This is a genomic window from Desulfosporosinus sp. OT (assembly GCF_000224515.1).
Classification (GTDB): domain Bacteria; phylum Bacillota; class Desulfitobacteriia; order Desulfitobacteriales; family Desulfitobacteriaceae; genus Desulfosporosinus.
The window spans coordinates 1-43,673 of sequence record NZ_AGAF01000212.1 but is presented as its reverse complement, the minus strand read 5'-3'; the positions used below and the strand labels follow the sequence as shown (position 1 = coordinate 43,673).

General features: G+C 42.5%; 44 protein-coding genes, 1 pseudogene and 3 riboswitches. Of the genes and pseudogenes, 5 read left to right on the top strand and 40 right to left on the bottom strand.

Annotation, left to right across the window (positions count from 1 at the left end; translation table 11 throughout):
- From DOT_RS31455 to DOT_RS32010, 11 genes and pseudogenes are all read right to left on the bottom strand, one after another.
- Positions 1-198, bottom strand: a pseudogene (locus DOT_RS31455) (amidotransferase); the annotation flags it as partial.
- Between the two features lie 43 nt (positions 199-241).
- A complete protein-coding gene (locus DOT_RS19845) occupies positions 242-787 on the bottom strand; it encodes a gamma-glutamylcyclotransferase family protein (protein ID WP_009622688.1) in 546 nt (181 codons plus the stop codon).
- 134 nt (positions 788-921) lie between these two features.
- Positions 922-1,860, bottom strand: a complete 939-nt coding sequence (nifB, locus tag DOT_RS19840; protein ID WP_009622687.1) for a nitrogenase cofactor biosynthesis protein NifB — start codon at positions 1,858-1,860, stop codon at positions 922-924.
- 209 nt (positions 1,861-2,069) lie between these two features.
- A complete protein-coding gene (anfK, locus tag DOT_RS19835; protein ID WP_009622685.1) occupies positions 2,070-3,458 on the bottom strand; it encodes a Fe-only nitrogenase subunit beta in 1,389 nt (462 codons plus the stop codon).
- Between the two features lie 60 nt (positions 3,459-3,518).
- The gene (anfG, locus tag DOT_RS19830; protein WP_009622682.1) at positions 3,519-3,869 is read right to left on the bottom strand and encodes a Fe-only nitrogenase subunit delta; all 351 of its coding nucleotides are present in this window, start codon (positions 3,867-3,869) and stop codon (positions 3,519-3,521) included.
- Between the two features lie 39 nt (positions 3,870-3,908).
- Complete coding sequence (gene anfD, locus DOT_RS19825; protein ID WP_009622679.1) at positions 3,909-5,495, bottom strand: nitrogenase iron-iron protein, alpha chain; 1,587 nt, start codon at positions 5,493-5,495, stop codon at positions 3,909-3,911.
- A gap of 57 nt (positions 5,496-5,552) precedes the next feature.
- On the bottom strand, positions 5,553-5,960 hold the full coding sequence (locus DOT_RS19820; protein WP_009622677.1) for a P-II family nitrogen regulator: 408 nt from the start codon (positions 5,958-5,960) through the stop codon (positions 5,553-5,555).
- Between the two features lie 13 nt (positions 5,961-5,973).
- Positions 5,974-6,300, bottom strand: coding sequence for a P-II family nitrogen regulator (locus tag DOT_RS19815; RefSeq protein WP_009622675.1), 327 nt, complete (start codon positions 6,298-6,300; stop codon positions 5,974-5,976).
- A gap of 32 nt (positions 6,301-6,332) precedes the next feature.
- On the bottom strand, positions 6,333-7,160 hold the full coding sequence (gene nifH / locus DOT_RS19810; protein WP_009622673.1) for a nitrogenase iron protein: 828 nt from the start codon (positions 7,158-7,160) through the stop codon (positions 6,333-6,335).
- Between the two features lie 670 nt (positions 7,161-7,830).
- On the bottom strand, positions 7,831-8,217 hold the full coding sequence (locus DOT_RS19805) for a HutP family protein (protein WP_242833877.1): 387 nt from the start codon (positions 8,215-8,217) through the stop codon (positions 7,831-7,833).
- The gene (locus DOT_RS32010) at positions 8,159-8,341 is read right to left on the bottom strand and encodes a hypothetical protein (protein WP_009622669.1); all 183 of its coding nucleotides are present in this window, start codon (positions 8,339-8,341) and stop codon (positions 8,159-8,161) included. The genes DOT_RS19805 and DOT_RS32010 overlap by 59 nt, the downstream gene beginning before the upstream one ends.
- A gap of 298 nt (positions 8,342-8,639) precedes the next feature.
- Here DOT_RS32010 and DOT_RS19800 point away from each other — a divergent pair, with 298 nt between their 5' ends.
- Positions 8,640-9,596, top strand: a complete 957-nt coding sequence (locus DOT_RS19800; protein WP_009622666.1) for a helix-turn-helix transcriptional regulator — start codon at positions 8,640-8,642, stop codon at positions 9,594-9,596.
- Positions 9,597-9,760: 164 nt separating this feature from the next.
- Here DOT_RS19800 and DOT_RS19795 read toward each other — a convergent pair whose 3' ends face one another.
- From DOT_RS19795 to modA (DOT_RS19655), 29 genes are all read right to left on the bottom strand, one after another.
- Entirely contained in the window at positions 9,761-10,693 is a 933-nt protein-coding gene (locus tag DOT_RS19795; RefSeq protein WP_009622664.1) for a 2Fe-2S iron-sulfur cluster-binding protein, read from the bottom strand.
- A 17-nt stretch (positions 10,694-10,710) separates the two neighbouring features.
- Positions 10,711-11,355 carry a class I SAM-dependent methyltransferase gene (locus DOT_RS19790; protein ID WP_009622662.1) on the bottom strand — a complete coding sequence of 215 codons (645 nt, stop codon included), beginning with the start codon at positions 11,353-11,355 and terminating at the stop codon, positions 10,711-10,713.
- A gap of 143 nt (positions 11,356-11,498) precedes the next feature.
- Entirely contained in the window at positions 11,499-11,795 is a 297-nt protein-coding gene (locus tag DOT_RS19785) for a hypothetical protein (RefSeq protein WP_009622659.1), read from the bottom strand.
- A 70-nt stretch (positions 11,796-11,865) separates the two neighbouring features.
- Entirely contained in the window at positions 11,866-12,960 is a 1,095-nt protein-coding gene (locus DOT_RS19780) for an XdhC/CoxI family protein (RefSeq protein WP_009622657.1), read from the bottom strand.
- Positions 12,961-13,085: 125 nt separating this feature from the next.
- Positions 13,086-13,218, bottom strand: a riboswitch (molybdenum cofactor riboswitch).
- A gap of 284 nt (positions 13,219-13,502) precedes the next feature.
- Entirely contained in the window at positions 13,503-15,326 is a 1,824-nt protein-coding gene (locus DOT_RS19775) for a radical SAM protein (protein WP_009622655.1), read from the bottom strand.
- A 76-nt stretch (positions 15,327-15,402) separates the two neighbouring features.
- A complete protein-coding gene (locus DOT_RS19770; RefSeq protein ID WP_040413011.1) occupies positions 15,403-15,606 on the bottom strand; it encodes a hypothetical protein in 204 nt (67 codons plus the stop codon).
- A complete protein-coding gene (locus tag DOT_RS19765) occupies positions 15,596-16,675 on the bottom strand; it encodes an ABC transporter substrate-binding protein (RefSeq protein WP_009622651.1) in 1,080 nt (359 codons plus the stop codon). Before DOT_RS19765 ends, DOT_RS19770 begins: the two co-directional genes overlap by 11 nt.
- Positions 16,676-16,710: 35 nt before the next feature.
- Positions 16,711-17,325 (bottom strand): tetratricopeptide repeat protein, encoded by a 615-nt coding sequence (locus DOT_RS19760; RefSeq protein WP_009622649.1) that lies wholly within the window; start codon positions 17,323-17,325, stop codon positions 16,711-16,713.
- Between the two features lie 114 nt (positions 17,326-17,439).
- On the bottom strand, positions 17,440-18,150 hold the full coding sequence (locus DOT_RS19755) for a radical SAM protein (RefSeq protein WP_009622647.1): 711 nt from the start codon (positions 18,148-18,150) through the stop codon (positions 17,440-17,442).
- Between the two features lie 175 nt (positions 18,151-18,325).
- Positions 18,326-19,426 carry an ABC transporter substrate-binding protein gene (locus DOT_RS19750; protein WP_139024256.1) on the bottom strand — a complete coding sequence of 367 codons (1,101 nt, stop codon included), beginning with the start codon at positions 19,424-19,426 and terminating at the stop codon, positions 18,326-18,328.
- An 83-nt stretch (positions 19,427-19,509) separates the two neighbouring features.
- Entirely contained in the window at positions 19,510-20,496 is a 987-nt protein-coding gene (locus DOT_RS19745; protein WP_009622643.1) for a radical SAM protein, read from the bottom strand.
- Between the two features lie 82 nt (positions 20,497-20,578).
- Positions 20,579-21,202 (bottom strand): class I SAM-dependent methyltransferase, encoded by a 624-nt coding sequence (locus DOT_RS19740; RefSeq protein ID WP_009622641.1) that lies wholly within the window; start codon positions 21,200-21,202, stop codon positions 20,579-20,581.
- Between the two features lie 30 nt (positions 21,203-21,232).
- On the bottom strand, positions 21,233-22,012 hold the full coding sequence (locus DOT_RS19735; RefSeq protein ID WP_009622638.1) for an ABC transporter ATP-binding protein: 780 nt from the start codon (positions 22,010-22,012) through the stop codon (positions 21,233-21,235).
- Complete coding sequence (locus DOT_RS19730) at positions 22,009-23,097, bottom strand: iron ABC transporter permease (RefSeq protein WP_009622636.1); 1,089 nt, start codon at positions 23,095-23,097, stop codon at positions 22,009-22,011. Before DOT_RS19730 ends, DOT_RS19735 begins: the two co-directional genes overlap by 4 nt.
- Positions 23,098-23,264: 167 nt before the next feature.
- Positions 23,265-24,407: an ABC transporter substrate-binding protein gene (locus DOT_RS19725; RefSeq protein WP_009622634.1), complete on the bottom strand. Its 1,143-nt coding sequence runs from the start codon at positions 24,405-24,407 to the stop codon at positions 23,265-23,267.
- A gap of 91 nt (positions 24,408-24,498) precedes the next feature.
- On the bottom strand, positions 24,499-25,584 hold the full coding sequence (locus tag DOT_RS19720) for an ABC transporter substrate-binding protein (RefSeq protein WP_009622633.1): 1,086 nt from the start codon (positions 25,582-25,584) through the stop codon (positions 24,499-24,501).
- A gap of 96 nt (positions 25,585-25,680) precedes the next feature.
- Positions 25,681-26,526 (bottom strand): ABC transporter ATP-binding protein, encoded by an 846-nt coding sequence (locus tag DOT_RS19715; protein ID WP_009622631.1) that lies wholly within the window; start codon positions 26,524-26,526, stop codon positions 25,681-25,683.
- The gene (locus tag DOT_RS19710; RefSeq protein ID WP_242833876.1) at positions 26,523-27,578 is read right to left on the bottom strand and encodes an iron ABC transporter permease; all 1,056 of its coding nucleotides are present in this window, start codon (positions 27,576-27,578) and stop codon (positions 26,523-26,525) included. The genes DOT_RS19715 and DOT_RS19710 overlap by 4 nt, the downstream gene beginning before the upstream one ends.
- Before the next feature lie 49 nt (positions 27,579-27,627).
- The gene (locus tag DOT_RS19705) at positions 27,628-28,749 is read right to left on the bottom strand and encodes an ABC transporter substrate-binding protein (protein WP_009622627.1); all 1,122 of its coding nucleotides are present in this window, start codon (positions 28,747-28,749) and stop codon (positions 27,628-27,630) included.
- Positions 28,750-28,880: 131 nt separating this feature from the next.
- Entirely contained in the window at positions 28,881-30,098 is a 1,218-nt protein-coding gene (locus tag DOT_RS19700) for an ABC transporter substrate-binding protein (protein ID WP_009622625.1), read from the bottom strand.
- Between the two features lie 84 nt (positions 30,099-30,182).
- The gene (locus tag DOT_RS19695; protein WP_009622623.1) at positions 30,183-31,202 is read right to left on the bottom strand and encodes an ATP-binding cassette domain-containing protein; all 1,020 of its coding nucleotides are present in this window, start codon (positions 31,200-31,202) and stop codon (positions 30,183-30,185) included.
- Positions 31,199-31,894 carry a GTP-binding protein gene (locus tag DOT_RS19690; RefSeq protein WP_009622621.1) on the bottom strand — a complete coding sequence of 232 codons (696 nt, stop codon included), beginning with the start codon at positions 31,892-31,894 and terminating at the stop codon, positions 31,199-31,201. The genes DOT_RS19695 and DOT_RS19690 overlap by 4 nt, the downstream gene beginning before the upstream one ends.
- Positions 31,895-32,039: 145 nt before the next feature.
- A riboswitch (molybdenum cofactor riboswitch) is annotated at positions 32,040-32,170 on the bottom strand.
- A gap of 49 nt (positions 32,171-32,219) precedes the next feature.
- On the bottom strand, positions 32,220-33,065 hold the full coding sequence (modD, locus tag DOT_RS19685; protein WP_040413018.1) for a ModD protein: 846 nt from the start codon (positions 33,063-33,065) through the stop codon (positions 32,220-32,222).
- Positions 33,066-33,113: 48 nt separating this feature from the next.
- Positions 33,114-33,971 (bottom strand): molybdate ABC transporter substrate-binding protein, encoded by an 858-nt coding sequence (gene modA / locus DOT_RS19680; protein WP_009622615.1) that lies wholly within the window; start codon positions 33,969-33,971, stop codon positions 33,114-33,116.
- A gap of 41 nt (positions 33,972-34,012) precedes the next feature.
- Positions 34,013-35,074: a sulfate/molybdate ABC transporter ATP-binding protein gene (locus DOT_RS19675; protein WP_009622613.1), complete on the bottom strand. Its 1,062-nt coding sequence runs from the start codon at positions 35,072-35,074 to the stop codon at positions 34,013-34,015.
- Position 35,075: 1 nt separating this feature from the next.
- Positions 35,076-35,774 (bottom strand): molybdate ABC transporter permease subunit, encoded by a 699-nt coding sequence (gene modB / locus DOT_RS19670; RefSeq protein WP_009622612.1) that lies wholly within the window; start codon positions 35,772-35,774, stop codon positions 35,076-35,078.
- Between the two features lie 89 nt (positions 35,775-35,863).
- A riboswitch (molybdenum cofactor riboswitch) is annotated at positions 35,864-35,996 on the bottom strand.
- Positions 35,997-36,002: 6 nt separating this feature from the next.
- The gene (locus DOT_RS19665; RefSeq protein WP_009622610.1) at positions 36,003-36,677 is read right to left on the bottom strand and encodes an ATP-binding cassette domain-containing protein; all 675 of its coding nucleotides are present in this window, start codon (positions 36,675-36,677) and stop codon (positions 36,003-36,005) included.
- On the bottom strand, positions 36,670-37,362 hold the full coding sequence (gene modB, locus DOT_RS19660) for a molybdate ABC transporter permease subunit (RefSeq protein WP_009622608.1): 693 nt from the start codon (positions 37,360-37,362) through the stop codon (positions 36,670-36,672). The genes DOT_RS19665 and modB (DOT_RS19660) overlap by 8 nt, the downstream gene beginning before the upstream one ends.
- Before the next feature lie 21 nt (positions 37,363-37,383).
- A complete protein-coding gene (gene modA / locus DOT_RS19655) occupies positions 37,384-38,187 on the bottom strand; it encodes a molybdate ABC transporter substrate-binding protein (RefSeq protein ID WP_009622606.1) in 804 nt (267 codons plus the stop codon).
- A gap of 792 nt (positions 38,188-38,979) precedes the next feature.
- Between modA (DOT_RS19655) and DOT_RS19650 the strand changes: the two genes are divergently transcribed.
- The 4 genes from DOT_RS19650 to DOT_RS19635 all read left to right on the top strand — a co-directional run bounded on the left by DOT_RS19650 (position 38,980) and on the right by DOT_RS19635 (position 43,606).
- The gene (locus tag DOT_RS19650) at positions 38,980-39,597 is read left to right on the top strand and encodes a hypothetical protein (RefSeq protein WP_009622604.1); all 618 of its coding nucleotides are present in this window, start codon (positions 38,980-38,982) and stop codon (positions 39,595-39,597) included.
- A 164-nt stretch (positions 39,598-39,761) separates the two neighbouring features.
- The gene (locus DOT_RS19645; RefSeq protein WP_083824202.1) at positions 39,762-41,243 is read left to right on the top strand and encodes an ATP-binding protein; all 1,482 of its coding nucleotides are present in this window, start codon (positions 39,762-39,764) and stop codon (positions 41,241-41,243) included.
- Complete coding sequence (locus tag DOT_RS19640; protein WP_040413004.1) at positions 41,218-42,561, top strand: sigma-54 dependent transcriptional regulator; 1,344 nt, start codon at positions 41,218-41,220, stop codon at positions 42,559-42,561. Before DOT_RS19645 ends, DOT_RS19640 begins: the two co-directional genes overlap by 26 nt.
- A gap of 412 nt (positions 42,562-42,973) precedes the next feature.
- A complete protein-coding gene (locus tag DOT_RS19635; RefSeq protein WP_009622598.1) occupies positions 42,974-43,606 on the top strand; it encodes a hypothetical protein in 633 nt (210 codons plus the stop codon).
- Positions 43,607-43,673: the final 67 nt, after the last annotated feature.

Genomic DNA, 43,673 nt, shown 5'->3' with positions numbered 1-43,673 from the left:
AAGCCATGGATAATTTTCTTCGTCATAGATATTCATTGGACCACCCATGACCACAAGCCAATCGAAATCCTCCTGTTTAGGGAGAGGGTCATTTTGGTATAATTGCGTATCGGTGAGAAGGTAACCATTATTTTTCGCCCAGGTTAGAATGCTGCCCGGATTTTCGAAGGGGACATGTTGTAAATAGTGAAGCCGCATCTCTAAGTTCTGTCCTTTCCAAGAATTTTAACAATTCATTTTTTCACTGATCACAAGTATTACAAGATACATTCAAATAACTCGATTTTGACTTATTCTTCTTGGGCACATCATAGGAAGCCGGCTTTGTTTGTTTAGTTTGCAAAAGTCTTAGATACTCTACAGGTAAGCCTTGCTCTTTTGCACCTTGCACAATGAAATCTAAATATTCATCACTCGGGAGTTTCACTTCATTTAAGATATTTTTCTTATAAATTATGGCTTCAATTGTCCCCTCGGCCCTATCGATTACCTCCACCGGATAGTGAAAATACTGGCCCAGCCCATCCGAACGGGCATCTTGATAGCCATCGAGTGCATCCCAATCAAAAGCTTGCAAGTCGTATAATACCCCCCACACTTCGGATTGCGAATCAGGAACAACCGTTTCCTGGGCTCCATCCCAATTGGTAGAATATCCGTAAAATTCAACCTTGTAACCAGGGAGACGAGCAATGCCAAGCACCTTGGCACTCGGACACCTTTGCTTCATCTGGGCTAAGTTCATATTTGAGCCATAGGCAAAATAATAGAAAGCACTTTTCCGCATTATTTTACTCCTTCTTTAATCATAATTACCAGCAACGCTCTTCGACACATACTACTTAGCAATCCTCCGTCCGATTGCCTCCACCAAAGTAGTTGTTACACTAACCTTAAACTTATTTAACAATATCACAATATTTACACCGTTAAAACACCACATCCAAGAACCTTTTGCAGAACCTGCGGTAAATGATCGCGAAATTCTTGCGAGCGATCTTTGCCTAGCAATCCGATCGCATCAGCGCGGCATTGCTTACAGTGACGCATCTGCCTTACATCGAGTTCACACAAATCTCTCATCTCATTGACATCTTTTATCGGGGTTTGAGGAAAATTTTCAAAAGCACTGCCTGGGGCGGGGATCAACGGCATAATATTCGTAATATAAACCCCAAGTTCTTTCATTTTCTTCACTACTTCTGGGATGTGTTGGTCATTAATACCTTTTAACATGACAATGTTAATTTTTACAACGATGCCTAGACCTATGAGGAGAGCGATACCCGCCAACTGATTTTCAATCAGAATTTTCACCCCTGTCTCCCCTTCATAATGCTGTCCTTTAAAATTAATATGTTTGTAAATTTCCGCCCCAATAGCACTATCTATACAATTAACGGTCACGGTCACATGGGTTACACCGAGCTGCACAATGTCCTGAGCGTACTCCGGTAGGAGTAACCCGTTCGTGGAAAGACAAAAAACGATTTGCGGGTTTTCCGCTCGAATCAAACGTATTGTCTCACGCGTGTTTTCCCAATCAGCTAAGGCATCTCCTGGTCCTGCAATTCCGATCACACTAAGCTGCTCAATTTGAGCACTTACCTTATCAAACTTATTTTTGGCCGCTTGAGGCGTAAGTATTTCACTGGTTACCCCCGGACGACTCTCATTGACACAATCAAATTTACGATTGCAATAGTTACAACTAAGATTACAATAGGGTGCAACAGGCAAATGCATCCGCGCAAATTTTTGATGAGCATCAAAAGAGTAACAGGGATGCTTTTGGGTTTTTTCCAACATAGTTGCAGCCATTGGCATTTTCGTCTCCGACGATGCAACTTGACAATCCATGTTTTTCACCTCTACCTTCCTCCTTCTCGCTTCTATCCTTCCCTCTTCCCACCGCACGGCAGGCATTTTCCCCTTCATTATGTAGATTCTCCTTTTAATGATTATGCCAGAACCTGATGTCAATCAGGAGCTGGCATAATCTAACAAAACTCCAGCGAAGTGTTACGACAATAATTGATTGCTCAGAGAGCAAATGGCTATCATACGTCTTACCATACATTCAATATCCATTCCTTATTCTTTTTGTACTCCATATCCGTGAACAGCGTGTTCGCCATCTCTTCAGCCAACCAGATCGCGCCCGCATAGCCGACGACTGGATGACGGTACAGCCCCGCCCGGTCATAGGTGGGGAAACCCACGCGTACCATCGGGATATTATAGTCGATGGAAATAAAACGCCCTTTGGAATGACCCAAGATGAGATCGAGTTCTAGACCCTGGTTCTTGATCCGGTCTTCCAGTTCCCACAGATCCGAATTACAGATGATTTCCATATCAAACTCGACGTTTTCCTGAAACGCCTTGATCCGAGGATCATCCGTATAGGTCACATTGTCGTCGCCGAGCAGCAGCAGCACGGGCTTCATCTCCAGATCGAGACAAAATTCCGCTAGACCTATGACCAGATCAGGATGCCCGTAGATAGCCACTCGCTTATCGGCGAAAAACATGTGGGCAAGATCGGTCAGCGCATCAATTGCAATTCCCCGTTCGCGTACGAGAGACTCTGGAATTGGCTTGCCAGTCATTTTTTTTAGGTTCTGCAGAAAGGTATCTGTGTTGCGGATGCCGATCGGGGTCGGCCCGATGATCGTCGGTATGTCAAATTCGTTGGCCAGATATTGGGCGGCCTTGCCACCTTCGTACTTGTTCAGCGCAATCGTTCCCATCGCATTCGCTGTTCCAATCAGATCCTCGACCGTCGTGCTGCCGTGCGAGACCCCGCTCTTATCGGGCATTAGAGGAGAGTCGAAGCTTTCAATTTCAAATAGAACCGTGGCATCCACCTTCATTTCCGCCAGAAGGTGCTTGAGCGCTGTTACGTCCCCTGGATTGACCCAGCCAGTAATCAAGTTGAGTTTGCCGTTGGGTGTTTCTTTTTTAGCAAGTGTCTGGAGAAAAGCCTCCAACGCGACATCGTAGCCTGTCACCTGGCTTCCCTTAAAACTGGGGGTATGAATCGAAATCAGGTGAACTTCTCGGCCGGCGTATTTTTCTTTCAAAAGCCCCTCATTAAGTTTCCGAACGACACCATCGACATCGTCGCCGATGACTTCCGTCGAGCAGGTGGTGATAATCGGTATGACTTTCACATGGGGATAGCGCATTAAAACTACATCGACCGCTTCCTCGACTCGATGGACGGCACCGAACACTGCACTATCCTCATGGACCGAGGAAGATGCGATATCGAAGTTATCCTTGAAGTGCTGGGCGAACAACAAGCGGACGAACATCACACAGCCCTGTCCTCCATGAACGATCCCTAAACAATCCTTGATTCCTATGCTGACATACTGTGCGCCTGCAGGCTGACAGGTAAATATCGGGTTGATAATGCCGACACGTTCTTTATCTTTTAACTCGCACGCCATACTAAAACTCCCTTTCCTGGTTACTTTGTTCACGTCCACCGTGACGGCACATCTTTTCTCTTAATACTTAGGGTCCGTAAGTTCTTGATTCAGCGACCCCGTAATCGTTAAATAATCCAGACGATCTTTAAGTCCCTGCATGAGCACCTTGATATCGTTTTTGTCTAACGTGGCAAACCACGGATACGTCGCTTTAAAATCCTTAGCCAAGATGACGGCATCCACCCAATAGCAGCGGTCCGCAGGAGTTTCGAGTTCGACGGGTTCCTCACAGAGTAACTGCCTCGTTTTAGTGAGAACTCCCTCGTTTTGTTTCTCTCTGTCCCAGGCACGAGAGTGAAATTGCCACAGACACCATTTCATAATATACTCCACCAGTTGCTCAACTCTGTCTTTCAGAGTATCCTCCATAGTTTCTGCCATAATTCTCTCCATAGATATCCTGCCTCCTTATACCGCATCGGAGAACGGCCTTGATTCCGCGCCGGAAAGCGGTCCTGATAACTTCGGATAGGTCTTCCCACGCAATTTTGAAACGCAGTCATAATCCCCTGTATATGGTCTTTCCTCGCTGGGAGTTACCTCATCTTTATTGATCTTGACGTCAGAAATCATTTGTCGTGTCATAAATCCTGCCTCTGTCGGTATCTCATCCTTGCTGATATCTAGGCCGGAAAGCTGATGAATCGGTGAATAGACCGCATTGTAGATATCCCGCGCAAACCTGACCCAACCTTCAAACCCCTTATAAGGACCGTTGTGATAGGCATGGGCATTGAGGTATTGAACTCGCAACTTTTTGGCCACCTCGCCAGGCCGAACACCTGTGAAAATCACGTCGGGCTTCAGCATCTTCATCGCTTCGATTCCTTCCAGTTCGTTGGGATCGTCGATGGCCAGTGCCCCTTCTTGACAGCGAGCAATCCCCTTTTCCATGTCACCCTGATGCCCAAATTTCGTATACACCGAAACAACCTCGACGCCCATCTCCTCGTGAATGACATTGGCCCAGTGCCAGAGTTTGGAGCCGCCCGGCCAAAGACAGACTTTTATTCCTTTCAGGCGTTTCGCGTACCAATTGAATTCCGGTCTCCAGCGGGCGGTCTCTTCATCGATGAGTTTCTGGGCTTCCTTTTCAAGTCCGAAGAACATAGCGACCTTCATCAGGGACTCTCCCAGCGGTTTGAAGCCAAATCCCTCGATATCCAGACGCGGAATCCCATATCTTACTCTCAGTTCGTTACAAATATACTCCGACGAACGAGCACATTCGAGGACGTTGAGGTGGGCTCGGTGCATTCCGCGGAGTGAATCGTAGGACCCGTTACCAGTAAAGCAGGAAAGGACCTGGATACCCATTCTCTGGAAATAGTCTACCATAACTTCCGTATCCCCTTGGATATTATAGTCACCGACGTAATTGATGACATATTTGCTGGTAATTTCCGGTTCAAACGTTCCAACCTTCTGATCGAGCCAGGCAAGATTGATTTTGTGGTGTCCGCCCGACTGACTCGGCCCCGCAAACCCAGGAGAATTGCAGACGAAGATATCAACTTCAGGTTTTTCTTCCATCACTTCTTGAGCGATTGCCCCAATGTCATCGCCGATCAACGCCGTCGCGCAGGTTTGGTAGATGCTCATCCGTTTGATATCGGGGAAGGCTTCAAACGCCTCCATAATATTCTGCTTGAGCATTTTTTCAGCCCCGAAGATGATGTGTCTCTCCTTGACGTCCGTCGCATAGGTGTATTTGAGCTGGAAGTTGTCATTATCGCTGATATAACGTTTCGTTTGCCAGGTGTCATAGGTGCAGCCAATCGGTCCATGACTCATATGGATGACATCCTTCATCGGTGCACCGATCACATGCTTTGCACCGCAGTAGGCACACCCACGTTCCGAAATCGTGCCCGGAATGGTGTTGAGGTAGCCAAGAGGAAGGCACGATGTCAAATCTTCCCCTGGCCCTTTGATAACAGCGTGCTTTTCCCGTTCGGGTATACACTCGCTGCATTTAAATTTATGATATGGCATAATCTCTTCCTCCTTTATTGAATCGCCTGATATTTAATAGCCCAAGGTCCTTTCCCTCTAGATTGCCGCATCTCCAGATTCCTGAGTTCTAACTCGAACTGCATCAAGCGCCGGCAACACAAAAATTTTTCCGTCACCCACCTTGTACTCTGTTTGATTGGCCTTAATTATCGCGGCGATAATCTTAGGCACATCTTCGTCATGGGCCAGAACGTTAAACAACCTGCGGGGGAATAGACGGGTACCGTCTAAAAATTCGGTGATCATCTTATCCGTAACCTGATCATCTTTCTGGGCCAAGGCCAATAATGTCTTTCGCCGTTCCGCAATGATCGATTTATCTTCTACCAGCTTGCCGCGCCCCATGACCTTCGAGGCGGTGAAGCCGGCAGCCCCAACTTCGATCAGGGCCTTTTTGGTAACCCCGACCTTATTCATCCTGACTACAGCTATAATTTCTTTCATAAAGCCCCCTCCTTTACAGCCCCGCAACGCCGCTGGAAACGGTATAGATTTCATCGATAGGACTTACAATTATTTTTCCATCACCAAAAGCTCCTGTTTCCCCAGTCTTAGCATGACGGAAAATAACCTCCAGCACCTTCTCTTTGTCTCCATCATTAACGGCTAACATAATCAGACTTTTAGGAATTTCATCATAGACAACGTCTCCAAACGTAATACCCTTTTGTTTACCGCGCCCTACAACATCAACGACAGTAGCAGCATGAAACCCGGCTTTGGAAAGCTCATCAAGAATCACTTCTTTTTTATCGGGTCTAATAATCGCTCGCATCAAAATCATAATATCTGTTACCTCCCTTATTTTAAAAAGCCTTAATCTGCCAAGCCGTATTTAACCACCATAGCCTCTAATTCATCCATCGTCATAGGTTTAGGAATAACGAAATTCTTATTTTCAATAATCCTGCGGGCTAGTTCTCCATATTCGTGGGCTTGGTTCTCCTCAGGGTCAAATTCAACGACTGTTTTTTTGTTAAACTCGGCCCTTTGCACGACATTATCGCGCGGTACAAAGTAAAGTAACTGAGTGCCGATGGCCGCCGCAAATTCTTCCAAAAATTCTTTTTCCTTATCTACTTTACGGCTATTGCAAATGATCCCCCCGAGGCGGACTCCACTTTGCTTGGCATATTTAAGGAGACCCTTACAAATATTATTGGCGGCATAGACAGCCATCATCTCTCCTGAAGCAACGATGTAAACTTCCTGCGCTTTACCTTCGCGGATCGGCATGGCAAAACCGCCACAGACCACATCACCTAGGACGTCGAAAAACACAAAGTCTAAATCCGGAGTATAGGCTCCATTTTTCTCCATCAGATCAATAGCCGTGATGACCCCGCGACCTGCACATCCTACTCCCGGTTCAGGACCACCGGACTCAACACAACGAATTCCTCCGAACCCTGATTTCACAACTCGTTCAACGGTAACCTTGGCTTCACCTTCATCGCGCAGGATATCCATCAAGGTTTTTTGATTCATCCCGCCAAGAATAAGACGGGTTGAATCTGCCTTTGGGTCACAGCCATGGATAAATACCTTCTGATTGTAAAAATGCACCATTGCGGCTGCAGTGTTTTGTTGTGTGGTCGATTTTCCAATTCCACCTTTTCCATAAATAGCAATTTTTCTTGTCATTTTTTAAACTCCCCTTTCATTTGCCAAAGTCACTTATAACTGAAGCCACTCTTTACCCTTCCTATGGCTTCCCTTATTGATATAAGCGCCATAGCATCACCTCTCTTATCAATTAGAAAAAAACAAAGTGAGCCTCAATTCTTTTATAAATTAAAGCCCACTAATACACTTTTCCACTCCAAATCATCAATTGATTTGGTGCCCAATATGAAATTGTACGATCTTTAAGGGTAAGTTTATTAAACTTTCCCATATCACGCTTAATCACTCTGTCACTCAATCACTCAATCGCACTTAATCACTTACCACTCTCAATCACTTAACCGCTCTCACTTGCTTGTGCTCAATCAACATTAATCACTTAACTGCTCTAAGTACTCAACACACTGCTCAAAAAAACTCTAATCCAGATTGCAATTCCCCGTATTTTCACAAACTCCTTTCATTTACCCATTTACTTAAAATCAGTTTGATTGGTTGGCATAAACTCTATCGCATCACCTCCTTTAATCGATTTAGAAAAAACAAAGTGAGCCTTAATTCTGTATAATTAAAGCTCACTAAAACACTTTTCCACTCCAAATCAAATCATTACCGATTTGGTGCCCGAATATGAAATTGTACTGTCTTTATCACTCTAATCACTTGACACCACTCAACAAGGCTCTAGTTAAAGATGCATAACTCCCAATCCCACCCGAGCGTGTTCCAATAAGGGGTGAAGGGAAGAACGACCGTAAATTGCGACAGCAAGCCACTCGAAGTTTGTTGCTAACCCAATTTTCAGAGCCAGACTAGCATTGCTGTTAGTATGTGTAAAAACACTGTTGCTGGCTTCCAGAGTTGCATGAATAAGAGCGTGAATCATTCGAGCTTCCTTTTGGATGATACCTGTGTTAAACGCTGTTGACATAACTGAATTCGTTAGTTTTGCCGTATGTCGAAGATTAGCTACCGTTCCGCCAAGTCCGGTCACAGCAGTACGTATGTTAAACGATTCACTGAGAAATTTCCTGAGTTTTTCTTCTTCTTCTCTTGTTTCGGTCAAGGCTAGCAGTATCGCAGCCCTCTCCAAGGAAGGCTTTTTTTCTCTCTCCAAGGTTAACTGAACTGTAACCCCTCCCTCCTATGAGAAATAATAATTTTCCATTTTGTACAATTCTTAATTTAATTTTTTCCATCCTGTGTGATTTGATATAATTATATTCATTTTGCTTTTCTTTGTCAATACTGTTTTTCCAAACATTTTTGATTGGCCCATTATGTCCTTTCCGGAGGATTCTATAAAATACCTATATGGGTTCACGATAGATATTTTCTAACCGACATAAAATATAGGTTCAAATTGAGCCAGTTGGAAGCAATATTCTCCAGATCGTTGCATACGATAGATTTTCAAATAAGTTGTTGCAGTATAATCTGTACATAAAAATGTGATATAATCTCTATATATTGTAAATGAAAGGTTAGTTGTAACGTATGGTTGAGAATAAAGCCTTAACACCACAAGAGGTTGCGGACATACTGAAAATTTCAAAAAGTACCGTTTATGATTTAATGAAACGCAGAGAATTGAACGCTTATCGAGTCGGGAAGAAATTACGTGTCGATTTAGAGGATGTGGAAAACTATAAAAACAAAACAAAAGACGCCAGACCCCTCAGCACATTTTCTCCTGAACCAAGTAAATTAGTTTCTTCGCCTATTTACGAAGAAGCTAATGATAAACCCAGTTCTTTTATTATTTCAGGTCAGGACGTTATTTTAGATATTTTGTGTCGGTACTTGGACCGCCATCCAAAAGGGGTTCGTGCCTTACGTTCTCATGAAGGAAGTTATAACGCCATCTATGCACTTTATCAAGGAGAAGTTCAAGTAGCAACTGCTCATATGTGGGATGGCAAAACCGGAGAATACAATGTGCCCTATATTGAAAGAATGCTCCCTGGAACTCCAACTGTCGTTATTCGTCTTGCCAGTCGTATGCAAGGTTTCTATGTAGCGAAAGGGAATCCGAAAAAAATTAACGATTGGAACGATTTACGCCGCTCTGACATTACAATTATCAACCGTGAAAAAGGTAGTGGTACTAGAATATTACTGGATGAGCACTTGCGCAAAATGGGCATTTCAGGTAGATTTATCAATGGATATATAAGAGAATCCCAGTCCCATCTTGCCATCGCCAGCACGGTTGCCCGTGGAGATGCAGATCTTGGCATCGGAAATGAAAAGGCAAGTTTACAAGTTCAGGGAATTGATTTCATCCCTATCCAAGAAGAGCAATATGACATGATCATAAAAAAGGAAGATTTAAACCATCCAGCCTTTGAAGCAATTTTTGAAATAATTCGTTCTGACGAGTTTAGATTCGAATTACAAGGGCTAGGCGGCTATGGCCTTGCTGAACTTGGAAAAATTATTGCTGAAACTTGACCTTCGGTTAGTGGTTATTGATTGACTTTCAAATGCTCTAAAAACAGAAAGCACCTCTGTAGATGCTTTTTGTTTTTAGAGCATTTGTTGTTATTTCATAACCATGACTGAACTGAAATTAGAATGATCGAACAACACGGCCCTCAGGGAAGACGAAAGGAGACTTACTTCGTTAGCGAGTTAATCTTTTCCACAATATTACCTAAGCCTAAAAACTCTGTCCACGTAACCTGAATAAACTCACCGTTTTGATTGACAAAAGGCCTTTCCGTTCGTTCAGGATTGTACCTAAAATCAGAACCTATACGCCCTTTAAGACAAAGCGGTCGACCATTTGCGGCTGATTTTGCTGTAACTCCAACAACTTTACCGTTCTTGGAGTTAATGTCAAATTTGCAACCCGAATCGCAAAAAGTACAGGTGACTTGCTCAGTCGTCAACTCCCATGCTCTGCCCTTCCCGATCATGTTTTTGTCCATAAGGGCTCCAACTGGACAAATAGCCACACACCGATTGCAATAAACACAGGTTGAATCTTTCAGGTCGGTGTCCATAAAGGTTGAAACTTTAGCATTAAATCCGCGATAAGCAAAGCCTATCACATTACGTTCAGTTACCGCCTCACAGGTGGCAATACATTTGCCACATAATATACACTTGTTAAGGTCTCTCAAGATATAAGGATTTGCGTCATCAATGGGAAGGTGACGTTTCTCCCCTTTGTACTTTTCTCCTTTTACACCATATTCATAGGCATACTCTGCCAAAGAGCACTGACCTAATTTTTGGCAAGTCATACAATCCAATGGATGATTGGCGACCAACAATTCCAAAATCGTTTTACGAGCATTTCGAACTTTGGCATTATTCGTTTCTACCTTCATACCCTGAGTTACCTTAGTAACACAAGAAGGAGGAAGATTACGCATTCCTTCAATTTGAACAATGCACAAACGGCAGGCACCGGCAGCGGTTAGCTCAGGGGCATGACACAAAGTTGGAATTGGGATATTATTCATGCGGCAGGCTTCAAGCACGGTTGTCCCTTCCGGAACGCTCAATTCGCACCCATCAATCGTTAACGTAAACCACTTCAAAGCGTTTCGCCCCTCTCCTAGTTTAATGGCTTTGAAAATATAATATATCTTCCCGTTTCATTGTCTTCAATTGTGTAGTTTTTAATTTTTGCAGCTTGCAAAAAACCTTCATATTTCTCGACCGGGTTATCTTGGAACATTTTTAGTCTTTTAGCATTCCATTCTGGATTGAGAGCTTTCATCTGTTCAATAACCTTTTCCAGAATCTCTTTGGTTCCAAATCCACAGCCAATAAAGGCTTTCGCCTCTGGCTTCATAATTCTATAGATTTCGGCAAAGGCTTTTACCCCGTCCTCCCAGAACCAAAAAGAACCTCTGCTGACACATAAATCGACACTTTCGCTATCCAGGGGTAATTCCATTACATCACCACAAAGCGCCGAAAATTTTGCGCCCAATCCCATAGACATAGCATTTTTTCGAGCGTATTCTAGCGCATATTTATTGATGTCCAAAGAGATAATCTCGAAATCGCTGATTTTTCCGATTGCCAGACCAAGCTGTGCGCCTCCGCTTCCGATGTCAATGCATAGTCCCTTCTTCAGAAACGATTCTCGATAAAACCTTTCGGCTAGAATCGGATAGACAGGGGCAAAAGGACCTCTTGCTGTTTTTTCCATCATATCTGCTAATTCTTTCTTATCCGTTGTTTCCTTTGTCATGTTCCCCTCCTGTAAGGCTGTATTTTCCTCAAACAATTCTTGTTGAAAAGTAACCCTTTCCTAAACAGAAAGGCTGGGGTTGCTCACCTCCTTTAATTTTAATTCGTTCATTAAAATCAGACTTTAAAACACAGGCACGTTTTTTACACAATATCTTTATCTTTCTTAATTTTAGACGGCAATACAACAAGTCTTGGCTTATCTTTAACTTGAGCCTCCGAACTGAGCTCATCGTAGAGGTCATGCAGTCTAAATAACCCCTGGGCTACCTGTGGTATTGTGCAATTGTTGGCTATATATTCACCTTGATCAGCAAAACCAACCATAATAAAATCTGTAAATTCAATTATTTTATTCGTATCATGGTTTATGGCGACAAGTGATACCCCACCAGCGTAAGTGTTGACATTAATTGTTACTGAACCTTTTATTTCAGGCACTTGAGCATCCTCCTTTAACCTATTTCTAAGACCCCCACTTCTTAAAGCAGGTGTTCCTTATTCTGCAAGTCTATGCCAGTCGCTTCTGAACTTTAATTACCTGACTGAGAATGCTTACGGCTATTTCTGCCGGAGTTTCTGCTCTGATTTTAAGACCAATTGGGGAATACAATTTTTGCAACAATTCGCCGCAGACTCCCTCTTTCTCTAATTCAGATTTCAATGCTTTAACCTTTCTGTTGCTACCCAACATGCCAATATATCTGGCAGGTTGATTGATAACTTTCCGCAAACACGCTTTGTCGGAATTAGATCCCCTAGCCACAATCACGACAAAGGTTTGCGGATTAATATTAATAGCATCTAAGGCTCGTTCGAGGTCTGTGCATATAATCCTATCCGCCTCGTTATATCGGGTAGAATTAAAAATAAATGGCCGATCATCGACAACTGTAACCTCATACCCGAGGATTTTCGCCATGTTTAGGAGCGATTGGGCAATATCTCCTGCCCCTAGAATTAACAATTGCACTACCGTCGTTGGGGGCTCTATCAGTAACCGAATAGTCGCTTTCGTTCTTGAAGGTTCACATAACTCGAACCTAGAGTCTAAACTAATCAACAGCGGATAGAATTTTTCTCCACCTATTTCGGCACTTTCTACGGCAATCCTATTCAATTCTTCTGAGCCGAGATCACCAAGGATGTCTCCATTATTCCTGATAAAAAGCTTTTTCCCTATCCACAATTCCTCAGTCGCTTCAAGCACAGTAACAAGTATAGGGTCATGGTAATCTCTCAAAGCAGACAGATAACCCTTATATAGATTGGTTTGTTCCACGGGGCCTTGAAAACTCAAATAATCAATAAATAATTCCATGATACCGCCACAAACCATTCCATCTTCCTGATCAAGGTCTGCAGTCATATTTAAATAATGAATCTTGGGAGAACGGGCTACGATAACCTTGAAGGCCTCCCGCCTAACCTCAACTTCACCATATCCTCCGCCGATGGTGCCAACACTAGTGCCGTCAGCAAATACTAACATCTTAGCTCCAGGCTTACGGGGGGTTGACCCCAGAGCACTGGTTACAGTAATTAGTGCCGCTTTCAAGTTTTGTTCAAATACTTTTTTAAGTCCCTGATAAATTTCTTTATCCATTAGCCTCTCCCCCCAAACCTTCCAAGGATCAATATTTATCTCTTAATTACATTTATAGCCATGGAACTGTTCTCATACAAAACAGCTCCACCGCATAGAAAGTGGAGCTGCGCCAAATAAAAGCCTAGCTGGCCTAGCCGCCTCCTTTTCAATAGTGAAGGCATACCCGTTTCCAGGAACACCCTGAGGACCTTAGGTCCTGTCCAGCGACCATGGATTTGCTCTTTAGGTCATTCTGGCTCGGAGATTATTATTCAATTTTCTAGACTTTGAACTATGGAAAATAGGCTTTTTCCACGTCAAATGTCTAGTTATATTACAAGATGTTAGTTTATATTAATTTCAATTCGCACGACGATCCTTTAAACAGTACACAGACTAACTAAAACAAACAAAACCAAACTACATCATTATTATACGATAAGGTATAATACATTCGCAATATTATTTTTGTTTTGTATATAGATACGTTAGGTGATGTTGGTCGATGTTTGGCTATCTTCGGAAAAAGATAGCCCAATAGGTTCCTTGATTAGCAAATCTCAACTTGAAAATGACTTATCATTCGCGCAGCAAACCCGTCGATTGTTCTTCCATGACCACTTGCTGCTTGGCTTACTGAAAGATCGATTAAGATCAGAAAGGGAAAAATCCAACCCATAGAATTCCTTATACAACCTTTTTGCCTCTGCAATGACATCAAAATGATATATCTCTGGCTGAAGAACATTAGCTATATGCAGCAGCCCCAATATCCATCGAGGGCTGCCAAAATCCCAACCTGAGGCAAGATGGGTATAAATTCTCTTGTTCTTTACAGCATCAACGTTTATATTAGCCTTGCAACACTCCTTATAGAAATCTTCAACGGAGGAAGATAGGAAAGCCGATATAAATATAACCTCTGGATTGAGGGCATTTAATTGTTCAACAGAAATTTGCATGCCAGGCCTTCCGCTACATTCTATCTCTTTGTTTACACTTATTCCCCCAGCCGCTTCAACCAGCTGATTTTCGAGACGTTCTCCTTTAAGGCAAAAAAGTGGTTTCCCCATGACATAATAGACACGCGGCTTATACTTGATGGCTGAGCAACCGTCTTTAATCAGCAAAATTTTCTCTTGCATATAGGCAACCAGATCTTCAGCCTTATTTTCCGTCTTAGTTAATTCCCCAAAGTACCTGATTGTCTCAAGGTAAGTTTCGAAGTTTTGAATGGAATGATGTAATTTTTGCAGCCCATCACGGCAAAGAACCTCTTCCCAAACCTGGACCACTTTCTTTTTATCCGTGACGCCAATCGCTATTAAAATTGCTTCCATCATTTCCAGAGCCCTTGTAAAGGGATAACCTCCTTCAAAAGCTCCTTCTTGATAATTTATCTCCGCTGGAGCGGCCTTAATGTTGATCATCCGGTCGCATTGCGGGCAAATATTCTTTTGCCCCGAACCTATCTCCGTAGACATCAATTTCGCTCCCATAGGGCCGTAAAAATCTCGTTTATAGATCACTTCTCCACAGCGAGGGCAGAATGTGTTCAGATAGTCAGTCCCGGGTGAATTGAAAAGATAGATATAATTAAGGGACTTTCTTAACCCCCGATATAGATCTTCTGCCTCTAGTATGGAGGGCTCCAAGGAAGGATCAGCACCTTCCAAAGGGATAAAACGCATTAGCTGTAAAGGAATATCCTGCGATATTTGGGCAATTATCTCGGCCAGAACCATAACTTCTCCCATATTATCCTTTTTCAACATGCAGGAAACTTCCACATGGACACCCTTTTCGTAAAGCGTCTTAATGCTTCTCAGAACCGGCTTGACCGTGCTGCCGCCGCAGTTTTGATAAGCCCGATCGGACAATCCTTTAACACCAATATTGATGAAATCTATACAACCGCCGATTTCAGCCAGTGAGACCTCGGTAAAATACGCATTTGAGGAACAGCCTACTAACAAGCCCTGCTTTTTGGCAAGTTCGGCCACTTTAAGAAAGGTTGGAAACGATGCCAAGGGATCATTCAGTAAAAACGCAATACCCAGACAGTCATTTTTTACAGCTTCATCAATCACCTGTTGAGGAAGCAATTGTCGCAAAGCTTTACTTGCTGGTTCCATTTCCTCAACAATCAACGCTGAAATACAGCCATTACAATTAAAATTACAACCCGTGGTACTAACCTGGAGGAATTTTCCTCTTGGGTAGAAGTGCAATATGGGCATTGTTTCAATAGAAATAGGACAAACAGTCAAATATTTATTAGGGAAAAGCTCAATAATATGTTCTCCATGGTTCTGATAAAGTCCGCAGGCCCCTGTATTTCCTTCCCGAATTACGCAGCCTCTTTCACAAATATAACATTTCAATTTCTATTTCCCCTCCTAATCACTATGCATGACCCTGCTTGATCGCTAGTTAGTTTAAAAATTAATTGCATTTTCGCTAAAAGTTATTGACATAATACGCTTTCAGATCAGATTTAAATGCTCCTCCTAAGTCCATAGCATTCTTAAGCTGGTATTCTATCTTAGAACGCAGAACACTAGCAATCCCTCCGCTCCAGCGGAACGTATTTCCCATGATTTTTACCCGTACACTATTAGCCGTTTTCATTACTTGTTCTGCTTTGGCATTATTACTTCGCAACCTCCTCAATCTGATCTGGAGTAATCTGATAGTTATGGAAAAGTAAGTAGTATTCTTTCATTTTGCTTTCAAAATACGTGTTAAATTCCGAGTCATTTGTATATAGTTTCCCTTCTAGCCAAACTAACCCCATTAGGGCCGTGACTCCATCGAGGCTAGCGTAACGCGCTTGAACAAATACTTTGTTATTTTTGACAGCGGTAATATCCTTCCAAGCGGTGTCTGACATGATTTGATCCTTGCCTTTTTGCGTCCCTACAATTACCACTTCAGGGTTCCACTTCAAAATTTGTTCCATCGAGACAGGGAGACTTTCACCCGTTTGATTTCCGGTCAATCCTTTGGCAACGTTATCCCCACCGGCTGTGTCGACGATGGAGGCCATGATGGTCTGGGTCCCTGGGGTAGTCAGAACACCACTGGCGCCCGCGAAGAACACCTTCACTCTCTTATCACTTGGTATAACGCTTACTTTTCCTTTCACTTCGTCAATACTCTTCTGCCAATAATCCGCGAGCTTGTTGGCCTCACTTTCATTGCCAACAATTTTGCCGATCAGACGCATGGTCTTCTCATAGTCTGCCATGGTGTCTTTAGAAACAGCAATAATCGGTATATTTACTTTAGTTGTCAAATCGTTAATTTCGGGGTCCTTTGTCAGGGATATAATCACATCTGGTTTGAGCTGCAGTAGCTGCTCTGGTTCCAACCCTTTGAAATAGACACCCGTAGTGGGTAGTTTACTAAGTTTTTCACGATCCCCATCCGAATAAACTTTCACTGAATCTTTACCCAAATATCTCCCATCAAACACCGTGTCTTTACTTACCACCTTGTCAGGAGCTAACCTAAACAGAAAGTAGGAAGGAATTGGATGCAAGGCCAGTATTCTCTTGACATTGCTTGGAATCGTCACCTCCCGACCCGCCATATCTTTAATCTGCACTTGTGCAGGAGTTGTGTTGACAGGATTGACCTCGGTTTTGCTGCATCCGACGAGCATTGAAAACAAAAGTAAAATCGAGACTCCCAAAACAGTACCCTTAGTTAATAATCCTTTTTTCAACATGAATTCCCTCCCAAGTTATAATAACAAACCGTGCTCTAAATCGACTGACTGGCGGCAAAAACCTCAAATGCATTTTCACTATACCCCCGACTCATCGCTGCCTTAAGCCATCTTGCCCGATCATTTTCTTGTTTTACTATTTCAGAAAGGGGACACAGCGCTTCATTCTTGCCGGTATCTCCTGCTAAGCCAAACCACTTATCCGCTTCTTCATCCTTCTGCTGAACACCCCAGCCTATTTTATACATCACTGCCAATTTAAATTGGGATAACGCATGACCTTGACTGGCAGCCTGAAGAAAAAGACTCGCGGCTCTGACGGCATCTTCATCAACACCCTTTCCGATTGAATGCCGAACACCAAGATTGTGCAGAGCTTTGGGGTATCCATTTTCGGCTGAGCGAATAAACCATTGCACGGCACTCTCACTATTTTGCTTGATACCACGACCTGCACAATAGGAAACTCCAAGTTCATATTGGGCACCAGGATGCCCTTCGAGAGCTGCCTCACGGAACAAAATAACCGCTTCAGGTAAGTCCTTACTTTCTGCGCGCCCAGAAATAATGTCCATTCCCAACTGATAGTCTGCTTCCGGATTACTCGTAAATTTCTCGTTATCTCTAGGCTCATCAAACTCGCTGCTCATCACTAACCCTCCTCCAGCTGGTTAAGTATCCTGTAGCACCATAAAATTCTCTTCGCTTAATCTGTGTATTACGCAAATCAAACTTAACGGATTTAGAGCAAAAACGTTTACCTTTTAAGCTCCGGATCTTTCGAGAGATTGAAATAGAGACTTTTTTCCTGGGAAAGAATAGAATCCATTAGCCCCGCCTAAGATTCCATATCCTTGATAAAATCCTTCGGTTTGATCGGAAAATAAATCTGGCTTCCGCAAATAGATCCTAGCACTAGCCATAGCCCTGGCCCATTTTAGGGGGTTTGCCGGATTCTCGTCCCACATCTCAGTATTGGGAAATGGCGTAAAGGGTAAGATCGACAGAGATTCCGGCTCAAGCCCTCTGAGAATCTCCAGCCCTACGCTAACATCCTCATCTGTTTCTCCTAAGCCCACTAAAAAGCCGCTCCAGATTTTTAGATTCAGGCCTTTCGCCGTCTTCAAGGCACTAATGCGATCTGTCAAAGTATCGCCCGCTGGTCTGAAACGTTTATATATTGCTTCATTTGGAGATTCTAAGCCACATAAGTAGCCATCCATGCCGGCACGTTTGAGGTTTAGTAAACTTGTCCGATTCAGAGCGCCAAAGAGTCCATAAACGTCTAAATTGGAATCTTCTTTTATTGATTGAATGCAATCATAGTAAAACTCCGGTACTTCATATCCCATCCAACCGGATGCTAAAAAAACTCTCTGTATTCCCGCCTCGACAAGTACTTGAGTTCGCGCTTTAACTTCCTTAAGTGTTCTTTTTTGTAAAAGCCTGGATTTTCCACTTTCATATGTTCCCATTTACAGTGTCGACAGCTAGGAACAGTCTTGCAGGAACCATTGACGATATTCGGGGAACAATAGATGGTTCTTTTTGTTTTAGCAATTTCTTGTGCCTTTTGAAATAAAACGCTTGAGTCCAGACGAAATAAGTCTCTTAGTTCTTCCGTCATCCTTTACCACCTCATTTAATGATTTATGGGTTGAGATGAGCTAAAATTTTCTTGGCTTGATCGTCACTCAAATTGTAATTAAAAAACTTGGTATAAAAAGTTTTTAACTCCTTGGACATATCAAGGGTGGAGAACTCAGTCGGATGCAGCTTTTGGGCCATCCACATTAGAAGCAAAACCTTTTGTACCCCCGAGTCCCAAAAAAACGCTCCCGTCGGGCAAATAAACACTTTCTGATTTTCAACAGCCGATATCTTTTGATACCTGGTATCATCGAGCGTTTTCTTAATGACTGATTCTGCCGGTTCATTTCCTGAAGACCCCGCATGATCAACAAAGATAAACTGCGGATTCCACTGCAGCAATTGTTCCACATTGACCTGAGTACTACTCCCCCCCTGTACATCCAGGCTGACACAACGACCCCCGGCAAGTTTAATCACTTCGGGAATGTCAGAACTTTTCCCGTGTGTCAAAAGGATTTTCTGATTGGCAAAATATACCGACGGTCTTTCATTTTCCGGAATCTTGCTTGTAATATCTGTAATCATTTTAACTTTCTCATCAAAGTATTTAGCATACTCCTCGGCAGCCTGTTCTTCTTTATTACCAAGAATTTTTCCATAAAATCGAAGCATATTTTTAGTGTCTTCAAATTTACCAGTAGAAACAGAAGGGATATCGACTATACCAGCCTCTTTCATCTTCTGCACTTGCTGGGCATTCGGAAAATCAAAAACTACCTGCAACTTATATTTCAGCAAATCTTCAATGTTTAACTGAGTGTGGGCATTAGGAATTCCCGGGATGTTATTCAACCTTTTATAGATAACATTAGACCAGGGCCAGCCACTAATATGAAAATCTCCATCGGCCATAATCTTATCCTCAGCTCCGAGCACCACTATTTTTTCATAGGCAGGACCAAATACGGCAGCCACCCGATTTACTTCTGCCTGAACAGTAATAACTGATCCATTGAGGTTTGTGACTGTCCGCGGAACAATGGTGTCTTGCGCTGCAGAATGTGGAACCGTCGAAGTCGTCTGCTGTCCCCCGCACCCAGTCAGACTTATACACATCAGTAAAGTCACTAGAATTATCGCGGTAATCCTTTTTAGCATCGTTTTTCCCCCTTTATGTTCAATAAGTTTAAGAAGAGATTTCACTCTGATCTTGTTCCTGCTTAAGACTTTTCATTGGTCCTTTAGGATATAATTTTAATTCCCAACTCTTGATAGCGCTTCTGCATAGTCTCCATCGTATTACGAAATTCCATATTATCCTGATATAAGAACCCATCTGCTACCGAGCCTTTTTTGTAGTTAGGGGTACGATTAATATCCGTGGCATTCCATCCTGCAGCCGAACCAATATCAATATTCGGAAGCACTAGCCGCATGATGGCAATCACTCGTGCCGCTTCTTGAGCCGAACAGGCTGGATGATCCTCCATTGCTATCCCTTTGAACGGTGTGAATTTTGTTACGTAAACATAATGGAGATGTTCATATTGCTTGACGTGAAACATAAAGTCCACATAGTCCTGATATTTAGTTTCTTCCGGGCCCAAACCCGCCATTACACCTGTGCCTAATTTCAGCCCAGCATCCCCGATTCTTTGGGCAAACTTTTTTTTGGCTTCTAGGTCATCCCCCGGTTTAGTCCTTCGGAAAACTTCTGGATTGATTGTCTCAAATACAGAACTGACCCGATACACCCCCAAGCGCTTCAACTCTTTGAGAGTTTCCAGGGACATGGCAGCTCCACAGTTAACTTCGATTGCTAAGTCAGTAAAACCAGCAGCCCGAATAGCCTGTACGATCCCTAAAACATCATGCCCTTCACTACCCAGCGTTGTCCCGCCGCTGAGATGGAATTTCTTAATCCCATGCTGCTGGATGTACGCTACTCCTTTGAGAATTTCCTCAATACTAAGCGGTATTTGACCTTTTTCCCGCCAATACGGACAATACCTGCAGAGGGGCTGTAGGTTACATTTGAGCACTCGGGCAATTCCAGCACTCCATTCAAAGATGTTTCCCTTTACTTTTTCCCGAACCTTTCTAGCAGTAAGAAACAATTGTTCTGCTTTAGCTCCATCTTCTGTCTCCTGAAACAAGAACAGGGCTTCATCACGATCAATCGCCCTGTTCAGGCTATTCTCCAGGATTTCTTCAAATTGATTATTCATTATTTTACCTCCGTAATCTGTTCTGGTTTGCAGCCGACCGGGCCATGCGTGATCACCAGTACATCCGAGATTGGTGACAGGACTAGGCTGTCTTTTTCATTATGATCCAGACACCCCGGTCATCGTTGATAATTTCCGCGGGAATCTTAAGTTCCTTTAAGAAATTGGCGTAGTCTTCAACCCCAAACCCATTACTGGCATCAATTACGCATTGAGGCCACTCCGGATGAAGAACTTTCATCTGGGCGGTGATTTTCGCTTTCAGTTCGGCACTTCCGAAGCCCTTGCCGATATACGTCATACCGTTCGGAGCAAGCACCCTGTAAATTTCCGCAAAGGCCTGCTTCATTTCATCTCTGTCTCCCCAAAACCCTATTGATCCTCGACTTGTAATCAGATCAAAGCTGTTATCCGGCAGGTTAATTTTTCGCACATCGCTAACGATTGTAGAGGTTCTGCCCTCAAGCCCCCACTCCTTAATCCTATGGTTGGCAATTATTATGGCATCTTCTTTGACGTCCATGAGAGTAAGGCGCATATCGCTTGCTTTGGCAACGCTAAGCCCAAGATGTCCTCCGCCAGAACCAACATCCAGGCAGACCCCGTTTTTTCGCCCCAATATTCCGAGCGCCTCCCGAGCAATAACCTCATAGATGGGGAAGAATATTTCATTGGCTATTTTGTCAAATTCTTCTCTGCTGTTCATGAGTACCTCCTTCTGCCTCAGCTCTGGAATTCAGTTCGCCAGCGGAACACAGCTTCTGATATTAACTCCATGATTGTCGGCAACTTTTGCTATTTTGACATTGATTCCATACGTATCTCTCATGTTTCTTTCAGTTATGAGTTCATCCGTCGTTCCGACCTCAAATCCATTTTTATTGAGCAATGCCACTTTTGAGGAGCAAAGAAAAGCGTGATTGGGGAAATGAGAGGTCATCACAACTCCAATTCCTTCATCTGACAACTTTTTTATTTGCAATAAAACCCGCACCTGGTTGCCGTAATCAAGGTTAGAGGTCGGTTCGTCCAGAATAAGCAGCTGAGGCTTTTGTGTCATGGCTCTGGCAATAAGCACCATTTGTCTTTCGCCGCCACTTATCTCGGTATAGATCATATTTTTTAAAAAGGAAATACTCAACGTTTCCAAGGATTCTTCGGCGATCTTAACATCATCCTTAGAGGGAGATGAGAATAAACCCAGATGCGCCATCCTCCCCATTAAAATGACGTCCAAGACCGTATAGGGAAAAGGCGGCGTATGAGCCTGGGGGACATAACCGATTGCCTTAGCGAGACGTGGCTTTGACCATTTTCTAATGTTTTCTCCATTAAGAGTTATTTCACCGCCTCTAACATCTATAAAGCCCAATATCGATTTAAATAGGGTCGTTTTCCCTACTCCGTTGGGACCCAATAGACAAAAGAGTTCCCCGCTTGCGACCTTAAAGGAGATATCTCGAAGAACAGTCCTTTTTGAATAACCGAACGAGGCGTCTTTGATTTCCAAGATCATGTCCACGAATTCCTCCCCTTGGCTAACAGATAGATAAAAAACGGGGCTCCGATGATGGCTGTCAAAATGCTGAGGGGGATCTCGACAGTGAAAAAAGTGCGGGAAATATCGTCAATAAGCAACAGATAGGCTCCTCCCAACAGAACCGAGGCTGGCAGCATAAACTTCAAATTCGGCCCGACAAGCATCCGTGCCAGGTGGGGGATAACAAGACCGACCCAGCCAATCATCCCTCCTGTCGCTACTGAAGAAGCCGTAAGCAGCGTTGCACAAATTATGTAAATAAAACGAATTTTCTTAGTGTCAACTCCAAGAGCCTGTGCCTCCTCCTCGCCAAAAGCGAGGGCATTGAGCTTATACCTAAGCAGCAGAATAGGAATGATGCCAATCATAAACGGAACCAAAATCAACATGATGTTTTTGGCCGTTATCGAAGTAAGACCACCCATCAGCCAATAGGCAATTTCCGGAAGCTTATTGTTCGGATCAGCTGTATATTTAGCAAGCGAAATAAACGCCGAAAACAGACTGCTGACTACCATGCCGGTTAAGACCAAAATAAGGACAGAATTGTTGGTTTTTCCAATTAAACAGCTAACCAAATATGTTAACATAACCGCAATGATTCCGCACGAAAAGGCTGCCAATTGAATAGTAAGCGCACTACCCGACATTAGAATTGCCATCGCTGCGCCAAAGCCAGCACCAGCGGAAGCTCCAAGGATATCAGGCGAGACCATAGGATTGCGGAAAAGCCCCTGATACGCAGCACCCGATGCTGACATCGCAGCACCAATAATCAGCGCTACAATAATCCTCGGTATGCGAATATTGAACAATACAGTCTCAGTCGTATCCGACCATGTGGTTGGGAGCCCGAACATCTTGCGAAAAAAAACTGTAAGAAGCTCCGGCAAAGGAACCGCGAAACGACCAACAGTAAAAGACCAAAGAAATACGACGATTAGAACAATGAACAAAATTACAAGTACCAGCCCACTCTTTCTTACCTTAACCTTCGAAGGAGCATCAGCTGCTACGCCACTATTCTTTATTCTCTTATCGCTCGCAGTACTAAGAGACATCCGTCACCCTCCTTAACCAATTGAACTACAGTTTTCCAGGAATAGTTCAATGCCACCCGAAACTTAGAGAGACAGGGGGATGAGGGGGCTGGGGGGACAGAGAACCGTCCCCCGTCCCTCATCTGTAGGGGCAATTCATGAATTGCCCCTACCATAACTTTTTGTATCTAGACTGAACGTTTGAGTAGCTCGATAACCTGCTCATCGGTTAGTTTCTGATTAAAAAAGAGAGAAAAGAATTCTTTTGTTTCCTGTTTCATGTCCACTTTCACATAGTCTGGGTATAGCTCGCTTCCTAGCCACTCGATTCCGAGAACCCGCATGATGTTGGGGGGACGATCGTACCAGCCGAAAGGAAGTAAAGGTGTCAAATATACTTTCTTGTTCTTGATGGCATTGACCTTGCCCCAAGAGGTATCCTTTAAGATGGCGTTATAGGCCTTAACGCCGCCTGAGTTAGAACTGATCAAAACAACATCCGGGTTCCAGGAAAGCACCTGCTCCATGGAAACGTTCGTCATGCCCTGTCCACCCTTTGCTTGAACATTGGCCACGTTTTTGCCTTTGACAAAATCCAAAACTTCTGTATGGTCGGACCCCGACGGATCAGTCGAAAGACCACTGGGTCCTTCAGCGTAGTAAACACTCACCAGCTTGTCCTGCGGAATTTGGGCAACTATATCGCTAATTCCCTTCATTTTCTTCTCAGAGTACGAAGCAAGCGTCTCTGCCCGCTCCTGAACCCCTAAAATATCGCCCATAAGCCTATATACCTTGGCAGTATCGGCAAAAGCGGACTCCATAACAATGACCGGCCGCTTAGTCTGAGTCGTGATGCTGTCTGCGATTTGCTCTGGATTGTTGTTAACCCCAGTTGTCGTCATAAAAACGATAAGATCCGGAGCTAATTTGGCTATTTCCTCAAGATTAGCAGTGCTTTTTTCACCCATCCAGCCGCCTAGAACCGGGAGATTTTTGGCGCGATCGCTCAAGTACTTTTTCACATCGTCGGAAGGTGCATTGACCCACGCCGCCAACTTTTCAGGGGCCAGCGAATAGACCATCGGCTCAGCGGTTGGCACAGCGCAATAAACTGTGTTAATTTTCGTTGGGATTGTGACCTGCCTTCCCGCCATGTCCGTGATTACCCGAGTAGTTGCCTGGGACGAATTATTGGTCGTAGCTGATGTTGCCGGAGTAGTGCTGGCAGCCTGACTGCTGCAGCCAGTCAGCAACAAAATTGTCATCCACAGGCAAAGTAAAATTGCCATGCCTTTGGAGACTGCCCTCTTGGAAAAGATTCCCGACATTTCTGATTCCTCCTCATTTTCTCTTATTGCTTTATATCAACCTAAAGCGCCCTATTCTTAACCAAATAAAAATTATAATTAATAATTATGATTAAGATTTTTGTGCTGCTTCTGCATTCATAAATGAATCAATTTGTTGATCCGTTAAAGTACAACGATAAAATGTCTGGAAGAATTCCTTAGTTTCTTGGGTCAAGTTGATATTGGCAAAGGTATCTGGCTGAAGTGTCTTGGCAAGCCACATGAACCCAAGGATGGATTCCGGCGAAGGACGGTCCCACCAGAAGGCACCGATTGGGCATGGATACATCTGATTTTTCAAAACTGCGTTCAAATTACTCATTTGCGGATTATTTCTTAGATCGTCAGCCTTGATAAAAGAATTTTTCGTTGGGCCGATATTGCTGCTCATAATCATTACGTCAGGATTCCATTTCAACAGTTGCTCAACTGAAATAAGATTGGCATTGTCAACCTTCTGGGCAACGTTAACCCCTCCGGCTATAGTGATGAATTCCTGTCCCCAAGCCGAGCCGTCAGTTTTTAGAGGAGTACCGAGCATGTAGTACACTTTCTTCAATTTCTCTGGTGAGATTTTGGCTACATCATCCTTGAGTAGTTTTAAGCGACTTTCCCAAAAATCAGAAAGAGCTGCTGCTTCTTTTTCCTTATGCAATACATCTCCCATCATCTTAAATTCTTTAATCAGACCATCTGTAGTTGCTCTGCCTGTTAGGACTGAGACAACAGGGATTCCGGCTTCCTCCAATTTTTTGTTGCCCGTTGGCGAAGTAACGCTGGCCACAACAAGATCCGGCTTCAGTTTTATGATTTCTTCAACATTGATATTGTCAAAGGAACCTACATCCGGAATGTTCTTGAACTGAGGGTCCATTTCCATCAACTGTGGAAAGTTCTCCTGCGCTGGCTGACCAATTATTTTGTCCGCCGCATCAAGAACAACTATTTCGTTGGTGGCACCCCCGTAGCAGGTAACAACAATTTTATTAACTTCAGCTGGAATTTTAACAGTTTTATTAGCCATATCCACAATAGTTCTTTCTACCGGCGGTGTGCTAGGCGTGATATTGGTTGTCTTGCTGCCACAACCACCCAGGAATAGAAGAGATAACATTATCACACACAGGGTGATGTAGGATTTTACCGATTTCATCATACTCTTGCCTCCCCTATCTTTATTTACGCACTTATTGGCATGCCCTTCCCTCCTTTGACCAATAAGCAACTTGCTACATTGTAAGCGCTAGGTACATCACTTTAGCCCCCAGTTTCTGTTGCTCTGCAAGGGCACACACATCCTCACTTCACTATCACTATCACTATCGTTATCGTCATCGTCATCGTCATCGTTATCGGATTGAACACCCGTCTTAATGATTCTAACGTTGACACCATAGAGCTCTCTTAATTTATCTTCAGTAATAATGTCATTAGCTTTTCCCAAGCCAAACAGGCCTCCGTGGCTTAATAACATTACTTTTGTGGCGTAGAAGAAGGCATGGTCAGGAACATGTGAAGCCATAATGATCGTCAACCCTTGGCGCGCTAACTGCTTGACCTGACTTAAAACTTTTAATTGGTTGCCAAAATCCAAGGCCGAGGTTGGCTCGTCCATAACCAAAATCTGGGGTTCTTGGGCTAAAGCACGCGCGATAAGAACGAGTTGCTTCTCCCCTCCACTAAGTTCTGTGAAAATACGATTTGCCAGATAGGAAATATCCAAAGTATCGATGGCTCGTTCGGCTATTTTTTTGTCCGCTTGGGATGGGGCTGCAAAATTTCCCAAATGAGCGGTACGTCCCATCAGAATCATGTCCATGACACTAAAGGGAAACGATGTATTGTGAGCTTGAGGTATGTACCCAATCACTTGGGCCATTTTAGATCGTGACCAATGAATTGAGTTTTCTCCATTAAATAATATTTTGCCTTCGAGGGGTTTTATCAGGCCAAGAATAGTCTTAAAAAGTGTCGTTTTACCGGTCCCGTTTGGTCCCAAAACGCATAAAACCTCTCCCTCGGACATTGTAAGCGATATTCCCTTGAGGATAGCCTTATTGTTATAGCCGCATTTGATGTCGTTAAGTTCAAACCTCATACCATACCCCTCTTTCCGCGCAAGAGGATAGCAAAAAAGAACGGAGCACCGATGATGGAGGTGAGTATTCCCAAGGGAATCTCAGCAGAAGTCAGGCATCTGGCCAAATCGTCTACCAGCAACATATAGACGCTCCCTATCGCAATTGATACTGGTAAAAGCACCTTATAATTTGGGCCAACCAGCATGCGGGCCAAATGAGGTACAATGAGCCCAACCCAACCAATAAGTCCGCTGATCGATACTGCCCCAGCAGTGAGCAGCGAAGAACAGATAATTACGGCAAGTCTTAGCTTTCCTGTTTCCAACCCCAACGTCTTGCCTTCTTCTTCCTCTAGGGACAAGACGTTGAGACGCCAACGCAATAAATAAAGCGGTACTCCTCCCAATAACATAATCACGAAAGAAGACATCACATTCTTTGGAGAGACTGTTGCTAAACTACCCATCAACCAGAAGGTTATGGCCGGCAACTTGTCATACGGATCAGCCATGTATTTTAGGAGAGACGTAAAGGATGAACACAACGTGCCTACTAAAATTCCAGTGAGTACTAAAGCTAAGGTCGGATCACGCTTAATTTTATTGCTGAGAAAATACACGGCAACAACCGCCAAAAGGCTAACAACAAAGGCCGATACCTGAATACCCACCACGTTTAATGAGAAAAATATTGCCAGCGCCGCTCCCAAGCCTGCTCCTGAAGATGCACCTAAAATATCTGGCGATACTAAAGGGTTTTTGAACATACCTTGATAAGCAGCCCCTGCTATCGACAAGGCAGCCCCCACTATCATCGCTGCTATAATTCTAGGCAGCCTCACTTGAAAGATAACGGTATTAATTACACCCTCGGGACCATGTATATACGGAAAAATTTTTCCCAGTAAAGCTGCTAACAGATCAGGTATTGTAATAGGATATCGCCCTAAGGGGAATGAAAGGATAAACGCTAAAATAGGCAATAAGACTACAACAAAATATACCTTGCGAAGATTCCCTTCTGACTCCGATTCAGCTAACGCATCTCTGGTGTTATCGTTAATTCTCACTAACATTAATCCTCCCAACCACTGAGCACCTACTCCTCTGCAAGCTCTTTTATTTAGTAGGCTGAATTTGAACTAGTAAAGTTTTCGCTTCTTCGTCTGAAAGATCATAATGATAGAATTTCGCAAAAAAGTCTTTAACTTCTGCAACCATGTTGTAGTTAAAAACATCAGGGTAGAGCAAATTGCCTAACCACTTAAACCCTATAATACGATTAATTGAAGGTGGTCGATCAAACCAGCAAAAAGGTGCATCAGGAACCTGATAGACACGATTTTGCTGGACAGCCTTGATTTCTTTCCAAGTTGGATCAGACAGAATCCCTTTATAGAACCCTCCCTGTTCTTCAGTCCAAGCTAAAATCACATCAGGATTCCAAGCTAGTATTTGTTCTAGGGACACTGACGATAATCCCGATTTTCCCCCTAGGGGAACCTTGGCGACATTAAGACCCCCCACTAAACTTAAAGCTTCAATATGCGTTGAACCATCAGGTTCGGACTGCAACCCTTTTGCTCCCTCCGCATAATAAACGCTGATGCGCTTATCTTGAGGTATTTTTGCTGCTCTTGCTGTAACATCAGCAATTGTATTTCTGCAATAATCTGCTAGCTCCTGAGCCTTGGCTTTTTCACCAAGGAGCTCCCCCATAAATTCGCAAGCCTTGTCCATTTTCAGCACAGGTGCATCAACCAATACGACTGGTAACCCCAATTGTGTTTGGATCTTATCCGCATTGGAAATTTCCGCCTTATTGACGTCGCCCATGTCAATTATGATATCTGGATGTATTTTTAAAATTTCCTCTATGCTCGTCTTATTGGCAGCATACCAGCCTCCTAAAGCGGGCAACGACTGATATTTAGGCAGTATGTACTTTATCTCTGAAGGTCGTGGGGCATAGTTCCAACCGACCATTTTATCCGGACACAACGCATAGAGCATGATCGAACCTACTGGGCTGATGGCAAAGGCAGTCTTTATAGTGTTGGGAACAGTGACCGTTCTACCTCCCATATCCGTAATAGTACGTTTGGTATCTACAGTTTGATTGGTCGATGTTGTTGAATTCTGTTTAGTCTGTGTTGACGTAGCCGACTGACCGCATCCTGCTAGATTAAGCATCAACAAAGTCATGATCATTAAACAGAGCATAATACTTCTCGTTCTCATTAAACCTTCTTCCTCTCTAGATAGGCTCATCCCCAGCACTTCTTTGCTAACTAGGTAACTGAGCTGGAAAGAGCCTCTACGAACCCTCCGATTAAAACCAGTATGCGCGTCGGGCTCCTTCCTACAAAGATTTATTGATTAAAACTGACTAAGAACTCAGCGTTTAATTCTGTTTGCAATTCACCTATGTCCCGTGATTTAATGAAATCCCATTCCAGCCAGTTGAACGCCACACTTTCCGGTATCGAATCTTTTACTTCCGGGTGCAATGATGGAAAACAAGCCCCGGCGCATATATTGCCTATTTCTCGGCTGGTGAAAAAGTTCGCAATCTTTTCAAGTTTCTGGGCTTTCTCTGCTTTTACCAACATTGTAACTGGGCTGATAATGGCACCATCCTCTGGCCAGACAATGGTAATATTTTCTTTATGTTTGATGGTCTTAGTAAAGAAATACGGCATTATACTTACGGCTGGAGCCCCTTTGTTTCCACTGCCTGCCGCCTTAGCCATTTGAGCTGGATGCCAGCCGTATTTCACTGAACGTCCCAAACGTTTTATTGCTTCCATTCCATAGGTTTTATAGATCGCCAATAAAACTGTTTCACAAAAAAAATCATTTTGTCCTCGCATCGCAACTCTTTTCTCAAATTCGGGATTCAAGATATCCTCCCACTTCTTGGGGAAATCAGTCGATCCGATTTGGGAATGATCAATAACCATCACCAATACGTTCATCGCCAGGATCGTGTAGTTTCCCCCTGGGTCTTTAATCCCACTATTCAAGTAGCGATTATGAGGCTGATAATTCGCAGCATCAAGGAAAAAACCCTTATCTATAAACCGTTGAATAAACCGTTGGTGAAAGAAATTATTCAGACCCGGGGTAATGATCACGTCCGGGATATCCTCAAGATCTTCAAATTGATCGACATAGGGGTAATAGGAAAGCTGATTATTGGCATTTCCTTCGATAAGATAATCTAGCCCATCATTGCCTAAGTCAAATTCCTTAGCCAGATATTTATCGAAGGCCTGCTGCAGAGGTAGTTTGAGCGGACAGGGCAGAAGAGCTAGGAGATTTAACTTATCTGTCGTTCTCTCTCTACAGGACTCAAGAGAGTATTTCAGGGAATAAAATGTGTTTATCCTTTCTTCCAGCAGCTTGATAAAGATCGCAGGATTGATATGTCTCGTCTGAAGCATTGTTTTCAATCGGATAAAAGGGCCAATTTGCCTGAGAATGTCCTTATCGACAAGATCTTCAAAGCCATTTGAGGCAAACACCTCCAAAGTTTCAGGATATTGCCTTAACAATTCACTGATTAAACTATCTGAATCAATTGTCATTCTAAAACCCCCTCATCTTATCAGGCCCATTTTCGCAACCTCAACAATTCAAGAACTTTCTGATCCAATACTGACTAGCTAATCTTACAATCCGAACAAGTTCTTAATATCGAAGTCAATCTTTTCTCCTGATCGAATCATATTTCTCAGTCTTATCATTGTTCCGTCAAATTGTTGCAGTAACATTAGATTTGATCTTTCTTGAGCGCATGTCTCGACGATTTGACTTATCCCTCCATTTTTGATAACCATTCGTTTATGACCCATCAAGGCCAGAATAGGGTCATGGGTAGACATTAAGACAATCTTTTCCTCTTTCACCAACAACTCCAAGGATTTTTCTCGGTCCACGCCAGCGTTTTCGATTTCATCAATCAACACAATAGGAGATGAACTCAGTAAGGCCGTATCCGCGATCATTAACGCTCTGGACTGTCCCCCACTTAAGCTGGTGACGGGTGTATCCAGGCTGAATTTCTCGCCTGCCAACTCGTTGGCACAGACAATTACGGATTGAACAGTTTCTTCAACGTTTTCAATCATTCGACTTTCGGCATGCATGGTAATGAATTCTTGAACCGTTAAATCCATGATAAAATTCATATTCTGTGAAAGCTGGGCGATGAGTTTATGTTCAACGGTAAAACGCTTATCCTCATTGGGAACTGAATCGTTAATTAGGATTTGCCGTCCCGTAGGGGTATCTCTTTGAGCTAGGCATTCAATATCAGCTAACAGTCTGCTTTTCCCCGAGCCTGTAGGACCCACAACGCAGATAATATCTCCTGTTTTCATCGTAAAGGACAAATTTTCTGCCTGCCCAGTCTTATCACGCCCTCCAATGATCGTAATCGACCTCACCCGCTCGGTTGTCCTAAGTGCAATTTCAGCCATTTTTTGAAAATACTCTGTGTAGTTAGATATTAGCTGCTCCCTGTCCATACCTAGATCTTCGATTTGACCGTCACTAAGCTGATCCACATACTCCGCGCAGGATAAATCAACATGGTAATCCTTTAAGCCTAAAGAAATAAAAAAGTCTTCCAAGTAAGGATATTTCAGAATCATTTCTCTTAAAGGGATTGTCAAGGCGGGTATGCTCATGAAAACACCTCAAAATCCATTTTTTTAAGATTTCCCATTTGATAATCTTCACCAATTTGGGTCTCTCCAAGACAATACGAACACAAGGCTGCCGGCATTGTAAATCTCAACCGTTTTAATTCCAGATTAGCAATTTCCACAGTATCCTTAAGTCTTCTACTCAAGTCGAAGGCTCCTTGCCCAGTTATCCCATTAACCGACATGATCATAGCTTTAGGATTCGCCTGCTTCGCTTTAAAGAAAAAGACCTCTCTTTCTGCTTGAGAGACGATATCCCCTTTCGTAATCACAATAATATCTGCCAGTTTCAGCATCGGTCCTATCTTTTTAGGCGTATTCACTCCAGCCAGGCAATCAATAACGCACACAGCCAGGATGTCTTTAATATGAGGGGAACACCGATTGCACAAACCTGCGCTCTCGCTAATCAGCAAATCAAAATTCTCCATTAATCCCCATCGAACGCAATCTCCAATATTGCTGACAAAAAAATGATCTGGACAAAGGTTCCCGGATAAACCAACTTTGACCGGAACATCAACCTTTTCATACAAAATATTGTCAAACGTTGTGAGACAGTCAAACTTGATGACTCCGATTTTGTAGCTTTCCTGTTTTAAACATTCTATGGCCTTCAATATAACTGAAGTTTTGCCGGAAGAAGGCGGCCCGGAAACCGTAACCAGTTTCATATCTATCCCCCCCTGTTCGTCATGGATTTGACTCCGAATCCTTACTGCTTATGTATTTCAAAGCATCTCCAGCGATTACTATGCTTTGCCCTGTCCGGCATAAAAATAGCTCCACCATAGAAAGTGGAGCATGCCAAACAAAGCCAGCAGGCCTAGCCACCTCCTTTTCAATAGTGAAGGCATATCCGTTTCCGGGTACACCCTGAGGGCTTAAAGCCCTGGCCGGTAACCATAGATTTTTCATTAGGTTATTACGGCTCGGAGATAGGATTTATATAATTTTTCAAGTGTTAAGCAGTTGTCATTTCCTTCTACGAATCATGAGTTAAAGTTTTTCCATCGTCACTCCAATGTCAGAAGGTTTACCAAAATACATCGAAGTCGTCACAATGGCATCAATACCTGAACGGGCGTATTCTTCGATATTACTCTCATTGATGCCACCCGCTCCAAGTAACGTAATCTGGGGGTTAATTCCTCTGATTTGATCAACAATGCTCTTTAGCTCCAAGGCTGGGATTTTATCAAATTGCAATCCGTCAACTCCAGATTCAGATAAAAGACATGCATCTTCCAGGGTTTCTACTTCAACAATTATCTTTTTCTCACAGGCATTGGATTTTATTTCTTTAATTACTCGGGCGAGATTGTTGATATCGCCCAAAAAAGCTACATGTTGTTTAAAAGTTAAGATTGTTTCCGATAAACCCAACCGATGAGGAAAAGCACCTCCGGCCAGTATTGCCTTTATGGAAAGCTCTTTAGTTCCCGGAAATGATTTTCGAGTGGCCAAAACAGCAACATGAGGGTTAACTGATTTAGCCTTATCCACCATCTTTTTTGTTCTCGTCGCAATCCCTGAGGAATATTCGAGTATATTCATCGACACTTTCCAAGCCATATGAAGGCTTGATGCCAACCCCTCAGCTTCAATAAAGATATCTCCTTTGTTAACAACAGAACCTGATGACAATGATCGAGTCGACGTAATTCCTAGCTTGGTAAAGATTCTTAAAACTTCCTCGACTCCAGATAACACCGTAAATTCCCTTGCCTTAAAACTAATTTTCCCCTTTAGCCCACCTATGCCCAGGGTAAGCGTTGTTAAATCGAGATATGGAACATCTTCTTTGATCCAGCGATCAATTGTTTCATCACTGATGTATTGCAGAGTCTCCACCTCCGTTTCATTGATTTTTTCAGCTTTAGATTATTGTTTTTACTTCCCCTTTATAAAACCATTCTTTTCAAAAACCTTCATAGCCTCATCACTCTGCAAATACTCCAAAAACTTCGCGGCCGCATCACCGTTTTTAGAGGCTGTTACCACCGCTGCTGGCAAGAAAACCGGTTTATGCGAATTAGCGGGTGCTGTAGCCACGATTTTAACTTTATCCGAGGTGACCGCAATCGTATCCCAGACAAAACCTGCTTCGGCATTACCTGTCTCAACATAAGCCATGACTTGCATTAAATCTTTACCCATGACCAGTTTAGGTTGTAGGGCATCCCATAGTTTAAGCGTTTCTAAGGTTTCTTTGGCAGTCTTGGCGGCCGGAACTGATTCAGCCTCACCAATTCCGATCTTCTTAACTTCAGGTTTGGTTAAATCTTCAAACTTCTTAAGCGTAGCGTTGTCTTTAGCAACGATTAAAACAAGTTCATCACCTAACAAATTTATCCTGGATTCTTTCTTAATCAGCCCCTTTTGCTCCAAAGCATCCATTTGTGGCTTGCCCTGAGAAATAAATATATCTGCGGCAGCGCCTTGCTCAATCTGATTTTGGAGGGAACCTGAGGGTCCATAATTAAAAACCAATTTTACTCCAGCCTCTTTAGCCGTATACAGCCCTTTGATTTCTTCAAACGAACCTTTTAAACTTGGAGCGGTGGAGATCAAAAGTTCAACTGGTTTATTCTGAGCAGTAGCTTTACTATCTTCCGTTTTTGAAGGTTCCGTTACTGCACTTGAACATCCCGAAATAAATAGGACAAGTAATAATAGCGAACAAGCAATCAATCCCAAGATAGCATGTGTTTTATTAGTCTTCCAAATTTTATTATTAGATAGTTTCATAAACTTCCCTCTTCCTCCTTATATTTACCACTTGATTGAAATCAGACAATGATCAGTTCCTCAGGGTTAATTCTCAGGTTCCAAGGCTGTGGTTTATCCTTTAATTCAGACCACATTTGTTTGGTGACTTCCCATTGAATTTGCTGGTTATCTAATCGCTGAGTCTGCTTTTCCACGGCTAGATAGACTGTCATCCAAGATGGGGTCTCACTGGTAGAATTAAGCCAACATCTAAACACGTTGTCTCCTTTTCCGTCTGAGGCCAGTTCGATCGTATGGGCCCGAATACCCACCCATTCAATTTGTCTCGATATTTCAATTTCGGTTTTCAAGTTAATTCCCCAATCTAACGCCTGTAATTCAAACGGTGCTATGTATTTTGCCAGGGATAAATTTTTACACCCAGTCAATTGCGCAGCTACAAGTGAAGGTGGAGATTTGAATGCTTCCACTGTCCTCCCTTTTGCTTCAATTTTCCCCTGGGCCAGGATAACCAATTTATCACAAATACTATAGGCTTCATTCATGTTGTGGGTTACAAACAGTGTAACACCCTGATAGTTTGCTAACGTTTCGCTCAATTGTTTGACCATGTGGCTTCTTAGATAGTCATCAAGTGCAGAAAACGGTTCATCCAAGAGCAAAACCTCTGGCTCAATGGCCAAAGCTCTAGCCAAGGCAACTCGCTGCTGTTGTCCTCCGGAAAGCTGGTTAGGATATCTCTTTTCCAAACCTTCCAACTTAATCATCTTCACCTGTTTCTTAATTATAGCCAGCCGATCTGCTCGTTTTTTATCTCCAATTCCAAAACCAATGTTTTCTTCAACGGTCATATTAGGAAAAAGTGCGTAATTTTGAAACAAATAACCCAGCTTTCTTTTCTGGCAGGGGAGATTTATGCCTTTCTGAGAGTCAAACAAAGTTCGGCCATTGAGCACAATTCTTCCATGGTCGGGTTTATCAATTCCCGCAATGCAACGTAAGGTCATGCTTTTACCCGAACCGGAAGCTCCTAAAAGTCCCAGAATATTCATACCTGTCTCAAACTTAACCTCAAGCTTAAACCCCGGTAGTTTTTTTTGGATATCAACCAATAATGCCATATTATCTCCTACCAATAGTTGCAGTCATTTTGCTTTGGTAATCAGTCCAGTAATTCATCAATGTCATAACTATCAGGGAAATAACAAAAATGAGTATCACCCAGACCAAAGCCTTTCTCATGTCACCACTTTCAGCTGCAAAAAATATCGCAGCAGGGATTGTCAGGGTTTTTCCAGGAATATTACCGCCGATCATAAGCGTCGCACCAAAGTCACCCAGAGCCCTTGCAAAGGCTAAGACAGTACCCGCTGCAACGCCCGGCCAGGAAAGCGGAATTGTTATCTTCCAAAATATTTTCCATTCTGAGACTCCTAGCGTACGTGCAGCATTTATTATATTTTGGTCAATTTGTTCAAAGGCACTTCTTACTGTTCGATACATCAAAGGGAAAGCAACAACTGAAGCAGCGATAACCGTCGCTGGCCAGGAGAAGATAACCGTCATTCCAATTGCCATCAACAGTTTTCCGAGAGGTCCATTTTTACCAAACAGTAAAAGAAGCAAAAATCCTACAACGGTTGGTGGTAAAACCAGCGGCAAAGTAAGCACACCGTCAATCAATCCCTTGAATTTTCCCCTATATCCTGAAACAAAACACGCAGCCGCGATTCCCAGGAAAAAGGTCACAATAGTTGCTATGATCACTGCTCTTAAGGATATTAAAAGCGGAGAAAAGTCTAATCCCCTCAAATCAATCACTATGCCTCCGCCCCCCTTACCTACGTCACTGAACAATGCTAAAAAATATAAGCTCCCAAAAAGGGAGCTCTAGTTAACTGGCGTCCCAGTCTAACATGTGTGCTACTCCTTTTCAAAATGTGAAGGCATACCCGTTTCCGGGAACACCCTGAGGACTCAGGCCCTGTCCAGTGACCATAGATTTGCTCTTTAGGTCATTCTGGCTCGGAGATTTAATTATTCAATTTTTCACTGGGCTTTATGAAGCTTCTTGATTCCCTTAATCTCCTCTTGTTTACCTCGATCCAGCTTGATTATCTGGTCGCCAAGCATTTCTGCCTCTTGAACGTCATGTGTAACTAAAATAAAGGGAATTTTCCATTGGGTTTGAAGCTTAAGCAACTCTTGCTGTAATGTACTCCGCGTGTCCTGGTCAAGAGCGGAAAGAGGTTCATCAAGCAATAAAAGTTCAGGTTCCGTCATTAAGGCCCGAGCAAGAGCAACTCTTTGTTTTTCCCCCCCCGAAATCTGATTGGGATAGCGATTTCGGAGATGACCGATCTTGAGCATGTCTAAGACATTTGAAACGTTAAGGGCTTTGTTGGGGATATTCCCTTTTTTAGGCTTACCATACATCACATTTTTCTCAACTGTCATGTGCGGGAAGAGAGCATAATCTTGAAAAACATACCCAATACGTCGATTTCTGATAGGAATATCTATGCCATGATCAGAAGAGAAGACGGCCTTGTCATGGATATTTATCTCTCCCCATGAAGGGGTCTGGAGGCCTGCTACACACTGCAAAATTGTCGTCTTGCCAGCGCCTGAAGGACCAACAAGGGCAAGAATGCCATTACTCAAAGAGATATCTACTTCAAGATCAAAGGTGGGTAAATCTTTTTTAAAATGAGCGTTAAGCATTATTCCCACCTCCTCTCGAATCGCGTTTTGATCCCTTTCCCCATCGATTCAGCCCATAAATCACTAGAAAACTAAAGACAGTCATGATAATAACCAAGATGCTTGCTTGCCTGGTATCACCTGATTCATTGGCAAAGTATATAGCTAGAGGCATTGTTTGAGTCTTGCCAGGAATATTTCCAGCAATCATTAACGTTGCTCCAAATTCTCCCAGAGACCGCGCGAAAGCCAAAACTAAACCAGCAACAATACCATTCCAAGCTAAAGGAAGAGTTATGGTGAAGAACACCTTTAATTCTCCGGCTCCCAATGTACGTGCAGCTTTCTCAAGATTTTGATCAACACTCTCCATCGCAACCTTTACGGATTGATACATCAAAGGCAACGATACGACCGCTGCCGCTATTACTGCTCCTTCTAAGGTAAAAACTATTCTTGTATGGAACCATTGTTCAAGCAGCTTACCTAAAGGACCGTTCTTTCCGAAAAACACGAGCAACATAAAACCAATCACCGAAGGGGGAAGTACCAAGGGCAAAGTAATAATTGACTCGACAACATCTTTGCCCAAGAACTCTCGCTTGGCCATAAGGCCGGCTATGGGAATCGAAGAACAGGCTACAATAATCACCGATGCGAAGGCAACTTTCAGCGATAAAATAATAGGAATGAAGCTAAATTCCATAGGACTCTCCCGAATACTAGTTTATTTTGCTAATGTCTTGAATCCGTATTTTGTAAAGACTTGTTGGACATCTGAACTCTGTAAGTACTTCAGGAAATCTTCTGTAACTTGTTTGTTTTTAGTAGCTGAAATAATAGCTGCAGGGTAGACAATAGGCTTGTGGCTGCTGTCCGGAACAACTGAAACAACCTTAACTTTAGTTGAATTTTGAGCATCGGATCGATATACAAATCCTGCATCCGCATTTCCTGTTTCTACATAATTCAGAACCGAGGTCACATCTTTAGCCATTACTAACTTAGGTTGTAAGGCATCCCAAAGTTTGAGGTTATTCAAGGCTTCTTGGGCATATTTGCCGGCAGGAACTGACGCTGGAGTACCAATACTGACCTTTTCAACTCCCGCTTTAGTCAGATCTTCAATGGATGTAACCTTGCTGTTATCTTTCCCAGTAACAAGAACTAAATCGTTTCCCAGTAAATCGACTCGGCTATCTTTAACCAACAAATCCTTTTTCTCTAAGGCATCTACCTGTGACTTTCCTGCAGAAATAAAAAGGTCTACCGGGGCACCCTGTTCAATTTGTTGTTGGAGTGTTCCTGAAGCACCAAAATTAATGGTAAGCTTCACTTCGGGTTTTTTCTGAGTATAATCTTTTTGGATTTCAGTCAATGAATCCTTCAAACTAGCTGCAGCCGATATCATGATTTCAGTGGGTTTAGTCTGTGTTTCGCTTGTGGACGGTTGGGTAGCATTTCCTGCACTGCAACCAACCAAGGATAGAATTAGTAGAAAACTAAATACCAGACACGAGATTCTTTTCACTTATACTCCTCCTTATGAATTATGTAATACATGTATTAAGTTAGCCCATGTTTGGTTTAGTTAATCAAAACTAGGTTAATTCACTAACAAACCGAACATAAACAAACCTAAGACAACTACAGCTTCATTATACACTGCATTATTATTGATTAGCAATATGATTTGGTATGAATACAGAATTCCTTCCTAAGGTAGCCCTATCCATAAATACTAACGTCAATAACCTTAAAAGAAAAAAAGTACAGTATGAGCCTGAGGCTCGACGGTCCTCAATATAATATACAACACAATTATCCATAAATTATATTGATTATGAGCATACCGATCTACTATAGACACAGTGGTGACACAATGCTAATCTTTATCTTGTGATCATTAAAATATTCGATTGGAAAGGAAGTGGAGAGAGTACAGATGAAAATGTCGTTTCATGTTTATCACGCAATTGTCACTTTTTTTGTTAAATAAGAAAGCAGCCTCTAAAGGCCGCTAATAAGGTATTTCATTGACACTATATCCCGAAATTCGTGAAAGCGCGGCTTATCACAAAGTATTGAATAAGCAATTAATCTGCCCTAAAAAGGTAGATATTTTAATAATCTCCTGCAAGGAATCGATACTTCTGCACGGCAGTAACCCTCGAGAGAAACCTGCTAATATTAGTTGCTAAACTCAGAGCAAGAGTTGTTCTGAAATTTGGAATTCGGGATAACAAAGAAATTAGTGTCTTGTGCGCACCAAACTTTAATAGATTGTTCGCACTAACTTTAATACTTGAAAGGTGGGATTCTTTTGTTCCGCTCAACACTTAATAACTATATACCCTCAGATAAGACAATTAAGAGGGATTCGGGAGACAAATCTTATCCAATTTGGCTAATAGTCAATCCCAAGCATCCTGCTGTACGTCACAACATTTGGACGCCTGCTTTAGCTGAAATACAGGATAAAGTGTATAGGGAAATTCATACAAGAATCGATACTACCAATATTTATATAAGGAACGCTATTTGCGATAGCACAATCGTTCCTAATACATTAAATTGGTGGGGGGCAGAAGTTGGTAGAGAGATTGAAACGTTCAAAGAAATTGCTCTTGAGCATGAGCCAAAAATTCTGATCTCCTTTGGCGCATTTCCATTTGAATTTTTAAGACGTGCCTACGAAATTCTCCCCGAAAAAGGGCCTAAGTATTGGAGTACTTCTAACTTAGGAGATGAATTCGGAAAATCAATTGAGAACTTTGATATAAACAAAACCAATCGGATTCCCTTACTACGCAAGGTAATTTCTAGTGGCAAATTTATAGAAGATCACGGTTATTTTGGTCAAAATTACTTTCATTATGTTGGCACAAAGATCGCCGAAAAGATAATTGAGAACAAGGATCATCTTAAGATTTGGATTTAAGCAAAGAAGCGTAAACGACCTACCTTCATCCTGGATATATGCATTATTCACTTTCAGACTACACCATTATATGGGAGGTAGGTTTTTCTGAAGAATAAAAAAAATTTTTGTCTTTAGAAGGTAACAGTCTGACCAATCAGATAGTGATTATCGTTGCCGCAATCATGCTTGTACCTTTAGTAGCATTGATGTATGACATCTTTTTCGCTTCACGGACAGATCAAGTTGTATTCTTAGACAAAGAACAGAGACTGGAGGCCTTGGTCAAAAGTACTAATAATGAATTTACAAGAAATCTGGAATCTATATGGACTGGGACAGGAGATGTCCCAACAACCATACTTCATAATGAGTTTAACCGGGTCATAGAACCACAGGTGCCAGCAAATTTAGGCATTCGCTTCGGTTTATATGTACCCCACACAGAGAAGATTATGATACTGGGTTTCTTGCATAACTATCGTAACCTCTCTCCGGCAGAAGAAGCTCAGCGGGAGAAAGATATCTTTGCTACTACTAAACAAGGCCTAATTGCAACCGAGCTGAGTAACGAACCGTTGTTTCGAATTTCTGGTTCTTGGAATGATCAGGTCGTTGAGTATATTTCTCCTGTTGTACTTAAGGGGAAAGTTGTGGCAGTAATGTGGGTAGGGGAGCGTCTCGATCCCTTCTTCTACCAGAACAATTTTTTTCGGAAACTGCTACGATATTTCACTCTTAGTGTGCTGGCCTTAGTTATGATTGGCACCCTTATAATTATTAGAAATCTAACCACTGGCGTCGACCGCTTAAAGCAGGGATTGCATAACATGGAGTTGGATATACATCACTTATTGCCTGAAATGTCAGGTGAACTGGGTCAAGTAGCCCGAGCAGTTAATCGGATGGCCGTAAGTTTAACGGAAAAGGAACGCTTAGAGGATCAACTGAGACAATCGGAACACCTCATTGCACTTGGCCGTTTAGCAACTGGTGTTGCACATGAATTGCGTAACCCAATTGGAATTATTAAAACTTTAGTAGAACTAATGAAGCAGGAATACGCTCAAGTAAGCGGCATCGAAGAATTTACAAGGGCCATTGATGAGCAAGTGGACCGTCAGGATATGGAAATTCAAGAACTGCTGGACTTTGGCCGTCCTAACAAAGTTTCTATTAAGGAGTGTTCTGTCAATGATTTAATCATGGGAGTCCTCTCTTTTTCAGCGGCAATGTTACGAAAGCAGAAGGTAAAAGTTGTATTGCAGCTTGATAATAAACTGTCTAAAATTCTAGCAGATACTGAAAAGCTAAAAAAGGTATTTGTTAACATAATTGTTAATGCTGCCGAAGCAATGCCTTCCGGAGGACGCCTGGAAATAATAACCAAAGAAATCGACAACATGGTTGTTATCAGTTTTTCTGATACTGGAGAGGGCATCCCTGCCGAGGAGCAGTCTAGGTTGTTTGATCCCTTCTATACAACCAAAAAAACAGGCACGGGTCTGGGACTCTCGATATCCTATCAAAGTATTAAATTGCATGGTGGAACAATTGAGGTGAATAGCAACCTTAACCAAGGATCAACGTTTATTATTAATCTTCCTGTAAAACCACAATTATGCGACAGGAGTGATCTTCTTGACACCAAGAATTCTGGTAATTGACGATGAGGAAAGAATGTGCTGGGCCCTTGAACGGGCACTAAGTCATGAAGGCTATCAAGTGGTTACCACCACGAGAGGTTTACAAGGTATTGAGTTGGCCCATGAGACTGAACCCTCGATGGTAATATTGGATTTGAAGATGCCTGATATTGATGGTATTGAGGTGTTAAAAGAACTAAATAAAATAAACTCCAGTATTCCTGTAATTATGATTACCGCCCACGGGACGATTGATACTGCAATTGAAGCTATGAAAATTGGGGCCTCGGATTATATCATTAAGCCTTTTAAGCTTGAAGAGATCAAGGTGCAGGTTAAACAGGCTTTACGCCTGTTTAATTTAGAAAACCAAGTAAATTCTTTATATCAGGAATTAGGCAAAAAGTATGGAAAGTTCATTGGTCAGAGCGATGCCATGAAAGAGGTTGCCCTCCTGATTCGACAGGTTGCGAAAACTGGCACAACTGTTCTGATAACAGGTGAAAGTGGAACCGGTAAGGAAGTAGCTGCTATGGAAATACATAAGGCCAGCAACAGAGCTGACAAGCCTTTCGTAGCTGTAAACTGTGCGGCTCTTCCGGAACAACTGTTAGAGAGCGAGCTATTTGGCCATGAGAAAGGTGCTTTCACTGGGGCAACCAGTAAAAAGAAGGGCCGCTTTGAAATCGCAGATCATGGTACGATTTTGCTGGATGAATGCGGAGAAATGCCAATCAACATGCAGGTAAAGTTACTTCGAGTACTACAGGAAAGGTGCTTTGAAAGAGTAGGTGGAACTGAAACGATCCATGTGGATGTCCGAGTCATTACCACCACTAATATAGATCTGGCTACTGCTATATCTAACGGAACCTTCAGAAAGGACCTTTATTATCGCTTAAACGTCGTGCATATCAACATGCCGCCACTCAGATTACGGAAAGAAGATATTCCCCTGTTAGTTAATCATTTTCTTCTAAAATTTGATCCAACGCATAGTAAAAAAATCTCTTCAGAAGCAATGAAAATTCTAACTCGCTACAACTGGCCTGGTAACATAAGAGAGCTTCAGAACGTGATCGAAAGAGCACTTATTGTTTGTCAGGGCCCAGAAATTCAGCCAGGACATTTTCCTAAGGAGTTAATGAATAGTTTAGAGGAACCCATTGCACCTGGAATAAACCTCACAGAAGGTTTTACTCTGGGAAAGTTAGAGAAGCATCTTATTATCAAGGCATTAGAAAAGCATGATAATAATCAGACAAAAGTGGCCAAGTATCTAGGAATTACCCGTCCGACTCTACTGTATCGACTACAAAAATATGGCATCAAATTATAGTCTGCACATTAGCACGTTTTCCTTGGTGACTTGCTATCAAAATATTATTATTCTATGTTAAATAAAAAGCATCCTCTAACATATGATCTTAAAATCTAAAAAGTGAATTATATGATACATATGATTGAAAGAAGATACAATTATAGAAATGCTTCAATACTCTATTAAAATAGAGCATGAAGACGATAGATCGCCTTAATCAGGTTATCCGATTTACAAGAGGTGTAGCAAATGCTACACCTCTTGTAATTTTTCATTGATAAATGCTTGAAACTAGCGGTTCTTAGAGATGGCATACTTCTTGCTATTTAACAATGTTATTAGGCAAAGGAGGAGGGTCATTTTAAAAGTTGTGTCTAATGCTTTAAGGGAGATTAATTAGTGAACTATAAACACTAAAGGTGGGATTGATATGTCTAATTTAGCACTTGATAAATATTCAATTTCAACTGATAGCATAATGAAAGAATCCGGAGATAAATCCTATCCTATTTGGCTCTTAGTAAATCCTAATCATTTCGCCATGTTTCAGGTTATTTGGGCTCCAATATTAGATGAGATTCAGGACAAGGTTTATCGTAAACTTCGCACAAGAATTGAAACTGAAAATATCTTTATAAAAAGCACCGTTAGTGATATTGGCATAGCTCATAAAACCTCAAATTGTCAGGCAGCAGAAGTAACCAAAGAGATTGAATTGCTACAGGAAATTGTTCTCGAACACCAGCCCAAAATTCTAATTACATTTGGTGCTATTACATATGAGCTTGTAAGGCGTGCATTCGAGATAAAATCTCAAGAAGGGCCTATGTATTGGAATTCTACTAACTTAGAACATGAATTTGAACGCTCAATTGCGAACTTTGATATAAACCAAACTAATAGAATTCCAATTCCCTTTCTTCGACAAATTATGAAAAGTGGTCGGGTAATTGAAGACCGCAATTATTCAAGTTGGGAAGACAGTGAAATCTACTTTCGTTACGTTGGAACTAAGATTGCTGACAGGATCATAGAAAACAAGGATAGTTTCAAATATATATGAATTAAATTAGCAATAATCAATAATTGCTAATTCATAACGTTCTAGTTGTATTTAAGTATTTGATATT

Bases quoted from the DNA above. Each gene is read 5' to 3' on its own strand.
- DOT_RS19845 (WP_009622688.1), bottom strand. From the start codon at position 787: ATGCGGAAAAGTGCTTTCTATTATTTTGCCTATGGCTCAAATATGAAC.
- nifB (WP_009622687.1), bottom strand. From the start codon at position 1,860: ATGGATTGTCAAGTTGCATCGTCGGAGACGAAAATGCCAATGGCTGCA.
- anfK (WP_009622685.1), bottom strand. From the start codon at position 3,458: ATGGCGTGCGAGTTAAAAGATAAAGAACGTGTCGGCATTATCAACCCG.
- anfG (WP_009622682.1), bottom strand. From the start codon at position 3,869: ATGGAGGATACTCTGAAAGACAGAGTTGAGCAACTGGTGGAGTATATT.
- anfD (WP_009622679.1), bottom strand. From the start codon at position 5,495: ATGCCATATCATAAATTTAAATGCAGCGAGTGTATACCCGAACGGGAA.
- DOT_RS19820 (WP_009622677.1), bottom strand. From the start codon at position 5,960: ATGAAAGAAATTATAGCTGTAGTCAGGATGAATAAGGTCGGGGTTACC.
- DOT_RS19815 (WP_009622675.1), bottom strand. From the start codon at position 6,300: ATGATTTTGATGCGAGCGATTATTAGACCCGATAAAAAAGAAGTGATT.
- nifH (WP_009622673.1), bottom strand. From the start codon at position 7,160: ATGACAAGAAAAATTGCTATTTATGGAAAAGGTGGAATTGGAAAATCG.
- DOT_RS32010 (WP_009622669.1), bottom strand. From the start codon at position 8,341: ATGGAAAAAATTAAATTAAGAATTGTACAAAATGGAAAATTATTATTT.
- DOT_RS19800 (WP_009622666.1), top strand. From the start codon at position 8,640: ATGGTTGAGAATAAAGCCTTAACACCACAAGAGGTTGCGGACATACTG.
- DOT_RS19790 (WP_009622662.1), bottom strand. From the start codon at position 11,355: ATGACAAAGGAAACAACGGATAAGAAAGAATTAGCAGATATGATGGAA.
- DOT_RS19780 (WP_009622657.1), bottom strand. From the start codon at position 12,960: ATGGATAAAGAAATTTATCAGGGACTTAAAAAAGTATTTGAACAAAAC.
- DOT_RS19765 (WP_009622651.1), bottom strand. From the start codon at position 16,675: ATGTTGAAAAAAGGATTATTAACTAAGGGTACTGTTTTGGGAGTCTCG.
- DOT_RS19760 (WP_009622649.1), bottom strand. From the start codon at position 17,325: ATGAGCAGCGAGTTTGATGAGCCTAGAGATAACGAGAAATTTACGAGT.
- DOT_RS19755 (WP_009622647.1), bottom strand. From the start codon at position 18,150: ATGGGAACATATGAAAGTGGAAAATCCAGGCTTTTACAAAAAAGAACA.
- DOT_RS19750 (WP_139024256.1), bottom strand. From the start codon at position 19,426: ATGCTAAAAAGGATTACCGCGATAATTCTAGTGACTTTACTGATGTGT.
- DOT_RS19745 (WP_009622643.1), bottom strand. From the start codon at position 20,496: ATGAATAATCAATTTGAAGAAATCCTGGAGAATAGCCTGAACAGGGCG.
- DOT_RS19740 (WP_009622641.1), bottom strand. From the start codon at position 21,202: ATGAACAGCAGAGAAGAATTTGACAAAATAGCCAATGAAATATTCTTC.
- DOT_RS19735 (WP_009622638.1), bottom strand. From the start codon at position 22,012: ATGATCTTGGAAATCAAAGACGCCTCGTTCGGTTATTCAAAAAGGACT.
- DOT_RS19730 (WP_009622636.1), bottom strand. From the start codon at position 23,097: ATGTCTCTTAGTACTGCGAGCGATAAGAGAATAAAGAATAGTGGCGTA.
- DOT_RS19725 (WP_009622634.1), bottom strand. From the start codon at position 24,407: ATGTCGGGAATCTTTTCCAAGAGGGCAGTCTCCAAAGGCATGGCAATT.
- DOT_RS19720 (WP_009622633.1), bottom strand. From the start codon at position 25,584: ATGATGAAATCGGTAAAATCCTACATCACCCTGTGTGTGATAATGTTA.
- DOT_RS19715 (WP_009622631.1), bottom strand. From the start codon at position 26,526: ATGAGGTTTGAACTTAACGACATCAAATGCGGCTATAACAATAAGGCT.
- DOT_RS19705 (WP_009622627.1), bottom strand. From the start codon at position 28,749: ATGAGAACGAGAAGTATTATGCTCTGTTTAATGATCATGACTTTGTTG.
- DOT_RS19700 (WP_009622625.1), bottom strand. From the start codon at position 30,098: ATGACAATTGATTCAGATAGTTTAATCAGTGAATTGTTAAGGCAATAT.
- DOT_RS19695 (WP_009622623.1), bottom strand. From the start codon at position 31,202: ATGAGCATACCCGCCTTGACAATCCCTTTAAGAGAAATGATTCTGAAA.
- DOT_RS19690 (WP_009622621.1), bottom strand. From the start codon at position 31,894: ATGAAACTGGTTACGGTTTCCGGGCCGCCTTCTTCCGGCAAAACTTCA.
- modA (WP_009622615.1), bottom strand. From the start codon at position 33,971: ATGAAACTATCTAATAATAAAATTTGGAAGACTAATAAAACACATGCT.
- DOT_RS19675 (WP_009622613.1), bottom strand. From the start codon at position 35,074: ATGGCATTATTGGTTGATATCCAAAAAAAACTACCGGGGTTTAAGCTT.
- DOT_RS19665 (WP_009622610.1), bottom strand. From the start codon at position 36,677: ATGCTTAACGCTCATTTTAAAAAAGATTTACCCACCTTTGATCTTGAA.
- modB (WP_009622608.1), bottom strand. From the start codon at position 37,362: ATGGAATTTAGCTTCATTCCTATTATTTTATCGCTGAAAGTTGCCTTC.
- DOT_RS19645 (WP_083824202.1), top strand. From the start codon at position 39,762: ATGCTTGTACCTTTAGTAGCATTGATGTATGACATCTTTTTCGCTTCA.
- DOT_RS19635 (WP_009622598.1), top strand. From the start codon at position 42,974: ATGTCTAATTTAGCACTTGATAAATATTCAATTTCAACTGATAGCATA.